The organism is Helicobacter sp. 13S00477-4 (assembly GCF_002272785.1).
GTDB lineage: Bacteria > Campylobacterota > Campylobacteria > Campylobacterales > Helicobacteraceae > Helicobacter_J.
On the sequence record NZ_MLAS01000006.1, the window covers coordinates 57,672 to 108,839 of the forward strand.

Consider the following 51,168-nt stretch of genomic DNA (forward strand, 5'->3'; position numbering starts at 1 on the left):
CATAATATGTGTTGCTAATTCTTTAATATCGCTTGTGTTGAGGTATCGTGCAGCGATAATGATATCTGTGTCAATATTTTTACCAAATTTCCAAGCCTTTCCTATTCTATTTTGCATCATCACTCCCTTTGTTTAGTGTTTGTTGATTTTAGCAAGTTTGATTTAAAAATTACTTTATTTTTGAGAAGCATTCATAAAAATTTGATTGTAAGAAATAGAAACCCCTATAAAAACATTTGTACCGACTTCTTTAAAAAATCTTCCCTTAAGCATATAAAAGGTTATGAAAGGGGCTATGGATAGATTTTTGTATAGATTTGTATCCATCCTTATATCCAATTCAAGTTCATATTGGGGATTATGAGAAGGTTTGTAATCATTGATAAGATAATCCCTAAAGCTAAAATGATAGCTTACATTGACATTATCTTGGATTTTTTGCTTCACATCAATGCCTGTTTGAATTCCTAAGCTCTCTACAGGTCTTTGATAGGTAAAATCTTCTTCTCCAAAAAGACTCAGATAAAGATTTTTGATATAGTTCCCTTCAAAAATCTTAAATCCACTGCTAAAACGTAGGATTTTTATCCTGTTGAGTCCAGGTTGAGGAGTAAACTCTGTCCGATAGCTTAGCTGGATATAAGGACCTAATTCAAAACCACCAAGCATATTTTCAAAATCCCAAATCCTTTGTGTATAATCTGTGGATAATAAAATTCTATCCAGGGTTTTATTATCTATTCTTGGTCCAGTTTCAGGACTGATAATATTCCTCCCGTATTCTGTTAGGAGGGAATTGAAAATTACAAATCTTTTGGCATAATAATTTGCATCAAATTCTCCAAAAGTTTGTCCGACAATTTGAGAATTTCCTCTAATGCGGCTATTGGAAAAATCTTTATAGATATTTTGATTTTTTAATGAGGTTGAAGAAAAGTTTAAAGATATTCTTTTGAGTTCTAAATGCCAACCTCTTTTGGTTGTATCAATATCAAGATCTGTATCTTCTCCAAAAAGATTTTTTAAAATTAAAAGCAATAAAATCCATTTAGTTTTCTTCATTCATTTTACCTTTAATCTTATCAAGCCAATTTTGAAGGGTTTTTTCAAATGCTTTTTGTGTATGTTTGACAAATATGAGTGGCTTTTGGAGATATTTTTGTTTAACCCAGCCTCCATAATCATGAGGATAAAGATACTCATTAGCTTTTGGGATAATATTTTTAGGAATAGAGAGGATTTCACCTTTATTCACACTTTTAATAGCTTCATTGATTGCATTATAGGCTGTATTTGATTTTGGTGAACAAGAGAGATAGATGACGCATTGAGAAAGAATAATTCGTGCTTCTGGATATCCTATTTTAGACACTGCAAGCATTGTTGATGTAGCTAAATTTAGGGCATTGGGATTAGCATTCCCAATATCTTCACTGGCTAAAATTACAAGTCTCCTAGCTATAAATTCAGGATTTTCGCCTCCACAAATCAATCTAGCTAAATAATAAATAGCAGCATTTTCATCACTCCCACGGATAGATTTGATGAGGGCACTGATGAGATTATAATGGGTATTGTTTTCACTACTGCCATCATTAAGGCTTATGGGACGGAGTGTCTTTAGAGTATCAATATCGATATTTTGTTTTTCCATTGCTATATCCAAAAGATTAAGCATTGCTCGTGCATCTCCTCCGCTTGAACTGATGAGGTATTTTTTTGCTTTTTCATCAATAGTGCAAGGATAAAGGGCAAGGGTTTTATTTAAAATGGATTCAAGATTAGTATCGCTTAATGGCAAAAATTCAAACAATAAAGATCGAGATCTTATAGCTGCAGTGAGTGTATAATAAGGGTTTTCTGTACTTGCTCCAAGTATAATAGCTTCTTGATTTTCCATAATTGGTAGTAAAAATTCTTGCTGGGTTCTGTTTAGGCGGTGTATTTCATCAATAAATACAATAGGTTTTGTCAATGTATTTTGATAAGTTTTTAGATTTTGACGTAGCTCTTCTAATTTAAAATTAGTTGCATTAAATTGCAGAAATGGTTTTTCTAGCTTTTGGGCAATAAGTCTTGCTAGGGTTGTTTTTCCACTGCCTGGACTGCCATAAAAAAATGAATGTGGGAATGTGCCTGATGAAAAAACTTTAAATAAAGCAGATGAGGGATTTAAAATATGTTCTTGTCCTATAAAATCTTCTAAGATTTTTGGACGCATTAAATTGGCTAAATTTTTCATCAATAATTTAATTATTTTTTGAATATTATTAATTCATAAGAACTTTGTTTTACACTGACTCCGGTATTTTGAGTTTGAGATTTTTTTTGTAGATTTGATCGAAGTTCCTCATTCAGCAAATCAAGTTCATCTAGTCTTTCTTTTAGTCGTAAGATGATGTCTACACCTGCAAGATTTACACCCATATCACGCGTAAGCCTTAGTATTGTCTTGATTTTGTCAATATCTCTTTGTGAGTACAGTCTCATCTTTCCATCTGTGCGATTGGGTTCAATTAATCCTTCTTTTTCATATTGTCTGAGGGTTTGTGGGTGGATTTCAAGTATTTTTGCAACGACGCTGATAAGATAAACAGGTTCATCATAGCTATACATAAGTTTTATCCTTTTTTATGATTTAGGGTAGTTGTTCTTCAAGCATTTTTTTGAACTCTTCTGATAATGAGTCTATGTTAGGTAGGATAATATTTGCTTTCAGATAAAGATCACCAATATGACCACTTTTTCTATTTTTTACTCCAAGTTCTTTGATGCGAAATTTTTGAGCATTTTTTGTATTGGCAGGGATTTTTAAGTTGACTTCTTTATAAAGGGTAGGGATAGAGATTTTCCCTCCAAAAAGAGCTATTTTTAAAGGTATATCAAAAGTTTTGGTTAAGTCATCGCCATTCCTCATATATTCTGGATCGGGGGCAATATTTATTTTTAGCAATAAATCCCCTTGCATACTTCGATTTTTTTTACCTTTTTCTCTTATCCTAATCGTTTCACCTTCGTTGATACCTGCTGGGATTTTTATATCAAAGCTATCATTTTGTAAGTTGATATGTTGTTTTCCTCCAAGTACGGCAATGGTAAATGGTATTGTAAGGTTTGCGTGGATATTCAAATCAGGTTCAAAACCAAAACCAGCACCAAATCCAAAACTATTCCCTCCTGATCCAAATCCTCCAGCACTACCAAATATTTGAGAAAGTATATCGTCTAAATTGATACCTGCTCCTCCCTGAGATCTTGCAAAATCACTAAAATCTTGCCCGCCAAACATATTATCACCAAATTGATCGTATTGTGTTCGTTTTTTTTCATCACTGAGGATTTCATATGCTGCATTGATTTCTTTGAATTTTTCTTCAGCTTCTTTGTCTTTATTCACATCTGGGTGATATTTTCTTGCAAGTTTTCTATAGGCTTTTTTGATTTCTTCAGGACTTGCATTTTCACTGACTTCAAGGGTTTTGTATAGACTTTTGCTCATTTAAAGCACTCCCAAAATTATTCTTTAAAATTCCAAATTCTTTAAGTTTATTATATCATAAAAGTTTAGTATGAGTCAATCAACTTTATTTATATCATCTATAAAAAATTATTAATGCAAGGTTTGGAACTTTTTTTGCTAGCAAACTAAAATTAAAATAGTTTTATAAAATTATTGTTTTATGTCAGAACAAAGGATATCAATGCTAAGGAAGCTTGTTTTGTGTTGTTTGTATGGAGGGATAGTGTTTGCTGCGAGTCCAAAAACTCCGGAAGAAGCATTTATGAAAGGTATTGTCAATGGGCATATTGGAGCTTTTTTTCAGCAATCTACAAAACAGGATCCTACTTATGGTGATTTGAATATGTCTTTAGGATACAATTCTCAGAGATTTATGGGCTATAAGGTTGGTGCAGAAGTTTGGCTTGTGCCAAAACTCTATGAGGCGAATAAAAATGATTTTGAAAGGGCACAAAATATATTTGTATTTTCTAAACTTTATGGAGATTTTTATAATGAATATGAGAAGTTTGGTATTACATTAGGTCGTTATGAAATCAACGAGGAATGGATGACTCATAATACTGAAGGTTTGAGTGTTACATATGATAAACTTGATAATATTTCTTTAGCTTTTGTATGGGCTTTTAGGAATGCTTATGTTAAAAATTATTATTTGAGTGATGGTTTTAGGAAAATGTTTGATTGGTCTGGAAGTCTTTTGCTTCGTGCTGATATTCAAATACCAAATGCCCCTTTAAAAATTGAACCTTATTTGTATATCGCACCGGGTTTTTTTATCTCTCCAGGTATTAAATTAAAATTACATTTACCATTGAAACAAGGCATTTATTTTGACAGTCATATTCATTTGCTTTCTTATGTCCCTTCTGAAAAATATTATAAAGTTTCAAGCAGTAGTGGTTTAGTCTGGATTGAGGGATTAATGGGGTGGAATGGTTTTGAAGGAGGTGTAGGACTTGTAAGTGTTGGGGGTGGAGTAGGGGTAAATCGTATTGATTCTTTTGGTCAACATACTCCATTTGAAAGAACAGTTGGTGTATTTTATGGAAATGCTGTTACGGTTTATGGATTTGCTTCTACAAAGATTATGGATTATGTTTCTTTATATGGAGCAATTAGAGGTACATTTATTGATAAAAAAAATATTTTAAATTGGGAAGCTAGAATTAATTTTGATATTTATAAAGGGGTTGAATTGGGTTTAGGTCTTTTAGGAATGTCAAATCAAACTGAAGCTATAGGTTATTTTAATGGAACAAAAAACTATATAATGGGTCGTGGTTTTATTCAGTATAGTTTTTAGTTTTATAGATTATAATATATTGTAAAAATTTTATAATATAAAATAAGGAGATTTATGAAAAAAGTTATCTTAGGTTCAATTCTTTCATTTGTTGTTTCAGGTACAAATTTTGCCAATGCTTTAGAGGTTACTGTTGATCCATTTGGCTATTTGGGTGTTTTATACAATCAAGGTATCCAGTCTTCACCTCATAGTTATATTGGTTTGAATGCACGTGCAGGTGCAAATTTTTTATTGGATAATAATTGGAGTTTAGGGCTTGGTGCTATTGGAGCTTGGAGTGTGTTCAGTAACAAACAGGCGAATGCTCCTTATAAAAGTTCTGGGGATATTTCAGATGCATATGTAAAATATAATACTGAAAATTTAAAACTAGCATTTGGTAGATATAATACTGATTTTGTTGAGTTTGATTGGTTGGCTGGGAATATTCAAGGTATTTCTGTAAAAATCAATGATAGGGGTATGAATTATTGGGGAATCTATATGGATTCTATACTATATAATGGATATCAATATAGTGGTCAACAAGGAAAAAGGATTGCTACTGATTTGAATGCTTTGGCTGCTTATAACCCTACAGCGAAAAAATCTTATGTTGGTGGAGAGGTTATTGCCGGAGGTGTTGATTATACCTATAAAGATTTTAGGATTTCTCCTTTTGTATTAATAGATACTCAATTGCCCACAATTACAAAAGGTGCTCTTGTGCAAGTTGGAGCAAAAGCTGGGTATGCAACTGATTTTAGCGGATTTCATTCTACTACACTTTTACGTGGAATGTTTCAATATGGTGATACTGATGGATTGGCTGGAGATGATCTAGCTGGACTCATTTGGATTGAAGAAGCACTCAAGCATAAAATATTTAACTTTGGTGCAGGATTTTATGCTGTGCTTGGGGCAGATGGTAAAGGATCTCTTTGGACATTCAGCGATAGGAGTAAATTTTATGGAAGAGGTATAAATTCGCCAGGTGTTCCTGCACCATATTTTGCTAATTCTACAGTAACTGGATATTTATTTGGTGGTTTAGATACAAATCGAGTACGAGTTGATGCAATGGTTGCCTTTGGAGTTTATCAAGAATATTCTTTGATGGCTGATTATAAAATATGGCAACATCGAAATATGAAATTCAATGCTGGCGGAGGTTATGTCTATTCTTATTCTTCAAAAGTTCTTAATGATATTGGCAATAGTTCTCTTGTGTTTTTTGGTAAATTTTCCTATTGATTTAAGCACGCTTTATTTTTGACGATATATAGGTTTGTTGGGTTAAATCTAACAAGCCTACATATTATAAAGGAACAATGATGAAAACTAAGATTTTTGGTTCTGTTGTATTGATGGGAGCTTTTTTAAGCAGTATGAATGCAGCTGATTTTACACCTTTTGGACATATTGGTGGATTTTATGATAAAGGTTTTGGAGATGGCAATAAAATGCTTGATGAAAAAGATGACAAAACCAAAACTTCTCAATATGGGGGTATAACTGCTCAAGTTGGACTAGATGTAGGATTTGGAAATGTTCACATTGGCGCTGCTGGTTGGGGAGCTTTTCCTGTTTATGGAATTCCTAAAAATATTGGGAATGGCGACAACTATGCTCAAAATATGTATAGTACCGACTATGCTGATCTTTCTGATTTGTATGTGAAATATGATGGTCAAATGCAATTAGCTGTTGGTCGATTTGATAATAGTTTTTTAGATTCTGATTGGATTATTGGTCATACTCAAGGGGTTGCTGCGAAATGGGATACAAAATACTTTGGAGCTTGGGCTACTTGGGTGAATGATGCTTCTACTTTTGGTTATCAGCCAAATCGTTTTGGTTCTGAACTCAGTGCTTTTAATAGGTATAGTTCAAGTTTTAATCATTTTGATATAGGCAAGCGGGATCTTTTTGCTGGAGGGATCAATATTGATTTAGGATTTTTGAAAATTGATCCATTTGTCCATTATTTTATGGGTGGTGTTGGATATGCTGATGAAAGGAATCATTCAATGATTCAAGCTGGCACAAAACTGGCTTTAGAATTTGGCAATGATAATGGAGTCAAATCAATCACTACTGGAAGATTTTTATGGCAAAATCTTTTTGATGTTGATAAGGATGATACATTTTTACTTTGGGTTGATGAAGAAGTTCGTTTTAATAATATTGTAAAAGCTGGTGCTGGCTGGTATACTGTGGGTAAAAATAATGGTATTTCCTCAATAAATGACAAGGCAAGATTCTATGGTTGGAGATATTTGACAGGAGATTATAGTAATTATTATTTTGGCAGGAATGAAAGCAGTTGGTATGTATTTGCTGGATTAGAAACAAATATTATTAATTTTGATTTGCTATATGCAAATGGAGATTATAATGAATTTTCTGCTATTGTTTCTTGGAATGTATTTGAAACAAAATATCTTGGATTGCAAATTGGTGGGGGGTATGTGAGCAATGGTTTCCAAAAGAAAGAAATATCACAAAACAATGCTGTAGCTTTTGCTAAAATAACTTTTTAAATCAATCAATAAATCCTAAAAGTTATCTCATTGAGATTGACTTAAAGGATTTATCCTTTTATTTGATAAGCACTTCTTAAAGACTTCAATAGATTGTGATATCTATATCATATATAACTTATAAATATAAAATGCCAGAATGACGAAATTTGAACCTAAAAATGTGTATCAATGTATAGTGAAATGTTGATATATATGAAAGGGAAGTTTTGGGTGGTACGCTCGACAGGATTCGAACCTGTGACCTACGGCTTAGAAGGCTGTTGCTCTATCCAACTGAGCTACGAGCGCAAGATATGGTATCTATGCGTGGTACGCTCGAAGGGAGTCGAACCCCTAACCCCCAGATCCGAAGTCTGGTGCTCTATCCAATTGAGCTACGAACGCAAAAATAATTAACCATGAAATCAAAATTAAAAAATTATGGGGTGGGTGATGGGGATCGAACCCACGACCCTCAGAGCCACAACCTGATGCTCTAACCAACTGAGCTACACCCACCATAAAGAATGTCTAAAGCAATGGTCGGGGCGAAAGGATTCGAACCTTCGACCCCTTGGTCCCAAACCAAGTGCGCTAACCAGACTGCGCTACGCCCCGATAAAATATGCTTAAGAGGGCGAATTATAGCTTAACCCTATCGTTTTTGTCAAGACTTTAGTTGATTTGATTTGGATATAATATTTTAATCATTTTTAATATCTTTTAAATCTTAATAAAATATTATTTTTTCAAATTAATAGCTTCTTTGATGAGATCATCACCAGTGCTAAAGGCTTTGGCATTCATTGAATAACCTCTTTGCATTAAAATCAGATTGGTCAAAGCATCACCTACATCAACATTGCTTGTTTCAAGGTATTTTTGCAAGACTTTTCCAAATTTTAGTTTGCCTTCTTTGTCATCCCATCCTAAAATTGGATTCCCGCTTAGTATTTTGTTGTTTCCATTGTATGTGTTTGAAGTCATTTCTAATAAATTACCCCCGACTTTCCTTAATCCTTGATCGTTTACAAAAGCAGCAATGCCTATCCTACCCATAGGCTCATAAGCCCCATTACTAAATGCTAGGTATATGATTCCATTACTATCAATACGGACTTCTTTTAGTGACCCTTCTGGCTTTCCATCTTGTATCACGCCTGAGAGTTTAGAATCTTGATAGGGCATATTGGTAGATTTATGTTCTTCATCTCCAGATAAAGAATATTGGATTTTATTACCCTTGAAATCAATCTCCATTGGTTTGGCAATGATGTTGTTGTTTTCATCAAACTCTATACTTTCTTCGGTAGGATTTTTACTGATTAGGAATTGGGCTTTATCGTCATAAATAGCACTTTTGACTTGCCATTTTTGATTGGATGGAGGGTTTGAAAATTTATCTCCTGAATTTGTCATAAAATAATCACTTTTTAAGAGGAATTTTTTACCATCCTCATCATATATTTCTATCGAAGTGCTATAAAATGGGACTTTTATAGGATTTGATTCTTCTGAAGAACCTTTTTTAAGAGGTGCATTCATCATATTGATACCTAACTTTTCGGCTAAATTCCCTTCTATTGAGAGATTCATATCTTGAGCATTGTTTATAATACTTAGAGTTAAGGGTTTTTTTGGTTTATTGTTGGCATCTCTTGTTACATCTAAATCAAGATTTGTTTTATCTTTGATGAGTTTTTGTAAATCTTTGATCGTTTTGAATTCATTTTTGTCTTCTCCTCCAGAGCCATATGTGAATTCAAAAGATTGGGGTTGTCCATCTTTGGATGTTATAGTCAATTTTAGTGTTTTGAATAAATTCGATTCTAAGGGTTCATTATCATTATTTGCTAAAGCATTGAAATCTTGTTTTGCAAATAAGTCTTCTAAAAGATTGCCTTGAGGATCTAGAAATATATCTTGAGCATTTTTAAAGTCAGTTTTTGGATTGAGGTTGATGTTTGCTTGTACTTTTGTGGTCAAGACAGGATGAAATTTTAATTCTTGAGGGATATTTATCGGTGAGAGGCTATTTTCTGCAAGTTCTTTTATGTCGTTATCAGGATCATTGCTTGATGTAAAGATTCCATTTTTAATCTTATCTAGATTGATGCCATATACATAATAACCTTGTGAATTCACCAAGTACCCATCGCTGTCTCTGCTGAAACTCCCATCCCTGGTAAAATAATTTGCTTGATCTTGCTCATAACCATCTTTTTCTATTTTGAAATGCCCTGTTTGGTTCGGTCCTACAATAAACCAACCTTTGCCTTGATAAGCCATATCAAATTCACCATTTGTTTGATGGTAGTTGCCACTTTTGGTTGAAATGGCATTGCTTGATCCTGTTGCACCAAAATTCCTATCATTGCTAATAGCAGAAGAACCATTGAGTGAATCAAGGTGTGTGGAAAAAAGACTTTTAAATTCAGGTATATTTTCTCTATAACCATTCGTATTAACGTTGGCAATATTATTTGAGATACTATCAAGACCAAATTGATGTGTTTTTATACCACTGTAAGAATTTAAAATTGTATCATTCATAAAGCTTTTTCCTTATCGTAAAATTCAATGGCACTATCTAAAGGGAGTATCATTTCTCCCAAACGCAACATTGGAGTGCCTTTATTGAATAAAATACTTTCAACTTCTCCTCTGCCTATACGTGTTTGGTGGTATTGGTTGGTTTTAGGGTCTAGGTTGTATTCTGCACGGATTTCATAAGTCCCATCAGGGACTTGAGTACCTTTTTCATCAAGTCCATTCCATGTAAAATCAATATAACCTTTTTGACCATCTTTGGCATTAATGGGTAGGGTATTGATGAGTTGTTTTTTTTCATCAAAGATTTGAATAACTGGATTTCCCTTAGCAGAATCAATAGGTAAATCAAAGTAGAGTGAAAAGGATACATCTCCTGAACCTTTTATTTTTACTCCACTCACATCAGTCTCTGCTATTTTCCCTATCATAGAAATTGTATTGAGTGCAGAGATTTGTGCCATATTAGAACTGGATTGAGTGCTTGCTTCCATTCCTTTGTTTAGATTTTCAAGGGTTTCTTTCAGAGAACTTTGGAAATCTTTCAAAGAATCATTAGTTTCCTTGGTTGACTTCATTGCTTCAGCGACTTCTTTCATCGTCTTTTTATTTTCTTCTTGCATTTCTACTTGTGTGAGTTGAGCAGTTTGTGTGATGATTTTATCTGTTTCCATAGGAGCAGTAGGATCTTGATTTTTTAATTGCTCCAAAAAGAGTTTCATAAAGGCATCTTTATCAAGTCCATTAGCTATTTTAGGTTGGTCATTTTTTTTTGCTGCGGCTGCTTTAGCACCTGTTACTTCAGCTAGGTCGATCGCCATTATTGCCTCCTATGCATATTTTGGTAAGATGATTTCCATCGTATCGTATGGGATTTGAGGGATATTTTTGATTTCTTCGTATTGTTTCAAGCTATTTTTGTTCCTTTTTTGGTTGCTTGAATCTTGATTATTTTTTTGAGGATTTTCTTGAGAAGAAGAAAAATTCAAATCCACGCCATTGAAACCTATCATTGCTAGATTTTGACGCAGTTCGGTTTGATTTTGGACAAAAAGTGCCATAGCTTGATTGTTTGAGATGACATTGACTTGGAGGTTTTTGCCTACTTGCTTGATAGTTAGTTCAAGCTTGCCAAGTTTTTCTGGATGGAGCTCCAGTGAGATTTTGGTCATAGGAGGTTTATAATTTTTTATCTCTTCTTTGAAGTTTTGGACAAAATTTTTAATTGTTTCTTTAGCACTGTTGTTCTTATAAAGAAGGTCATTTTTTACATCAATACCTAGTGTTGTAGGGGAATCTTTTTCTTTTAAAGGTGTTTCTTTGACTTTTTCTTTGGCTTTGCGTACTTCTTGATTATTATCTTTTTTTTTAGTTTTTTCAAGTAAAGAAGTTTGGGTATTATTTTTTTCAATGGTATTTTCATTTTCAAACTGTTTGTTTTGTTCTTGAAGTTTTTGGGCTAATGTTGCTACTGTAAGTGCGGTTCCAGTAGAGTTAGATTTGCCTTCGGGGGTAGATTTTTTAGTTTTTTTTTGTGTAGGATCTTTTATTTCTTTGACAAAAGATTGTGAAATTGCTTCTTGGAGTGTTTGGTTTTTTTCTTGATTAGCTTGAAGTTTTGCTTCTCTTTTTTCTTGATAGATTTTTGGAGCGACGATATTTTTGGGTAATTGAGTACCTCTTTCTATGATGGCTATTTTTTCATCTTTTCCTTCTGTTTTATATTCAATTTTATGTTCTTGATTGAATTTCTTTCTTTCTTTGAGTTCTTTTTTGTCAATTTCATCAAGGGTTTTTAGGGCAAAAGTTAGAGGCTTTTCTTCAGGTTTTTGATTTGATGTTGTTGGAGGAGTTTTGCTTTTTTGTTCAAGTATATCTTGAGTCATTTGTTGTTTTGGAGGATTTGGGATGGACTTGTTGTCTATTTTTTCTGGATGTTGTTCTATATTGATATTTTTTGCAGATAATTTTTTTTCATCAGAGAGTGTTTTGATATCGGAGATTTTTTTTTCAGTTTGAGGTTTGATTTGAGTTTGGGATAATATTTTTTCATTGGGGGATTTTATATCTTCAGTTGGTGTATTGGTATCGTCATTTTTTTGCACATCGTGTGTATTCAATGCTATGATTTTATCTGTAGTATTTGATGGAAGGTTTTTGTCTTTTGTATTGCTAATAATTTCTTTGTCTTTTTTGTCTGGTTTGGTTGAGTTTTTTGTTTGTGTATTTTTATCTTCAACACCCAATAGAGGATTTTTGTCTTTTATGCTATTAGTTATATCATTAGTAGTTTCTTTATCTGTTTTGAGATTTTTTTCAAGGATATCTTTGAAATCAATTTCTTTTTTATCAGTATCTTTAATTTTTGTATTTGAAGCTTTTTTAGAAGGAGCTTGCACCTCATTGGAAGCATTAACATTATTGAGGATATTTTCTAACATAAGGAACCACCTAGTGAAATATATACCTAACAAACAAGCAAAAATAATTCCATATATATAAATCTATGTATAAGCTATAAGACTTTATACTTCCAAAATAATTTTATATTCAAAATAAAGAGAGAACAATGCAAAATATTAGAAATATAGCAGTGATTGCCCACGTAGATCATGGTAAAACGACTTTAGTAGATGGTCTACTGACACAATCAGGGACTTTTGGAGATCGTGAGAAAATAGATGAGAGGGTAATGGATAGTAATGATTTGGAGAAAGAAAGAGGTATTACTATCCTTTCTAAAAATACTGCTATACATTATAAAGATACAAAAATAAATATTATAGACACTCCCGGACATGCTGATTTTGGTGGAGAAGTTGAACGTGTGCTTAAAATGGTTGATGGAGTGCTTTTATTGGTTGATGCACAAGAAGGTGTAATGCCTCAGACTAAATTTGTTGTGAAAAAGGCATTGAGTTTTGGGATACGACCGATTGTGGTTGTCAATAAAATTGATAAACCAGCTGCAGAGCCAGACAGAGTAGTCGATGAAGTGTTTGATTTGTTTGTCGCAATGGGGGCTAACGATAATCAGCTTGATTTTCCTGTGATTTATGCTGCTGCAAGAGATGGTTATGCGATAAAAAATCTTTCTGATGAAAAGAAAAGTTTAGAATCTCTATTTGAAGCTATATTAGAATATGTCCCACTCCCTACAGGTAGTGATGAAAGTCCTTTGCAGATGCAAATTTTTACCCTTGATTATGATAACTATGTAGGTAAAATTGGTATAGCAAGGGTTTTTAATGGTCGTGTGAAAAAGGGCGAAAATGTAATGCTTGCTAAAGGAGATGGAACTAAAGAAAGTGGCAAGATTACTAAACTTATTGGGTTTTTGGGTCTTGCTAGGACTGAGATTGATGAAGCTCAAGCCGGAGATATTATAGCTATCGCAGGGTTTAACGCTGTGGATGTCGGTGATAGTGTTGTTGATCCAAATAATCCAATGCCATTAGATCCGATGCATTTAGAAGAGCCTACAATGAGTGTATATTTTTCAGTAAATGATTCACCTTTAGCAGGACTTGAAGGTAAACATGTGACTGCTAATAAACTTAAAGATAGGTTATTGAAAGAAATGCAAACAAATATTGCGATGAAGTGTGAAGAAATGGGTGAAGGAAAATTTAGAGTATCTGGTCGAGGTGAACTGCAGATCACTATTTTAGCTGAAAATCTTAGGAGAGAGGGATTTGAATTTAGTATTTCTAGACCTGAAGTGATTATCAAAGAAGAAGAAGGAAAAAAACTTGAACCTTTTGAGCATTTAGTCATTGATACGCCTCAAGATTTTAGCGGCACTATCATTGAACGTTTAGGACGTAGGAAGGCAGAAATGAAAGCGATGAATCCTATGGGGGATGGTTATACAAGATTGGAATTTGAAATCCCTGCACGTGGTCTTATAGGCTATCGGAGTGAATTTTTGACTGATACAAAAGGGGAGGGAGTTATGAATCATTCCTTTTTGGAATTTAGACCCCATAGTGGTAGTGTTGAGTCTAGGAAAAATGGAGCACTCATCAGTATGGAAAATGGTGAAGCAACAGGTTTTTCACTTTTTAACATTCAAGAACGTGGTGTATTATTCATCAATCCACAAACAAAAGTTTATGTAGGGATGATTATTGGCGAACATAGTAGAGATAATGATTTGGATGTCAATCCCATTAAGGCTAAGCATCTGACAAATATGCGTGCTAGTGGGAGTGATGATGCCATTAAGCTTGTCCCGCCTAGGGATTTGACCCTTGAGAGAGCATTAGAATGGATAGAAGATGATGAAATTCTGGAGGTTACGCCATTGAGCATTAGAATCCGAAAAAAATATCTTGATCCAAATCAAAGAAAAAGGATGACAAAAAAATAATAAATTTTTATGAATATTAAATATAATAAATAATAGAATATTTCAAATTTTTTAAAATGAATTTTGATTCAGGAGGTTTAGAAATGAATACTTTTGTTGAAGCAATGAATTTTAGATGTGCTTGTAAAATCTTTGATAAAAACAAGAAAATTCCTATTGAAGATTTTGAGGTTATTTTAGAGGCTGGTCGGTTGACTCCAAGCTCATTTGGCTTAGAACCTACAAGATTGATGGTAATAAGAGACATTCATTTGAGAGAGGAAATGAAGCCTTTATGTTGGAATCAGGAACAAATAACAAGTGCAAGTGAATTGGTGGTGTATAAATCAAAAGTAGCTGACTTAAAAGCACCTACACATTATACAAATGTGATGGTTGGCAGAAGGATGGGGACAAAAGAGGCTTATGAAGCTTATGGAAAAAGGATCAGAGGTTTTTTGCTTGATAATGATTTGCTTGATGAACATATTATCAATTGGACTTCAAGGCAGGCTTATTTGATGGCAAGTTCAATGATGAATGCTGCAGCATTCATTGGCATTGATTCTTGTCCAATGGAAGGTTTTGAACAAGCCAAACTTGAGAAGCTTTTTGGAATTGATACTTTTAAAGAAAGGATAGTATTGATAGTAGCATTTGGTTATCGCCTTAATGAATTATCACCTAAAAAATATCGTATTCAAATGGATGAATTAATAGAATATAAATAAAATTATGAATATTTAAAGGAGTTTTTATGATAACCGTTGTAAAGCGGAATGGACGTGTAGAAGTTTTGGATATCTCAAAAATACAAAAATATACTTCAAGTGCTGTAAAAGATCTCAAAGGTGTGAGTCAAAGTGAATTAGAAGTTGATGCAAAAATCCATTTCAAAGATAAAATTACCACAGAAGAAATTCAACAAACTCTTATTAAAACAGCTGTGGATAAAATTGATGTTGACACTCCTAATTGGACTTTTGTTGCTGCTAGATTATTTTTATATGATCTTTATCATAAAGTAAGTGGTTTTACAGGTTATAAAACATTAGAAGAATATTTTCAAAGAGGTGAAGATGAGGGCAAAATTCTTAAGGGGTTGAAAGAAAGATATGATTTAAATTTTTTGAATACTCAAATCAAACAGGATAGAGATTTGCAATTCAATTATTTAGGTATTAAAACACTTTATGATCGTTATTTGATTAAAGATTCTCAAAATCGTCCTATTGAACTTCCTCAACATATGTTTATGGCAATTTCAATGTTTCTAGCCCAAAATGAAGAAAACTGTAATGAATGGGCAGTGAAGTTTTATGATATTATAAGTAAATTTGAAGTCATCGTAGCAACACCCACTTTAGCAAATGCTAGGACAACTCGCCATCAATTAAGTTCTTGTTATATAGGTAGTACGCCTGATAATATTGAAGGTATTTTTGATGCTTATAAAGAAATGGCTCTTTTGTCCAAATATGGTGGAGGTATAGGTTGGGATTTTAGCCGTGTCAGAAGTTTAGGTAGCTTTATAGATGGGCATAAGAATGCTGCTGGTGGCGTGGTACCATTTTTAAAAATAGCTAATGATATTGCTATTGCTGTTGATCAGCTTGGGACAAGAAAAGGAGCCATTGCTGCTTACCTTGAAATATGGCATGTTGATATCAATGATTTTATTGATTTGCGTAAAAATAGTGGTGAAGAAAGGAGGAGGGCACACGATCTTTTCCCTGCAATCTGGATTTGCGATCTATTCATGAAACGTGTGGAAGAAAATGGATTATGGACACTTTTTGATCCTTATGAGTGTAGTGAACTTACAGAACTTTATGGCGAAGAGTTTGAGAAAAAATATTTAGAATATGAAAATAATCCTGATATTATCAAAGAGCAACTCAATGCCAAGGATTTGTGGAAAAAGATTTTGACTAATTATTTTGAATCTGGTTTGCCTTTTTTGTGTTTTAAAGATAATTCTAATCGTGCCAATCCTAATATGCATGTAGGGATTATCAGGAGTTCAAATCTTTGTACTGAAATATTTCAAAATACCAATCCGAGTCATTATGTAGTTGAGGTTGAGTTTGTAGATGGTAGTGTGGAGATTTTAGAAGAGGAAGAAGAGATTATTACAGATGCAGGCATAAAGAAAAAGGCAAATAAATTGACTAGCATTGATAGCCTTAAGGGCAAAAAAATCTTCATTGCTACTCGTAAACAGACTGGAGGAGATACCGCTGTTTGTAACCTTGCTAGTGTAAATTTGAGTAAAATCTATACATTAGAAAATATCCAAAGGGTAATGCCAATAGCGATCCGCATGCTTGATAATGTAATTGATTTGAATTTTTATCCTAATAGAAAAGTTAAGGTTACTAATCTTCAAAATCGTGCTATTGGTTTGGGGGTGATGGGGGAAGCTGAAATGTTAGCAAACTCTAAAATACATTGGGGTTCTAAGGAGCATCTTGAGAAAATAGATGAGGTTATGGAATTCATTAGTTACAATGCTATTTTGGCTAGCTCCAATTTGGCTAAAGAAAAAGGAAAATATCCCCAATATGAAGGGTCAAATTGGAGTCATGGTATTTTCCCTATAGATAAAGCCAACAAGGAAGCATTAAAGCTTGTTGATAGGGGTGGACTCTTTGGTAGCAGTTGTGATTGGAATAAGCTCAGAGAGACTGTTAAGACTCAAGGGATTCGCAATGGTTATTTAATGGCAATAGCCCCTACTAGTTCTATTTCGATTTTGGTAGGTACAACACAGACGATTGAACCTGTATATAAGAGGAAATGGTATGAAGAAAATCTAAGTGGACTTATCCCTGTTGTTGTGCCAAATTTGAATTTGGATACTTGGAATTATTATATTTCTGCTTATGATATTGATCAATTGGATTTAATTAAAGCTGCTGCTGTGAGGCAAAAATGGATTGATCAGGGGCAAAGTACAAATATTTTTATGCGTCTTGAAAAGGCGAGTGGTAAATTGCTCAATGATATTTATATGTTAGCTTGGAAATTGGGGTTAAAATCCACTTATTATTTACGCAGCGAAAGTCCAAGTGTTGATGAAAATGTAATGGATCGATCAGTAGAGTGCTATAATTGTCAATAACAGATTGACTGAATATCAATCCAGGTGATCTATAGCTATATTTAAGGAAGAACATTGTTAAGCTATAGATTGTTATTAGTTATTTTTATTATCGCACAATTACATCCCAATGAACTTGAAGATAGTCTTAAAAATGGATATAAAGAGGAGCATTTTTTAGCTTCAAATGAGCTACCAAAAAATCATTATTATTTTGGATTGGGCGTTGGTATAGTCCATCCGCATTCAATGGGAGATAATATTAAGGATAAGAAAAAATTTGATTTTAAATCCCAATTTCAAAATATTAATATTGGTCCTTTTTTAGATGATAGTTTTTTAAAGGATCATATCCCTTATAATCATAATCATAGTATTGGTGTTAGTATTGGATTTGGGTCTAAAGAAAGTGCTAGGGGCATAGCCCTTAAAGCAAAATATAAAGAAGAAAAACAACAAAAAATCAAACAAGCTCAAAAGTATAGGGAAAGACAAAAACAACAACAAATCCAAAGTCAGATTGAAAACTTGCTTGAAGATAGAAAAATCATAATACTTACCAAAGGTGAGCAAACTAAAGCCAAAAAAGAATCTAAAGGATACATGCCAAAGAAAGGTTTGTATTTACAAATTGCAGTATTGAATCATGCAGATATGAATATCCAATCAATATTGAAAGGCTATGATTTTAAGATATATTCTAAAGGGAAGATTAATAGGTATTTACTAGGTCCTTTTGCAAATCTACTTGAAATAGTAGCTATTAAAAACACTGCAGATAGTTTTGCAAAAGAGTTTGAGCATAATGATAAAGCTCAAGCCATTTTATATGAAGTGAAGTAAAGATTTTATTTGGTTTTTTAATCTTTCGCATTTGGTGTGAAAAGTTTATAGTTATTGATTTTAAAATCTTTGATGATATTTTGTCCTTTAGTGCTAGTTATCCAATCGCTAAACAAAACAGCATCCTTATAATTGACATTTTTACATTTTTTTGGATTGATAGGGATAATAGAATAGAAATTTTTTAGAGCATCATCTCCTTCTACTAGAATCACAAGTGGTTTTTTTCCTTTCAGGGTAGAAAGGTATTTTATATAGGTTCCTCTATCGCTTAATGTGATCGCATTTTGCTCATCTGTGATATTGATAGTAGCCAACATGCCTTGTCCACTTTGTATGTACCATTTTTCTTTTTCTGGGAGATTGCCTTCAGTTTCTTTCCATAGGGCTATTTCTCTATCATTGGTGCCAGATTTATCACCTCGTGAAACAAATTTTATTTTATCTTTTTTGATAGTGTTAAAAGCTTCTTTGAGGTTTTTTCCAGAAAATAATTTGGAATATCTTCTATTTCCAATAATGACAAAGTCATTATACATCACCGGTTTTCTATCAATGCCAAACCCTTTTTGAATGTATTTTTCTTCGGCTTTGGGTGAATGCACTAAAAGGACATCAACATCGCAATTTTCTCCTAATTTTAGAGCATTCCCAGTCCCTACGCTGACCCATTTGAGTTCAATGCCAGTATCTTTTTTAAATGCAGGTGCAAGAACGTCAAGTAGTCCTGTATTGTCTGTGCTTGTGGTTGTAGCCATTTTAAGTTCTTGGGCATTTATGTTATATAGGCATAAAGCTAAAAATCCTATCATAAGCGATTTAATATTTAAGTCAAACATCGTTATAATACTCTGAAGTGTTATTGTTTTTTTCCATATCGATTAAGATTATATCAGATTTCCTATATTGAGAAGGTTTATTTTGGATTTTATTCAGGAAGGTTTTATTCAAGCCCTTAAGCTTATTGTTCATTTTGATCCACAGACTTTAAGTGCGATTCTTGTTACGATAAAGACATCTTGCATTTCAATATTGATTGCTTTAATTATCGGGTTGCCTTTGGGGTTTATTTTGGGGTATTTTGATTTTTTTATGAAGAGATTTTTGAAATTGATTGTTGATACATTTTTAGCAATGCCTACAGTTGTGATTGGATTAGTTTTGTATGCTTTGATTAGCTATAGGGGACCTTTTGGGGAATATGGACTACTTTATACGATACCTGGCATTATTATTGGTCAAAGTGTATTGGCTTTGCCTATTATCATTTCTTTGAGTAGCACGGCAGTAGAAAATATGGATAAAAAACTTTCTTTGACGCTTCAATCTTTTGGGTTGAGTAAAATGCAGATGATAAAAAGTACTTTATTTGAATTGCGTTATGCTTTGCTCGCTAGTGTAGTAGTAGCCTATAGTCGTGTGATTTCAGAGATTGGGATTGGAATGATGATAGGTGGGAATATCAAATGGCACACACGCACCATGACTACGGCTATTTCTTTAGAAACAAGCAAGGGGGAATTTGCCTTAGCAATTGCGTTAGGAATTATTTTAATAGCTATTGCTTTGTGTGTGAATGTATTTTTGCAGTTTTTGAGGAAGAAGGGATGATGCAACCTGTTTATGAAATCCATCGCCTTAAAAAAAAATATGGAGAAAAGCAAGTTTTAGATTTAGAGGATTTTGAAATTTTTCAAGGAGAAGTGTTAGGTATTGCTGGAAAAAATGGATCAGGAAAGTCAACTTTATTGCGACTATTGGCGTATTTAGAAGTGCCAAATGGTGGAGAAGTGTGTTATAGAGGTTTTTCAAATCCCAGTTTGTCGTATCGTCGTGAAATAGCAATGATGTTTTCAGAACCTTGTTTGCTTAAAAGGAGCGTGAAGGAAAATCTAATTTTTGGTTTAAAAGTCCGAGGAGAAAAATATTCTGAAAAACAAGTTTTTGAAGTGCTTGATTTGGTGGGTCTTGAACCCAAAAAATTCATTGATAGATTTTATACAGAGCTTAGCAGTGGTGAAATGCAACGTGTTGTATTTGCTTCTAGGATAATTTTTTCTCCAAAAGTTTTGCTTTTAGATGAGCCTACGAATAGTTTGGATTCTGATGGGTTGCCAAAATTTAGTAAAGCTATTGAGTATGTGTGTCAAAATTTTGATACCACTATTGTGATTGCTTCTCACGATAAAGAATGGCTAAAAGGTATTGTCTCAAGAGAAATTTTTTTATATTCAGGTCAGATTATAGACCCTAAAAATACCTTTTTCTTTGATGGGTATTGGCAGAGAGATGAAGAAGAAAATTTGTTTTATGATTTTGGAGATGGGCAAATTTTATCAGTGGATAAAACTATTTGTATTGCTAAAAATAAGCGATTAGGATTGAGTATTTCAAAGATTTTTTATGAAGAAAATAAAGATGCCCTATATGGCAAAATCATCGCTATAGAAAAGATGCAAGATCAGATAGTTCTTTCAATACAAATAGCCAATGAAAAAATAAAAACAACAATGATGCAAGAAGAATATTTTCAAGCTAAAATCACTATTGGGCAAAAAATTTGGATAATGTTTGATATTCAATACCTTCAATCTCACCCCTCCCTTCAATTAATAATCAAAGACTGATATTGAAATTTAAAATTCATTGAGTGCAAAATTGGTGAAAGTGATCGCTTTCCATTGGGTGTATGGAGTTTGACCTTCAGATTCATGGCTAATGGTGATGAAAGTAATTTTAGGGAATTTTTTTTCTATTTTAGCTATTTTTTCTTTGATCATTTTTTCGGTGGGGAAGGGAAGGGCAATGTATGCGTGGAGATTTTGAATGATAAAATCACAGCCTTCATCATAATATAGATTATTGTATTTGTAAAGGAGTTCTAAAAATAGCATATTTTCAAAAATATTTTGAAATGATTTTTCTTGAGTGAATGCGTAGGGTAATGAGAAATCATAAAAATAGAGTTTTTTTGATTTGCTTTGATTGTCAATATGAGGCAGGAAATGAATGATTTGATTTTCTTGAAAGGTTTGAAGGCACTCATAAATCTTATCTTTGGAGATTTTGATTTGCTTTTTAAGTTGGATATAGATTTGGTTTGGTGTGATTTTATGCCCTTGATAGGGGATTAAGCTTTGGAAAAATAAAGTGTTTTGTTTGAAGCTTAGTGTGATAATTTCTTGTTTTCGTAAGATTTTTTTGTATTCTGGGAGGTATTGGATTTCTGGCAGGTTGCCATCTTTGAGGAAATGATTGAATAAAGCATTGATGGAGAGGTTTTTTTTATCAAAACTGATGTATTCTTCAAAACTCAATGGAGAGATTTTTTTTGAAATGAAATTTTTTGAGATCCCTGCATTTTTGGATTGGGTAATGAGGATAATGTTTTTTAAGTTTGGCAAGGGGAGAATGTTGGAAAAATTATCAATAATAAGGATGTCTATTTTTTTTTCTAAATAAAGTTTTAGGAGTATATTTTTTGTGGTTTCTATATTCAATCTAGGGTCTTGATAATCAATATAGATAGGTTTTTTGAAATGCCCTGCAAAATCAAGGGCTAGAGATGTTTTTCCAGATTTTGGAGGACCAAAGAGGTGAATATAGTTTGATTTTATTCCAAATCGACGGGGTAGGATAGTGAAATTTTGGATTTTTTCAAGAAAATTTTGATCCATATCTTGCATAAAAAACTCTTTTTTAACTGTTATTATAACATTATTTCCTTATTAAAAGGAAATAATTTTTATTTAAATATACGAAAAATAGGATAATTCCTTGACTATAGAGATTATTTTTTTATATAATACGCATTCCAAATTTTGGTAACCACATCTTTAATGATGAGTTCTTTGCAAAGGAAATATAATTATGGAAAAAATCAGACTCAAGCTAAAGGCTTATGACCATAGGGTTTTGGATAGATCGGTTGCTTCTATTGTGGAGGCAGTAAAGAGAACTGGTTCGGATATAAAAGGTCCTATCCCACTTCCTACAAAAAACAGGCGGTATACAGTTTTGCGTTCTCCTCATATCAATAAAGATTCTAGAGAGCAGTTTGAGATTAGGGTACATAGTAGGATTATAGATATAATGTCTGCGACCCCTGAGACTGTGGATAGTCTTATGAAGCTTGATTTGGCTCCTGAAGTTGATGTAGAAGTGACTTCTATGGAAAATAAATAAGGCATAAGGATAAAGTATGGAATTTTTAGTAGAAAAAATTGGAATGAGTAGGACAGTAGGCTCATCAAGTGTTCCTGTAACTTTGTTGAAGGTCATTAATGCTAAAGTATGCCAAATATATGAAAATGGCAAAGGTTTGGTTGCATATTCTAAAGGAAAACAAACTAATAAGAGCATAGAAGGACAACAAAAAAAATATAATTTAAGTAAAGAATTCAATCAGTTTGCCACTTTAGTTGTTGCAAATAAAGAAGTTGGTGATTTAGATTTTAATGCACTCGAAAATGCAAAAAAACTCAAAATTAGTTTTTATACAAAAGGTCGAGGTTTTTCAGGTGCTATGAAACGTTGGAATTTTCAAGGTGGTCCTGCAGCACATGGGAGCAGGTTTCATAGAAGATTAGGTTCTATTGGTAATCGTGAGTGGCCAGGAAGAGTCCAGCCGGGTAAAAAAATGGCAGGTCATTATGGTAATGAAAAAATTACTGTTCAAAATGACATCGTTTCCTTTGATAAGCAAAGTAGTATTTTGGTTGTGAAAGGCTCTGTTGCTGGATTTAGCGGTGCTTATGGCAAGATATCAATCACAAAATAATAAGGGTTAAAAATGAGTAAGGCAGTAATGTTGGACAAACAATTCAAGAAAACAAGTGAGATTGAATTGCCTGAGAGATATGAACAAATCAATGAACATAATTTGTATCTTTATGTAAAATCTTATCTTGCATCTGTTCGTGCTAATAGTGCGGATGCGAAAAATCGTAGTCAAGTCAGCGGTGGGGGTAAAAAGCCTTGGCGACAAAAAGGTGGAGGAAGGGCTAGAGCTGGTAGTATAACCTCTCCAATTTTTGTAGGCGGTGGTGTTTCTCATGGTCCTTCAAACAATCGTAATTACAATCTCAAAATCAATAAAAAACAAAAAAGATTGGCTCTTGAGTATGCTTTAAAACAAAAGGCAGAAGAATCTAAACTTTATGTGATTGAATCAATTGGTATTGATAGCGGGAAGACAAAAGAAGCTTATGGGATTTTTAAATCTTTGAATGAAAGAAGTGTTTTATTTGTTTCTCAAATCAGCAATGAATCAACTTTTTTAGCTTTTAGAAATTTAAAAAACTGCTATTTAGTAGATGCAAATGAATTGAATGCTTATTTAGTTGCAGCTTTTAACTCTGTGGTTATAGAAAAAGCTGTTTTTGATGAGATCATTCAATCTAGAAAATAGGGAAGGTTAATATGGCAGATATAACTGATATTAAAACAATGCTTTATACAGAGAAATCTTTGTCTATGCAAGAAAATGGGATTATGGTCGTGCAAACTTCAAGTAGAGTGACTAAAAATCAATTGAAACAGGTTTTTAAAGAATATTTTGGTTTTACTCCATTGCGAATCAATTCATTACGACAAGAAGGCAAAATAAAACGTTTTAAGGGTAAATTAGGGCAAAGAAATTCTTTTAAAAAATTTTATGTTAAAGTTCCAGAGAATGCGAAGATACCTTCGCTCTCTGCTTGAGGAGTGAATAATGGCAATAAAAACTTATAAGCCCTATACGCCTAGCAGAAGATTTATGTCTGGTTTGAGTTCAAAGGATATAACAGCAAAGTCAAGTGTGAAAAAACTTCTCATTAAACTTCCTGTAACAGCAGGTAGAAACAATAATGGAAGAGTAACAAGTCGTCACAAAGAAGGCGGTGCTAAAAAGTTATATCGTGTGATTGACTTTAAAAGGAATAAATTCAATATTGAAGGTAAAATTCAGGCTATTGAATACGATCCTTATCGAAACTGCAGGATTGCATTAGTTGTTTATCCAGATGGGGATAAAAGATATATCCTTAGACCAAGTGGTTTGAATGTTGGTGATGTGGTCATCGCTGCTGAGGCAGGTCTTGATATTAAAGTAGGTTTTGCAATGAAGCTAAAAAGTATCCCTGTTGGGACTATTGTGCATAATATTGAGATGCATCCTGGTGCTGGAGGTCAATTAGCTAGAAGTGCTGGAGCAAGTGCTCAAATAATGGGCAGGGAAGGTAAATATACTATTATGAGGATGCCAAGTGGTGAAATGAGGTATATTCTTGAAGAATGCATGGCTACTATTGGTGTTATTGGTAATGAAGATTTTATAAATATTTCTATTGGTAAAGCAGGTAGAAATAGGCATAGAGGTATCAGACCCCAAACTAGAGGTAGTGCAATGAATCCTGTAGATCACCCACATGGTGGAGGAGAAGGAAAAACTGGCTCTAGTGGTCATCCTGTATCTCCTTGGGGAACTCCGGCTAAAGGTTATAAAACTAGACGCAAGAAAGCTAGTGATAGATTGATTATTTCTAGAAAGAAAAAATAAGGATATAAATATGGCAAGATCAATTAAAAAAGGTCCTTTTATTGATGATTTTTTGATGAAAAAAACAATCAAGGCTAAAGAGACAAAAGATAATAAACCCATTAAAACTTGGTCTAGAAGAAGCACAATTTTACCTGATATGATAGGTTTTACTTATAATGTTCATAATGGAAGGGTTTTTGTTCCTGTATATATTACTGAAAATCATGTTGGTTATAAATTGGGTGAGTTTGCTCCTACAAGAACTTTTAAAGGACATAAAGGTAGTGTCCAAAAAAAGATTGGTAAATAAAGGAGAATCAATGAGTAAGGCATTGTTAAGATACATTAGACTTTCTCCAACGAAAGCCAGATTGATAGCTAGAGAAATACAAGGAATGAATGCTGAGTTGGCTATTGCAAGTTTAGAATTCACCCCAAATAAAGCTGCCCGTATTATTTCTAAAGTAGTAGCATCTGCTATTGCTAATGGTGGGTTTGAAGCACAAAATGTTTATATTACTTCTTGCAGGATTGATGCAGGACCTGTTTTGAGAAGGTTTATGCCTAGAGCTAAAGGTAGAGCAACTCCTATTAGAAAGCCAACATCTCATATTTTAGTTGAAGTTGGCGATAAACTTGTTGAAAAAGCTACTAAAAAAGCTTCTATTCCTTTACAAGAAACTGTTAAAGAAGAGAAGACACCTAAAAAAGTTTCAAAAAAGTTAGTTCAAGGAAGTAAAAAAACAAAAGGTGAGGACAAATAATTATGGGACAAAAAGTCAATCCAATAGGTTTAAGACTGGGGATTAATAGAAATTGGACTTCAAGGTGGTTTCCAAATATTCAAAATACACCGTTAAATATTGCCGAAGATTTTAAAATCAGGAAATTTCTAAAAAAAGAACTTTATTATGCTGGAGTTAGTGAGATTATTATTGAAAGGGCTGCTAAAAAACTTCGCGTGACAGTTGTAGCTGCTCGACCTGGTTTGATAATAGGTAAAAAAGGTGCTGATATTGAAAAAGTAAAATTGTCTTTGAGGACATTAGTTCAAAAAGATATTTCTATAAATATTAAAGAAGTAAAACGACCTCAAGCAAATGCACAATTGGCAGCTGAAAATGTTGCTACACAGTTAGAAAAAAGGGTAGCCTTCAGGAGAGCTATGAAGAAAGTTATGCAGACAGCTATAAAGTCTGGTGCTAGGGGTATTAAAATAAAAGTATCTGGAAGGTTAGCAGGTGCAGAGATGGCTAGAACTGAATGGTATATGGAAGGAAGAGTTCCATTACATACACTTCGAGCAAAAATTGATTATGGTTTTGCAGAAGCGATGACTACTTATGGCATTATTGGTGTTAAAGTTTGGATTTTTAAAGGTGAAGTTTTGCAAAAAGGCATACAACCTGAAAAAAAAGAAGATGAAAGAGATAGTAGAGATACTAAAACTAAATCTAGAAGAGGGAGACAATAACAATGTTGATGCCCAAAAAAACAAAATATAGAAAACAAATGAAGGGTAGAAATAGAGGGAAATCTTTTAGAGGAGCTTCTTTGGCTTTTGGTGATATTGCTATTAAAGCATTAGAGCATGGCAGGATTGATTCCAGACAGATTGAGTCTGCAAGGATTGCAATGACTAGGCACATCAAAAGAGCTGGTAAGGTTTGGATAAGGGTTTTTCCTGATAAGCCTTTAACTGCTAAACCTCTTGAGACAAGGATGGGTAAAGGTAAAGGTTCTGTAGAAAAATGGGTAATGAATATCAAGCCTGGAAGGATCATTTATGAAATGACAGGTATTGATGAAACTACTGCTAGAGAAGCTTTGGCTTTAGCTCAGAGTAAACTGTCTTTTAAGACAAAAATCATAACTAGCGAGAGTGAAAATGAAATTTATTGAATTGAAAGATAAAGAAATCAGTGAGTTGCAAAAAATGTTAATTGAAAAAAAGTCTGAACTTTTTGAATTGAGATTGAAGCTTAAAACAATGCAATTAAATAATCCTAGTCAAATTGCAATAATCAGAAAAGATATTGCACGAATAAATACTGCAATATCTGCAAAGAAGGATTGAAAATGAATGAGAAACAATCACATAAAAGAATAATTCAAGGTAAGGTTGTCAGTAAAGCTGGTGATAAAAGTGTTGTCATTTTAGTAGAAAGAAAGGTTGTCCATCCAAAATATAGGAAGATCGTAAAGAGGTTTAAAAAATATACAATACACGATCAGGACAATGCGCTAAAAGTTGGTGATATTGTCACTGCTATTGAATGCAAACCTATTTCTAAAGCTAAAGCCTTTAATTTAAAAGAAATTATTTTAGTAGGGGTGTAATATGATACAAAGCTTTACAAGATTAGCGGTTGCTGACAATAGTGGTGCAAAAGAAATTATGTGCATTAAAGTACTTGGTGGTAGTCATAGGAGATATGCAACTGTAGGGGATGTTATAGTTGCATCTGTAAAAAAAGCTATCCCAAATGGAAAGGTAAAAAAAGGACAAGTTATAAAAGCTGTTATTGTTAGGACAAAGAAAGAAATTCAAAGAGAAAATGGTTCTCTGGTTCGTTTTGATGATAATGCAGCTGTCATTTTGGATTCCAAGAAAGAACCTATAGGGACAAGGATTTTTGGACCAGTCAGTAGAGAAGTGCGATATGCAAATTTTATGAAAATAGTATCGTTAGCTCCGGAGGTGTTATAGTGATAAAATTTAAGATAAAAAAAGATGATATGGTCAAAGTCATTGCTGGTGATGACAAAGGGAAAGTTGGTAAAGTGCTTGCAGTGTTACCAAAATCTGCCCAAGTTATAGTTGAGGGTTGTAAGTTCGCAAAGAAAAGTATTAAGCCAAAAGATAATGAAACCAAAGGTGGTTTTGTCAATAAGGAGATGCCAATGAGTATTTCTAACGTTACGAAAGCCGAGGAAAAATAATTATGTTTGGTTTGAGAAAACTTTATCAAGAGGAAATTAAAGGAAAGCTATCTTCAGAGCTTGATATCAAAAATCCAATGTTGTTACCGAAATTGGAAAAAATTATTATTAGTGTTGGTGCTGGAGATCATGCAAAAGATGCCAAGATTATGCAAAATATTGCAGATACTATTTCATTGATTGCTGGACAAAAAGCCGTTATTACATTGGCAAAAAAGTCTGTTGCTGGATTTAAAATGAGAGAGGGGATGCCAATGGGAGTAAAAGTTACTCTCAGAGGGAAACAAATGTATAATTTTTTAGAAAAACTCATCGTTATTTCTTTGCCTAGAGTAAAAGACTTTAGGGGTGTTTCAAGAAATGGTTTTGATGGCAGGGGGAACTATAGTTTTGGTTTGAATGAACAACTGATGTTCCCTGAAGTTGTTTATGATGATATTATGGTAACACATGGGATGAATATCACAATGGTTACTTCTACAGACAATGATAAAGAGGCATTCAAGTTGCTTGAATTACTTGGTATGCCATTTGCAAAAGGAAAATAAAAATGGCAAAAAAATCAATGATTGCTAAGGCAAAAAGAAAAGTAAAATTCAGTGCAAGAAAATATACTCGATGTCAGGTATGTGGAAGACCTCATTCTGTTTACAGAGATTTTGGACTTTGCAGGGTGTGCTTAAGAAAAATGGGTAATGAAGGGCTGATACCTGGATTACGAAAAGCTAGTTGGTAAGGAAGAAAAATGGTAAATGATATAATTGCAGATTCATTAACTCGATTGAGGAATGCTTCAATGAGAAGATTAGAGGTTACTAACCTTTATTATGCCAAGATTATTGTTTCTATTCTTGAGGTGTTTAAAACAAAGGGTTTTGTAAAAGATTATAATGTGAATAATAAAGATGGCAAACAATCTATTTCAGTTCAACTAGCTTATGATGAGAGGGGTTACCCTTTGATCAATGAACTTAAAAGGATTAGTAAGCCTGGCAGAAGAGTTTATAAGGGTCATAGCGAATTAAAGAGATTTAAAAATGGATATGGCACGATTGTTGTCAGCACAAGCAAAGGTGTAATTGCCAATGAAGAAGCCTATAGGCAAAATGTTGGCGGTGAAGCACTTTGTAGCATATGGTAGGAGAAAATTTATGTCAAGAGTTGGAAAAAGACCTATTAGCATTCCAAATACAGTTGAAACTGTTGTGCAAGGAAGCAAAATTGTGTTTAAAAATGGCAAAAATACTAAGGAGCTTGAGACTTATGGAAGAGTCCAAATAGATTTGAATGCTAACGAATTGAGTTTTAAATCAATAGATAATGACCCACAATCTCGAGCATATTGGGGTACTTATAGAGCCTTAGCAAATAATATAGTTATTGGAATGTCTACAGGTTTTACTAAAATATTGGAAATCAATGGCGTTGGATATAAAGCAGCTGTTGCAGGTAAGATTTTAGAATTAGCATTAGGTTTTAGCCATCCAATAAAATATCCAATACCTGAAGGTATTGAAATTAGTGTGGATAAGAATACTATTACCATTAAGGGTAGTGATAAGCAACAAATTGGTCAAATTGCTGCTGAAATCAGAGAGTTTAGACCACCGGAGCCTTATAAAGGTAAAGGCATTAAGTATAGTGATGAAATCATTATGCGTAAAGCTGGTAAAACTGCTAAGAAATAATACAAGGGTAAGAAATGACAAATAAAATATTAGAAAGAAAAAAAACGCTTAGGAATAAGAGGAAACTTAGAGTTAAGGGAAAAATATTTGGGACAGCTTTAAAACCAAGGATTAGCATTTTTAGATCTAATAAATATTTGTATGCCCAAGCAATTGATGATGTTGCTCATAAAACGCTTGTTTGTATTGATGGTAAAAAAATAAATATGGGGAATAACAAAGAAGATGCAAAGAATATTGCAAAAGTTTTTGCTCAGAATCTAAAACAAGCTGGCATTAACGAAGCTATTTATGATAGGAATGGTTATTTATATCATGGAGTGGTTGCAGCTTTTGCAGAATCTCTAAGAGAAAATGGCATAGCCCTTTAAAGGAAAAGTATGGAAATCAATAGAGAAGAATTCAGTGAAGTTGTCGTAAACATTGGTAGGGTTACAAAAGTTGTAAAAGGCGGTAGGAGATTCCGATTTAATGCCCTTGTAGTTGTTGGGAATAAAAATGGTCTTGTTGGCTTTGGATTGGGTAAGGCAAAGGAAGTGCCTGATGCTATTAAGAAGGCAGTTGATGATGCGTTTAAAAATATCATTCAAGTCAATATAAAAGGCACTACAATTCCCCATGATATTGAGCATAAATACAATGCTAGTAAGATTTTATTAAAACCTGCTAGCGAAGGAACTGGTGTTATTGCTGGTGGATCTGCTCGACCAGTAATTGAGCTTGCAGGTATCAAAGATATTTTGACAAAGTCTTTAGGTTCAAATAATCCTTATAATGTTGTGAGAGCGACTATTGACGCACTTGCTAGAATTAAGGCATAAGGAGTTTTTATGGCATTAGAAAAGTTAAAACCAGCACATGGAAGTGTTAGAGATATTAAACGAGTAGGTAGAGGTCAAGGTAGTGGTATGGGAAAAACCTCTACAAGGGGTGGTAAAGGACAGACTGCTAGGAGTGGATATAAGGCAAAAAGAGGATTTGAAGGAGGTCAACAACCTCTCCAAAGAAGGTTGCCAAAAATTGGTTTTAAGGCTAAAGTACAAAAACCTTATGTTATTAATTTGGATAAAATTAAAACTATAGCTACATTATCAGAAATTACTTTTGAAGCCATTAGGGCAGTACATAAATTTCCAAATTATATAGAAAAAATTAAAATTATAGGAAGTGATGCATATACCTTGATTTCAAAAATTAAAGATAATAGAATCAGGACTAGTAGGCAAAAATAATGAACAAAGTAATTGTTGGTAAAATTTTAATCACTCTAGCATTTTTATTTTTGTATAGAATCTTAGCGTATATTCCTATACCTGGAGTAGATCTTGCTGCTATCAAAGCGTTTTTTGATAATAATACAGGCAATGCACTTGGTTTATTTAATATGTTTAGTGGTGATGCTGTTTCTCGTTTGAGTATTATTTCTCTTGGTGTTATGCCTTATATAACTGCCTCTATTGTAATGGAACTGCTTGCAGCTACATTTCCCAATCTTGCCAAGATGAAAAAAGAACGAGATGGGATGCAAAAATATATGCAAATTGTCCGTTATGCCACAATTTTTATTACTATTATACAGGCAGTGAGTGTATCTTTTGGTCTTAGGAGTATTGGTAGTGGTTCTAATGGTGCTATTATGATTGACATGCAAACTTTTTTGATAATCGCCACTTTTTCAATGCTTACAGGAACGATGCTTTTAATGTGGATTGGAGAGCAGATTACTCAAAGAGGCGTTGGTAATGGAATTAGTTTGATTATTTTTGCGGGTATTGTATCGGGCATACCTTCTGCTATTGCTGGAACATTTAATCTTGCAAATACTGGAGTGATTAATTTTTTAGTTTTGATTGGGATATTCATCATCATTTTAGCAACTGTTTTTGTTATTATTTATGTTGAATTAGCAGAAAGAAGAGTTCCAGTTTCTTATGCAAGAAAAGTGATTATGCAAAATCAAAATAAGAGGATTATGAACTATATCCCTATAAAATTAAATTTAAGTGGTGTTATACCACCTATATTTGCTTCTGCTTTGCTTGTATTTCCATCTACCATATTGCAGGCTTCATCTAATAAAACCATTCAAGCTATAGCAGATTTTTTGAGTCCTCATGGTTATGCTTATAATGTTTTGATGTTTTTATTGGTTATATTTTTTGCTTATTTTTATTCTTCTATTGTTTTTAATTCAAAAGATATTGCTGATAATCTAAAACGTCAAGGTGGTTATATACCTGGTATGAGACCTGGTGAAGGTACTTCATCATTTTTGAATTCTGTTGCAAGTAATTTAACTTTTTGGGGTTCTTTATATTTGGCATTGATTTCAACATTACCTTGGATTTTGGTAAAAGGAATGGGGGTTCCATTTTATTTTGGTGGAACAGCTGTTTTGATTGTAGTGCAGGTTGCTATTGATACGATGAGAAAAATAGAAGCTCAGATATACATGAATAAGTATAAAACATTAAGTGCAGTAGGTTTTTAGTGGCTATTATTATCAAAAATCAAAAAGAAATTGATTCATTAAGAAAACCTAATCATATCGTTGCTCAGGCATTAGAATTATTAAAAAAAAGTGCAAAGGAAGGAATGAGTCTTTTGCAATTAGATACTATTGCAGAAAATTTTATCAGACAAAATGGTGGAAGACCCGCATTTAAAGGTTTATATGGTTTTCCAAATTCTGTTTGTATTTCTGTAAATAATGTAATCATTCATGGTATTCCTGATGGATATACATTAAAATCTGGAGATGTCGTAGGTTTTGATGTTGGTGTTGAGTTAGATGGTTGGTATGGCGATGGTGCTATTACTGTAGGTATTGGAAATATTTCTCAAAAAGACAAAGAACTAATATCTTGTGCCAAAGATACTTTGTATGAAACTATTGATTGGATTCAGGTAGGTTTTGGATTCAGAGAGTTGAGTGCATTTATTGAAAAATGTATTTTAAAGAGAGGTTTTGTCCCTTTGGTAGGTTTTTGTGGTCATGGTATTGGTAGAAAGCCACATGAAGAGCCTGAAATTCCAAATTATTCAGAAGGATTATCTATTTCTTCAGGTCCAAAAATTAAAGAAGGCATGGTTTTTTGTATTGAGCCTATGATTTGTCAACTAAATGGACAACCCAAGATACTTTCAGATAAATGGAGTGTTGCTTCTATCGATGGTCTTAATGGTAGTCATTATGAGCATACTATTGCGATAGTAAATGGAAAATCTGAGATTCTTACGGAGATATAGAAATGGCAAAAGATGATATTATAGAAGTAGATGGGAAAGTTATTGAAGCATTACCTAATGCTACTTTTAAAGTAGAGTTGGAAAATAAGCATGTTGTATTGTGCCATATAGCTGGCAAAATGCGTATGCATTATATCAAGATATTGCCAGGAGATAAAGTAAAAATTGAGCTTACTCCTTATAGTCTTGATAAGGGCAGGATTACATTTAGGTATAAATAAAAACTAAGAAGCTTTTAAACTTTATTTTATTATAATAATAGCTTTTTAGTCTTTAAAAAATAGACTTGAATTTTTTGATTATGCTTTTTATAGATTTGAAGGAGAAGAAATGAAAGTTCGACCATCGGTCAAAAAAATGTGTGATAAATGTAAAGTTATCAAAAGAAAAGGTGTTGTTCGAGTAATTTGTTCAACTCCAAAACATAAACAAAGACAAGGATAAGATATGGCTAGGATTGCTGGTGTAGATTTGCCAAAAAAGAAAAGAGTTGAATATGCTCTTACATATATTTATGGTGTTGGTTTGAAAAGCTCTAAAGAGATTTTGAATGCCGTTAATATTTCTTTTGATAAGCGAGTTAATGATCTCAGCGAAGATGAAGTCTCTGCAATTGCTAAAAAAATTCAAGAAGGCTACATAGTTGAGGGTGATTTAAGAAAAAAAATTCAAATGGATATTAAATCATTGATGGATCTAGGTAATTATCGTGGTCTTCGTCATAGAAAAGGCTTGCCAGTGCGTGGTCAAACGACTAAAAATAATGCACGTACTAGGAAGGGCAAGAAAAAAACTGTAGGTAGCAAGTAAGGAGACTCAATTATGGCTAAAAGAAATACGACAACTAAAAAAAGAATTGTTAAGAAAAACATCGCCAAAGGAGTCGTTTGTATATCTGCTTCATTTAACAATACAAATGTTACAGTTACTGATGAAATGGGGAATGTAATTTGTTGGTCTACTGCTGGAGGACTTGGTTTTAAAGGTTCTAAAAAATCAACCCCTTATGCAGCACAACAAGCAGTTGAGAATGCAATGACTAAGGCTAAAGAACATGGAATTAAAGAAGTTGGCATTAAAGTTCAAGGTCCTGGTAGTGGTAGAGAAACAGCTGTAAAAAGTGTTGGTGCTATCGAAGGAATCAAAGTTCTTTGGATAAAGGATGTTACACCGTTACCTCATAATGGTTGTAGACCTCCTAAAAGAAGAAGAGTATAAGGGAGTAGTAATGGCAAGATATAGAGGACCAGTTGAAAAATTAGAAAGACGATTTGGAGTATCGCTTGCATTAAAAGGCGAAAGAAGATTGGCAGGTAAAAGTGCTCTTGATAAAAGACCTTATGGACCGGGACAGCATGGGCAAAGAAGAGCCAAAATATCTGAATATGGTTTACAGCTTCGTGAAAAACAAAAAGCAAAAGCAATGTATGGTATTTCAGAAAAACAATTTAGAGCTATTTTTATTGAAGCTAATAGATTAGATGGTAATACAGGTGAAAATCTTATTGGTTTGATTGAGAGACGACTTGATAATGTTGTATATCGAATGGGATTTGCAACTACTAGAAGATTTGCTCGTCAGTTAGTGACGCATGGTCATATTTTAGTAGATGGCAGGAAGGTTGACATTCCATCTTATTTTATTAAATCTGGTCAAAAAATTGAAATTGCGGAAAAATCAAAAAATAATCCTCATATTATTCGAGCGATAGAACTAACATCACAAACTGGTATAGTTCCTTGGGTAGATGTTGATAAGGATAAGAAATTTGGTATTTTTACCCGTTATGCTCAAAGAGAAGAGGTTGTTATTCCGATAGAGGAAAGGCTCATTGTTGAGTTGTATTCTAAATAATTAGGTGGTAAAAGAATGAAAACTATTAAAACAACTCCCTATATTCCTACAGATATTAATATAGAAGAGATTGATAAAAACAGGATTAAGGTATCAGCATATCCTTTCGAGTCTGGATATGCGATTACTCTGGCTCATCCTATTAGAAGACTATTGCTTTCTAGCTCTGTTGGTTATGCTCCTATTGGATTAAAAATTGAAGGCGTTGCCCATGAATTTGATTCTGTTCGTGGTATATCAGAAGATGTTTCTCCTTTTATCGTCAATTTAAAAAATATTCGATTGATTAATAAAATATCACAAGATGAAGCTCAAGTTATTGTTAACTATTCTTTTAAAGGTCCTATGAATTTATCTGGATCTGATTTAGTTAATGATGTTTTGGATGTTGTCAATAAAGATGCTTATTTAGCGACAATTAATGAAGATGCTGTTTTGAATTTTTCTATTATCGTTCAAAAAGGTATCGGATATGTTCCTAGTGAGGATATAAGAGGAATGATTCCTGAGGATTATATCCCCCTTGATGCTTATTTTACTCCTGTAAAAAAAGCAGTTTACGAAATAGAGAATGTTTTGGTAGAAGATAATCCTACTTATGAAAAAATAGTTTTTGATATTGAAACAGATGGTCAGATTGATCCTTATAGTGCATTTAAAGAAGCAATTTCAATTATGCATTCTCAAATGAGTATTTTTGGTGCTGATGTTACTTCTGTAACAAGTCCTATTAAGGGTTCTTTTGATGAAGTCAGTGAATTAAAAGATTTAATGGTAAAAATTGAAACACTTAATTTAAGTGCTAGGTGTTTTAATTGTTTGGATAGGACAGGGATTAGATATATAGGTGAATTGGTCTTAATGAGTGAAAACGATATAAAAAATATTAAGAATATGGGCAAAAAGTCTTATGATGAGATTGCTGAAAAACTTGAAGAATTAGGTTATCCTATAGGTTTAGAATTACCTAATGAATTAGTATTGTCTTTGAATAAAAGAATGATAAAAATGAAGGTTTAAGGAGATAATATGAGGCATAATCATGGATATAGAAAATTAGGTAGAACTTCTTCTCATAGGAAGGCTTTATTAAAAAATCTTGCAATTGCTTTGATTGAGCATAATAAAATAGAAACAGGTATTTTTAAGGCTAAAGAATTGCAATCTTATATTGAAAAGCTTATTACTGTAGCACGAGTTGGAGATTTTAATTCTCATCGTTTTGTGTTTGCTTATTTGCAAAATAAATCAGCTACAAAAAAACTTATCACGGAAATAGCTCCTAAATATCTTGAGAGAAAAGGTGGCTATACTAGAATACAAAGAACCCGACTTAGAAAAGGTGACGCTTCTTCTATGGCTATTATTGAGTTTATTTAAGTGATTAGGCTTTTGCCTGATTATCATCTTTCTTTTACTTCTAAAAAATATTCAAATCTAAAATATATTTTTACTTTTATGGTATATTTTTCTCAAAAAATATCAAGGATTTTATATGAATTCATTAAATCAACAAGAATATGCGGTTATCGTTCAAAAAGGTACAGAAGCTCCATTCAGTGGAGAGTATAATGATTTTTATGAAGAAGGTATTTATGCTTGTAGGCATTGTGATTTCGAACTTTTTACTTCTGATGCAAAATTCAAGTCAGGATGCGGATGGCCTAGTTTTGATGATGAGATTATCGGATCTGTTAAATATCAATTGGACACAGATGGCAGAAGAACAGAAATTGTTTGTGCGAATTGTGGTGGGCATTTAGGTCATGTATTTATTGGGGAGGGGTATACAGATAAGAATAAAAGGCATTGTGTTAATTCTTTATCTATTAGGTTTATTCCTAAAAAAATATAATATTAAAATATATTGTTATTCTTTAGGGGTTTTTGATGCAAAATATTTATGAGAGTTTGGAAATTTTAGATAAACGTGCTATTGAGAAATATTCTTTAAATGAAGATTTATTGATGGAAAATGCTGCTAATGCAATGAAGCAGCTTGTGGCAAAAATAACTCATTATGGAAGTATGATTATTATAGTTTGTGGAGGAGGGGATAATGGTGGAGATGGTTATGCACTTGCTAGACAATTAGCAGGGGATTATAATGTTAAGTTATTTATTGTTAAAGAACCCAAAACTCAAATGTGTCAAGTTCAATATCATAGAGCAATGGAAATAGGAATTGAGGTTATCAAAAAAATATTACCTTGTGATGTTATTGTTGATTGTTTATTTGGGAGTGGTTTTGTTGGTGAAATTTTGCCCGATATGAAAAAAAATATTTTTGCTATGAATGAAGTTGGTAGGATAAAAATTGCCTGTGATATACCCAGTGGTATTGATAAAAATGGTAATATAAATGATATTGCATTCAAAGCAGATTGGACTGTGAGTATGGGTGCTTTGAAGATTGCTTTGTTTAGTGATATGGCTAAAGACTATATTGGTAAGATAATTGTAGGTGATTTGGGTATTGGAAGGAGATTTTATGAAATTACTTCTAATACCCAAATGTTGCAAAAAACTGATATGATTTTACCCTTAAGAAGACAAGCAAATGTACATAAAGGTACTTTTGGTCACTTGTGTGTGTATGTTGGAGAAAAAAGTGGTGCAGGGCTTTTGGCTGCAATGTCGGGAATGGCTTTTGGTGCTGGGGTTGTGAGTGTTATTGGGAATGGTTTTGATAAACCTATTGAATTGATACATGCTACTGATATTCCGGATAATGCGACTGCTTTTGTTGTTGGAATGGGCATGGGTGCTGTGCCTAAAAATTTATATTCTATGTTGGATAAGGCACCTTGCGTTATTGATGCAGATTTATTTTATTATGCAGATTTTGAATATATTTTATTGAATTACCAAAATTTAGTTTTGACTCCTCATCCAAAAGAGTTTTTATCTGTTTTGAAAATATTAGGTTTTGGTGAAATTGATTTAAGTGAATTTTTGAAAAATAAGATAAATATATTGCGTGAATTTACGATTAAATATCCTAAAATTGTTGTTTTGTTAAAAGGTGCTAATACAATGATTGCTAAGAACAATAAAATTTATATCAATATATTTGGTACTGCTAATCTGGCCAAGGGGGGAAGTGGAGATGTGCTTTCTGGAATGATTGGTGCTTTGTTGGCACAAGGATATACACCTTTAGATGCTACTATAAGTGCTTCTTTGGCACATTCTTTTGCTGCTAATTTAGAGAAAACAAACTATGGTTTGACCCCATTGAAACTTATTGAAAATATTAAAAACATAAGTTGAGTATGAAATTTAAAGGTAGTTTTTGATAAAATCTAATAAAAAAGTAGATAAAAATGCCTGAAATTCCTAATAGCCAGTCTATTGACATTGAAAGGATTGTCATCTCTGCAATCATTTTTGATTCAAGTAAATTTGAAGATTTTGCTGATTTGCTTGAACCTAAAGATTTTATACATATACCTCATCGGAGTATATTTGAAGTTTGTTTGAGTTTATTCAAGCAAGGATTACCTTTAGATGAAGGTTTTATACGAACTAAACTTCCTGAGAGTAAAATTAGCAATGAAGAATTTTTATATATTTTATCTACAAATCCTATAGCAAATATTGAAGCTTATGTCAAAGAGTTGAAAAATGCTTCCATTAAAAGAGAGTTTCATGCTTTGGCTAATTCTTTACGTGAGAAATCTTTGGATATTTCAGCAAGTAGTGAAGAGATTTTGGATGAAATTGAAAGACAGATATATATTCTTTCTGTAAAAAATATTCAAAGTGATTTTAGGGATAGTTTACAAATTATTTCAAGCACCATTGAGATCATTAAAGAGATGAAAGAAAGGGGTAATAATGTTCTTATAGGTCTCAATACTGGTTTTAAACAACTCAATGAGGTGACTACAGGGTTTAATAAAGGTGAATTGATTATTATTGGAGCAAGACCTGGAATGGGTAAAACCGCTTTGTTCCTAAGTATGGCTCAAACTATTCTAAATCACGGCAAAGGAGTTGCTGCATTCAGTCTTGAAATGCCCGCAGAACAATTAATGCTTAGAATCCTTTCTGCAATGAGTTCTATCCCGCTTCAAGATTTAAGGAGGGGTAATCTTGATGATGAGCAATGGAGAGAGCTTTCTCGTTGTTCAGATATTATGAGTTCAAAAGATTTATTTATTGATGATGGGGGTACTTTGAGTATCAACCAATTACGTTCCAAGCTCCGCAAACTTAAAAGTAAAAATCCAAATATAGAGATTGCTATTGTGGATTATTTACAATTAATGAAAAGTGGCAATAAACGTGGGGATACAATGCGACAAGAAGAGATCAGTGAAATTTCTCGGGGATTAAAGACTTTGGCAAGAGAGCTTGCTATACCTATTATAGCACTTTCACAGCTCAATCGGTCTTTGGAAAGCAGGGATGATAAACGTCCGATTTTATCAGATTTGAGAGAATCTGGTGCTATTGAACAGGATGCAGATATTATTTTATTTTTATATAGAGAAAATTATTATAAAGAACAAAGTGAAAAACAAAGAAGAGCTAAGCTTAAAAGAGATGGCGATGAAAAGGCATTGAAAGCTTTTGAAGATGAGTTGAAACGTTCTGCACAAGAAGATTTTAAAACAGGTAAGGCTGATGAAGCAGAAATCATTATAGCCAAGAATAGAAATGGTGAAACCAAAACTATAAAAGTTCGTTGGAATAGGGCTTATACTCGTTTTGAAGACAAGGCTTTGGAATCTGAAATTCCTTATATTCCTACCAAGATTGATGATAGTTTGTCTATCAATCTTGAAAATTTTTAAAATTGAAAAAAACAAAAAGTTCGCCTTATGCTGTTTTTTTATTTGATGGACTTAGGGAATGGTTTTGGATTATTAGTGTTTTATTTTTAATACTGATGGTTAATTTGACTTTAAAATATAATGAGTTTTTAGGACTTAATTTTTCAAAACCTCAAGAAATATATGCTCAAGTTTTATTCCAGTATCCAAAAGCTAAAGAAAGGATCCTTAAAAATGGTGATCATAAACAAGAAAACTATTTTGTTTTAAAGCTCATGGATAATAATGGGAATACTTTTTATGGTATTTCAAAAGAAGATATTAAATTTATTCAAAATCGTTATATTCGCATATATGGTCAATTCAGAAAATGTAGTTTTGTTGAATTCATGAGGAGTTGTTTTATTAATATTTATAGTCTTTCTTTGTTGCACAAAAGAGATTATCGTGATAAGATAAGAGATTTTATTGATTCACAACATAAAGATTCTAAAGGTTATTTACCTACAGGGAATCTCTATCGTGCTCTTTTTATTGCCGATCCGCTTGATAAGCTTTGGAGAGATATTTCAAATAAATTAGGTTTGGCTCATATTATTGCAATCAGTGGTTTTCATTTGGGGATTTTAAGTAGTTTTTTATATATTTTATTTTATCCAATTTACCATTATTTTCAAAAAAATTATTTTTCATATCGCAATGAAGCTTATGATTTAGGTGTATTGATTTTATGTTGCATGTTTGCTTATTTATTGCTTTTAGATTATCAACCTTCATTTTTTAGGTCTTTTGTGATGGCAGCAGTTGGATTTTTGGTTTATTATAGCGGTATTAGAATTTTGAGTTTTTCTTTATTGTTTATTGTTTTTTTGTTTTGTCTTGCTTTTTCACCAGGATTGATTCTTAATATTGGTTTTATCTTATCAATTAGTGGAGTGTTTTATATTTTTTTGTTTGTGAAATATTTCCCTAAAATCCATCCAATTTTTTATGGCATTTGTTTCAATTTGGCAATTTTTTTGAATATTGCTCCTATAGTTCATTATTTTTTTCCATATTTTTCTCCTTATCAACTTATTTCTATTCCAGTGGGTATTTTATTTATTATCTTCTTCCCTTTGAGCTTGTTGCTACATTTTTTTGGTTTTGGCAATATTTTTAATACATATTTGCTTTGGTCTTTGAAAGTAAATATACCATTTATTGAATACTATACTCCTATTTGGATAGTGCTTTTTTATGCAGCATTATCTTTAGGTGCAATTTTTTCTAGGTTTTTTTATCTATCAATGAATTGTTTGAGCATAGGATTTTTTATTTTTTTATTTTTGAGATATTTATAGTTTTTTATAGTTAAAAATTGTAAAATATCACCTAAAGATGAAGGAGCTAGATGAACACTATTTTTAGGTTGATTGGGAAAGGTATTTTGGTGCTTTTGCCAATCATTATTTTGCTTTGGTTATTGTCTTTTATTTTCGGTTTTATCAAGCATTTTATTGAAATTATTTTCAATACAACGGCTAATAGTGTAGGGACAACTATTGGTATTTTGATTGCAATGGTTTTTTTGCTAATCTATGCAGGTTATTTATTTGAAAAAAATAAAGAATTCTTGCTTGTCAAGGTTTCTGAATTTGTGATTGGTAAAATACCTGGAATTGCTACTATATATGCAGTTTTAAAAGATATTATCAAAATGTTTTCTGGAGGAGGAGGGGATAATTATTTAGGGGTAGCTTATGTTGATTTAGCTGGAAATAGTGTTATAGGCTTCATCACTAAAGAAGAAGAAGGATTTTATTGGGTTTTTATCCCTACTACACCAAATCCTACTTCAGGTATTCTTCTAAGAGTCAAAGATGATAAGTTGGTAAGAGCAGACATGAGTGTTTCAGAAGGCTTGAAAAAAGTTGTTTCTTTGGGTATTAAATAGCTTTAAGGGAAAATTGTGTTTAAAAAACTTATAAATTTTAGTGAATTGGTTGTCTTTCAGCACACAATATTTTCAGGTGCATTTATTTTGATATCAATGATTGTTGCTTCTGTGCAACTCAATCAAAGTGTTTGGTTTGGTTTTAAAACATTATTTTTGTGCCTTTTGGCTTTAATGAGTGCACGTAATTTTGCTATGGCTTTCAATCGTTATTGTGATAAGGATATTGATGTCAAGAATGAAAGGACAAACAAACGTCCCAGTGTAGATGGACGGATCTCTACAAAATCTATATTGGTATTTTGTATTTTTAATGCACTTATATTTATAGGTGTAAGCTATTTAATAAATCATTTGGCATTTTATCTTTCAATCCCTTTTTTAATAGTGCTTGGTGGGTATTCTTATATGAAGAGAATTAGTTATTTGGCACATTTAGTATTAGGTCTTTCTTTAGGTTTGGCTCCGATTGCTGGAGCAATTGCTATTGAGGGGCAAATACCTTTGTGGAGTTTGTTTTTATGTTTGGGTGTTATTTTTTGGGTAGCAGGTTTTGATTTACTTTATTCGCTTCAAGATATTCATTTTGATAGGAAAGAAGGTTTGTATTCTATACCTGCTGCTTTTGGTGTACCTAAAACATTAATGATTTCTCGACTTTTTCATGTTTTAGCAGTGATTTTTTGGGGTTTATTCGTTTATTTTAGTAATGGGTGGATTTTTGCATATATTGGTTTATTTGTTTCAATGTTGATGTTAATTTATGAGCAATATTTAGTAAGTTTAGATTTTAGGAATATCCCTAAAGCTTTTTTTGTTTCAAATGGATATTTAGGTTTTATTTTCTTTATTTTTATTTTATTTGACGGTATAGGTAGGACTTATGGAATCTGATTTTGGTGAGACTTGCAGGAAAAATGGATTCCCAACTCGTATAATTAACTATTATTTTGAAATTGAATATGAAAAATATTCCCAAAAATGTGAAGACGAGTATTTGAAATTATGCGATGGAGGGTATGATAGCTTTGATAATTGGTTGACAAACTTAAAGACAAAAAATAGAGGTGATAATGACGTTGTTCTTGAGGTTTTAGCTGAAATTTATAAAAAACTCCAGTCTTTAGAAAATTTAATCAAACATCAAGATCAAAAATTAATACCTTTAGAAAATAAAAATTTTGCAATGGCTTTGGGGCATGGGATAATTTGTGCAGAAAAAAGCATATTTGAACTTGAAGAAGAATATTATTTGCGGTTTAAATTGCCTATTTTTCCTGAACGTTATATTGGTGTCTTTGGAAGAGCTTTTGAAGAGCGGATCGTGAAGATTACAAAAATGCATCAAAAAGATACAAAAGATTTTGATATGTTTATTGCAAATAGAGAAATAGAAAATCTGAGAACACAGCATAGAAAGGATATATAATGGATTTGAATTCTGATAATTTAGTATTGATAGTTTCAGGTGCTGGATTATTGATATTGATAATTTTGATATTTTATATTTATCTTAAGGATAAAGAATTTTATCAAAAAACACAACGTTTGGAAAAAGCAATTGAAACAATAAGTAAAGAGATATATAAAATACGTAAATCAATTCAAGAAAATGAAATGCACAATGAATTTACAAATTCAACTTTGGGTACAAATATTAAAAATGAGGTTAAAAATAATTTAAATACAAGTTTATCTAATTTGTATTCACATATTCAAAATATAAAAGAAACATTGGATAAAGATAGGGATTATTTTGAAGAAAAAATCATTACCCTTGAAGGTAAAGTTAGAGAATTTGGACATTTTTCCAATGGAGGGAATGATATTGATGAAAAACGCATAGTGAGTATGTTCCAAGATGGTTGGAGTGTTGATTCAATCGCTAAAGAACTTAGGATTGGGCGGGGTGAAGTTGAATTTATCCTGAAGCTTGCTGATATTAAATAGAGTTTTTTGATTTATGCGGATCATAGAATTTTATTCAGAACAAAAAATATGTAGCTATATCCCTACAAAAATAAGCTATTTTTATTATTTATATATTGAGGAATGTAAAAATTCTTTTTATAGAGGACTTCTTGAGAGGGGTTGGAGACGTTTTGGGAAGTATTTTTTTGTACCGATATGTCCTGATTGTAAAGATTGTGTTTCAATGCGTCAAATCGTCCAAGATTTTTCTTTTAGCAAAAATCATAAACGTGTTTTTGCTAAAAATAAATCTGTAAAACTTATCATTTCTAGGCCAAAAGTAGATGATGAAAGGTTGTGTTTGTATGATAAATATCATAAATATATGGTAAAAAAGAAAGGTTGGGAATATAAGGGTATTGACACTTTGAGTTATCAAGATATGTTTGTAGATGGTTTTATGGATTTTGGTTATGAATTTGCATATTGTATCGATGATAAATTGATTGGACTAGGCTTAGTGGATGCTTTTTTAGACAGTATGTCTGCAATTTATTTTTTTTATGATCCTGATTATGAAGATTTGAGCTTGGGGACTTTGAATATTTTATCTCAAATCAGGACTTGTAAAGAAAAAAATTTGAAATATTTTTATCCAGGATATTGGATAAAAGATCATTATTGTATGGGCTATAAAGAACGTTTTAAACCTTTTGAGATATTGGTGAATGCCCCAGACTTATTTGATATACCTTTGTGGAAAAATTATCAAAAGGAAGAAGATGAAGTGGAGTAATAGGTTTTCAAAATATTTTGGAAATTTTGCTAATAAGGCTTTTCCAAGAGTATTTCAAAATATCATTAACATTATTTATGTGAAAATTTTTAATATTGATTTGAGTGATTTTGCCCCCATTGAATCTTATAAAAGTTTGAATGAATTGTTTACAAGATATTTGAGGGTTAAAAGAGATTTTGATAATACAAAGGATAGATTGATTTCGCCTTGTGATTCTCTTATTACACAACATGGCGAAGTTTTTTCAGGTATGGCTTTACAAATTAAAGGAATGCAATATAATGTCAAAGAGCTTTTAGGAGAAGAAATAGCACCCGGGTATTTTTATTTCAATTTTTATCTTTCTCCAAGTGATTATCATCATTATCATTCACCTTGTGATTTGGAGGTATTAAGTGTGCGTTATTTTGCTGGCGAATTATTGCCTGTAAATAAACCTTCATTAAAGAAAAATATTGATTTATTTATCAAAAATGAACGAGTAGTCGTGATTGCTAAAGATTTCAGGGGAGAACTATTTTATTTTGTAGCTATAGGTGCTTTAAATGTAGGGCAAATGGTATTGAATTTTGAACCTGCCATCCAGACCAATACCACTGCGGGGCTGAATGCTTTTTATAAATATGAAAATCCAATTATTATTCATAAAGGTCAAGAAATAGGGATGTTTAAAATGGGTTCTACCGTTGTTATTTTTGCTAAAGGATTAAAAAATCTTCCTGCAAGAGAAATAAAGGTAAAATTTGGCGATACAATCGCTACATTGATTTAAAACTAAAAAGGTAAGGTTATGCAAGGGATTCAAAAACAAATCAGGCAACTACTAGATGATTTGAATGGATTACTCGTAGCTCATTTTTATCAAAAAGATGAGATTGTTGAGATTGCTGATTTTAGTGGTGATAGTTTGGAGCTTGCTAAAAAAGCTAGCTTTAGCGAAAAGAATTTGATTGTCTTTTGTGGTGTTGGTTTTATGGGACAGAGTGTAAAGATTTTAGCCCCACAAAAAAATGTGATTATGCCAAAGATAGCTTGTTGTTCAATGGCAAGAATGGTGAGTAGTGATTATTATGATAATAGCATAGCACTTTTGGAAAAATATGGGATTTCAAAAGAAGAGATTTTACCTATTACTTATATCAACTCTAATGCAGATGTTAAGGCAAAAGTTGGACAAATGAATGGTTTGGTATGCACTAGCAGTAATGCGAAAAAAATTTTTGATTTTGCTAGAAAACAGGGTAAAAAAATATTCTTTTTACCTGATAAATGTTTGGGTGAGAATCTTGCTAAAACAGATGCATTAAAATCAGCAATTTTAGGCATTGATGGCAAAGAAAAAATCTTAGAGGCTGATGTGATTTGTTATAATGGATTTTGCTCTGTACATCAGCTTTTTACTCCTTTTGATGTAGAGTTTTTTAGAGAAAAATATCCAGATATTTTGATAGTTGTTCATCCAGAATGTCGTCCTGAAGTCGTACAGATGGCAGATTTTATAGGCTCTACAAGCCAGATCATTCAATATGTTGCTTCGCTCCCTCCTTCCCAAAAAGTAGCTGTAGGTACAGAATCCAATCTTGTTAATCGCCTCCGACCATTACATAATGGCACTAAAAATACTTTTGTCCTTTCTGCAACAATACCTGAATGTCCTACTATGAATGAAACAAATTTAAATGATGTTTTTGAAGTCATTAAGGCTTATAAAAATCATCGTCCTTATAACCAAATCAGTATTGATCCACAAACTGCAGATTTTGCCAAAAAGGCTTTGGATAGAATGTTGGAGCTTTCATAATGAGTGAGAATATTGGACATTTCATCCATGAAGTTTTAAAAGAAGATCTAGGTCGAGGGGATTTATTTGAACGTTTGGTTAAAAAGGATTTTTCTGTCAAGGCAGTTATTGTTGCGAAGGATAAAGGTGTTTTTTCAGGTGAAATTTATGCTAAAGAAATTTGCAGGATTTTTGATATAAAATATAAAATTTTAATTAAAGATGCTCAAATTTTTAAAGAGGGTGAAGTTTTATTTGAACTAGAAGGAGATTATACAAAGTTATTAAAGATTGAACGAACACTTTTGAATATATTACAACATTCTTGTGGTATTGCTACTAATACTGCTACGTATGTAAAAGAGCTTGAAAACATTGATATTGCGATTTTAGATACACGTAAGACACGTCCACTTTTGAGGAATTTTGAAAAATATTCTGTTCGTAATGGTGGGGCAAAAAATCATCGTATGGGTTTAGATGATACATTAATGCTCAAAGACACTCATTTGAAATATATCCAAGAATCTGATTTGAAATCTTTTATCAAATTGGCAAGGAAAAATATTCCTTGGACGGCAAAAATTGAGATTGAATGCGAAGATGTTTTATTTGCAAAAACTGCAATGTGCTCAGGGGCTGATATTATAATGTGTGATAATATGGAGGTTAGAGATATTAAAGAAGTAGTTGCATTTAGGGATGAATATTATCCTAATGTTTTGCTTGAGGGAAGTGGAAGGATCACAAAAGAAAAAGCACTTATTTATGCTCAAAGTGGTGTAGATGCTATTAGCATTGGTTCTTTGATACATCAAGCAGTTTGGCTTGATTTGAGTATGAAAATGTTGTGATGGATAAAGAATCTTATTTTATTCAAAAATTGATTCAAAGTGGTATCACTCAAGGTATTGGTGATGATGGAGTAGTATTTAGTAAGAACACTACTTTATTATTTAAAAACAAATTATGTATTTTTGATGATATTCAAACCCCTATTTATGCAATGGATATGTTTTGGGAAGGGGTACATTTTAAAAAAAATTGGCTAAGGGCTAAGGAGATTGCTTATAAGGCTTTTTTAATCAATATTTCAGATATTTTAGCAATGAATGCTGTTCCTAAATATGCTATTTTAGGAATATCTTTACCACAAGATGTTTCAAAACAATTTATCAATGAACTCATTTCTGGTATGGTGCAAGCTTGTAAAGAATATGGAATAAAAATCATTGGTGGAGATACCATTGGAGGAGCGGATATAGGTCTTGCTATTAGCATGATTGGAGATGGAAAAAATAAAGTGCTTTTTAGGAAAGGTGCTAAGATAGGGGATTTGATTTTACATACTGGTAGGCTTGGAGGAAGTTATCGTGAACTTTTGAGATTGCAAAGAGGGATGAAGGGAAATAGGAAAAATAGATTTTATAATCCTCTTTTAAGAGGTAGTTTTATAAGGAGAATTTTTAATTTTGTGCATTTGGGGATAGATATTTCTGATGGAGTTTATACAGAACTCAATCGATTATGCAAATTAAATAAGCTTTGCTTCAAATTAGATACTTTAAGTAGAGATTATAGAAGCGGGGAAGAATATGAAATGCTTTTTTGTATTTCAAAAAAAGATTATCTTAAAATATTGCGACTAGGTAGAGTATATAGAATCCCTATTAAGGTTATTGGAAAAGTAGTGAGAGGAAAAAATCTTTATAAAACGAATTCTTGGCATTGAATTTATCTATCTATGATAATACTAAAAATCAAAATAACAAAAAATAAAAGCTTAGATTATTCTATATTTCCCATTTCTTGACTCTGTGTATTAGCAATAAGAGGGTCAATAATATTATCTAAATTTCCTGCAAGCATTGTTTCTTCAAGATTATAGAGAGTGATCCCGATCCTGTGATCAGTGATTCTATTTTGAGGGTAATTGTATGTCCTAATACGTTCACTCCTATCCCCGGTTCCTACTTGTGATTTTCGTGCTTGTGAATTTTGATCTTTTTGTTCTTGGATTTGAGTTTCATAAATCCTAGCTTTTAAAATTTTCATTGCTTTATCTTTATTTTTGTGTTGGGATTTTTCATCTTGCATTGAGACACTTATACCTGTAGGGATATGTGTGATTCGCACAGCAGAATCTGTTGTATTTACACATTGACCACCATTTCCTCCTGCACGAAATACCTCTATTTTTAAATCATTGGGATTGATAGTTATTTCAACATCATCTACTTCAGGCATTATAGCAACAGTAATGGCTGAAGTATGTATTCTACCTTGAGATTCTGTTTCTGGGACTCGTTGGACCCTATGGGTTCCTCCTTCATATTTTAGTCTTGAATATGCTCCATTGCCTTTAATAAGTGCGATGATTTCTTTATACCCACCAAAATTATTTTCGCTAGAGCTAATGATTTCTACTTTCCAGTTTTTTGCTTCAGCGTAGCGACAATAAGCACGGAATAAGTCGTTTACAAAAATTCCTGCTTCATCGCCTCCAGTGCCAGCACGTAGCTCAAGATATATATTTTTGTTATCATTTGGATCTTTTGGGATGAGCAGATTTTTGATTATGGATTCTAAAGAATTTTTTTGAATTTCAAGGATTTTGAGTTCCTCTTTGGCAAGTTCGCCTAATTCCTTATCTTCTAAAAGCAATTTGTTATCTTGGATATCTTGGAGTGCTTTTGCATAAAGCTTTGCATTTTGGACTATTTCTTCAATATCACTTTGCTCTTTGCTTAATGAGGTAAGTTTTTTGATATCATTGATGATATTGGGATTAATGAGTGAAATAGAAATTTCATCATAACGACGGATAATAGGTGCAAGCTTTTCAAGGAGCATAAAAAGCCTTTTTAACTAAAGATTCTGATTCTAAATATATTGCTATAGATTTTGTATAAGAGAACTTAATTTTCTCTAAGCTGCTTTTGTAGCAATCTTTTTTACAGAAGCATTCAAACGAGAAACCCTTCTTGAGGCTGTATTTTTTTTAATAATGCCTTTAGAGACAAATTTGTGTAATTCTTGATTGGCAACTTTTAGGCTTTCTTGAGCTTTTGTTATATCATTAGCACTCACAGCTTCTCTGACATTTTTAATGATATTTTTAATACGAGTTCTATAGTATCTATTTCTTTCGGTTCTTTTTTCAGTTTGCCTTATTCTTTTCTCTGCAGATTTATGATTCGCCATTGTTTTGGTTAATCCTTTTATAATTTAATTTAAGGCACAATTATGACTAGTTTTTGATTAAATATAGTTTAAAACTTTGGAGCTAGGATGATGAAAATTTTTGGGACTGATGGAGTGAGGGGGAGAGCAGGTGTTGATATTACTCCTATGCTTGTAATGAAGCTGGGTGCAGCAGCTGGATTATATTTCCGTAAACATTCTATTACTAATAAAATTTTAGTAGGCAAAGATACAAGAAAAAGTGGCTATATGATAGAAAATGCTTTGGTAAGTGCTTTCACTTCTGTTGGTTATGATGTGATACAAGTAGGACCTATGCCAACTCCTGCCATAGCATTTTTGACTGAAGATATGCGATGTGATGCTGGGATAATGATTAGTGCAAGCCATAATCCCTATGAAGATAACGGTATAAAGTTTTTTGATAGATTTGGATATAAGCTAGATGAGAAAGCAGAGGGTGAAATAGAAAAATTATTTTATGATGAAGCATTAATGATGCGTAGTTATAAGACAGGAGTAGAGATTGGTAGTTCTAAGAGGATTGATGATGTGGTGGGACGTTATATTGTCCATTTGAAGAATTCTTTTCCAAAAGATTTGAATCTGCAGGGTATTAGAGTAGTCATTGATACGGCTAATGGAGCAGGGTATAAAGTTGCTCCAACTGTATTCAGTGAGTTAGGAGCAGATGTAGTGGTTATCAATAATGAGCCAAATGGTTTTAATATCAATGAACAATGTGGAGCCATGCATCCTTTTGCATTGAGTACTGAAGTAAAACGTTATCGTGCAGATGTTGGTTTTGCTTTGGATGGAGATGCTGATAGATTGATAGTTGTAGATAATAGAGGGAATGTAGTTGATGGTGATAAATTAATAGGGGCTTTAGGGGTTTATCAAAAGTCTTTGCATAAACTTAAAAATAACAAAATTGTAGCTACTGTGATGAGTAACTTTGCATTAGAGGATTATTATAAAAAATATAAGATTGACTTGATACGTTGTAATGTTGGTGACAAATATGTATGTGATGAAATGCAAAAAAATGATGCTAATTTTGGAGGGGAGCAAAGTGGGCATATTATTTTTGGGGATTATGCCAAAACTGGTGATGGGCTTGTGAGTGCTCTTCAAGTGATGGCATTGATGATAGCATCTAAAAAAAAGAGTTCAGAGGTTTTGAATCCTTTTGAGCTTTATCCACAAAAATTGATAAATATTCCTATTGAATGCAAAAAACCTTTAGATGATATCAAAGGATATAAAGAGCGATTGGAAGAAATAGATAAGTTAGGTATGAGGCATTTGATACGTTACTCAGGCACTGAAAATAAACTTAGGATATTACTTGAGGGGAAAGATAGATCATTATTAGAATCTAGTCTTAAAGAACTTAGTTCTTTCTTGAAGGAAAAACTTTGCTAAAAAACATAGATTTTGGAATGAAAAAATCTTTTTTATTTTTTTTAATAGTATTTATTTTGATTTTTAGTATTGATCAATACATAAAACATTTGATATTAGAAGGATTGCGTTGGGAGGGTAATTTTTTTTCAATTATTTTAGTATTCAATAAGGGCGTTGCTTTTTCAATGTTGAGTTTTTTAGGGGATGGGCTTAAATATTTGCAACTCATATTGGTTATTTTGGTGTGGTTTTTGTTGATGAGACAGAGAGATTTTTGGCTTCGAAATTATTATATTCTTGGGATGATCTTTTCTGCAGGCTGTTCAAATATTTTTGATAGATTTGTTTATGGTGGGGTAGTTGATTATATTTATTGGCATTATGGTTTTGATTTTGCCGTGTTTAATTTCGCAGATATGATGATTGATATTGGGGTAGGAGCATTGATTTTAAAAACCTTTTTAAGTAAAACTAAATAATCTTTAATATAGAATTTGCCTCTTGATTTTTGATCGCGTAGCTCAGTGGTAGAGCACTACCTTGACATGGTAGGGGTCGTTGGTTCAATCCCAATCGTGATCACCACAAAAACTTTCTTTTCATATACATATCATAACATATCACTACATATTGATACACATTTTTATCTTCAAATTTCATCATTCGGGCATTTTATTCTTAAATATTGCTTAATCATATTACATATGATTACATATGATATACCTATCACAACCTATTGCAGTCTTTAAAAAGTGGTTACAAAAAGGTCAGGAAATCTCTGTAAGCTCAAATGGAAATATATAGATTGGGAGAATAAGACACTCAGTATTCCAAGAGCTGAAATGAAAGATAACAATAAGAATATCCCTGATTTTAAAATCCCTTTATCCAATCAAGCTATTAATATCT

Annotated in this window: 65 protein-coding genes and 5 tRNA genes (1 of these 70 cut by a window edge); 54 read left to right on the top strand and 16 right to left on the bottom strand. The window is 32.5% G+C overall.

What is annotated here, in order from left to right:
- The 5 genes in view from BKH44_RS04145 to BKH44_RS04165 are tightly spaced (at most 57 nt apart) and all read right to left on the bottom strand, a layout consistent with a single transcriptional unit that may run on beyond the window.
- On the bottom strand, nucleotides 1–117 hold the beginning of the coding sequence (locus BKH44_RS04145) for a 3-isopropylmalate dehydratase small subunit (protein ID WP_095270340.1). 387 nt of this gene lie to the left of the window's left edge; only the first 117 of its 504 coding nucleotides appear in the window; it begins with the start codon at nucleotides 115–117; its stop codon lies beyond the left edge, outside the window.
- Nucleotides 118–174: 57 nt separating this feature from the next.
- The gene (locus tag BKH44_RS04150; RefSeq protein WP_095270341.1) at nucleotides 175–1,062 is read right to left on the bottom strand and encodes a hypothetical protein; all 888 of its coding nucleotides are present in this window, start codon (nucleotides 1,060–1,062) and stop codon (nucleotides 175–177) included.
- A complete protein-coding gene (locus tag BKH44_RS04155; protein WP_095270343.1) occupies nucleotides 1,049–2,242 on the bottom strand; it encodes a replication-associated recombination protein A in 1,194 nt (397 codons plus the stop codon). The genes BKH44_RS04150 and BKH44_RS04155 overlap by 14 nt, the downstream gene beginning before the upstream one ends.
- Nucleotides 2,243–2,253: 11 nt before the next feature.
- On the bottom strand, nucleotides 2,254–2,616 hold the full coding sequence (locus tag BKH44_RS04160) for a helix-turn-helix transcriptional regulator (protein WP_095270344.1): 363 nt from the start codon (nucleotides 2,614–2,616) through the stop codon (nucleotides 2,254–2,256).
- 22 nt (nucleotides 2,617–2,638) lie between these two features.
- Nucleotides 2,639–3,499: a DnaJ C-terminal domain-containing protein gene (locus BKH44_RS04165; protein ID WP_095270346.1), complete on the bottom strand. Its 861-nt coding sequence runs from the start codon at nucleotides 3,497–3,499 to the stop codon at nucleotides 2,639–2,641.
- A gap of 202 nt (nucleotides 3,500–3,701) precedes the next feature.
- Here BKH44_RS04165 and BKH44_RS04170 point away from each other — a divergent pair, with 202 nt between their 5' ends.
- The 3 genes from BKH44_RS04170 (at nucleotide 3,702) to BKH44_RS04180 (ending at nucleotide 7,351) form a co-directional block, all read left to right on the top strand.
- Nucleotides 3,702–4,826 (top strand): Opr family porin, encoded by a 1,125-nt coding sequence (locus BKH44_RS04170; RefSeq protein ID WP_180674108.1) that lies wholly within the window; start codon nucleotides 3,702–3,704, stop codon nucleotides 4,824–4,826.
- A 54-nt stretch (nucleotides 4,827–4,880) separates the two neighbouring features.
- The gene (locus BKH44_RS04175; protein WP_095270349.1) at nucleotides 4,881–6,062 is read left to right on the top strand and encodes a hypothetical protein; all 1,182 of its coding nucleotides are present in this window, start codon (nucleotides 4,881–4,883) and stop codon (nucleotides 6,060–6,062) included.
- 80 nt (nucleotides 6,063–6,142) lie between these two features.
- Nucleotides 6,143–7,351 carry a hypothetical protein gene (locus tag BKH44_RS04180; RefSeq protein ID WP_095270350.1) on the top strand — a complete coding sequence of 403 codons (1,209 nt, stop codon included), beginning with the start codon at nucleotides 6,143–6,145 and terminating at the stop codon, nucleotides 7,349–7,351.
- Between the two features lie 214 nt (nucleotides 7,352–7,565).
- On the opposite strand, the gene BKH44_RS04185 is transcribed toward BKH44_RS04180, so the two are convergent.
- The 7 genes from BKH44_RS04185 to BKH44_RS04215 form a co-directional block, all read right to left on the bottom strand.
- Nucleotides 7,566–7,642 (bottom strand) — tRNA-Arg (locus BKH44_RS04185).
- A gap of 19 nt (nucleotides 7,643–7,661) precedes the next feature.
- Nucleotides 7,662–7,738: transfer RNA gene (locus BKH44_RS04190), tRNA-Arg, on the bottom strand.
- Between the two features lie 37 nt (nucleotides 7,739–7,775).
- Nucleotides 7,776–7,852 (bottom strand) — tRNA-His (locus BKH44_RS04195).
- A 21-nt stretch (nucleotides 7,853–7,873) separates the two neighbouring features.
- Nucleotides 7,874–7,951 (bottom strand) — tRNA-Pro (locus tag BKH44_RS04200).
- 123 nt (nucleotides 7,952–8,074) lie between these two features.
- Complete coding sequence (locus BKH44_RS04205; protein WP_095270352.1) at nucleotides 8,075–9,886, bottom strand: flagellar hook-basal body complex protein; 1,812 nt, start codon at nucleotides 9,884–9,886, stop codon at nucleotides 8,075–8,077.
- On the bottom strand, nucleotides 9,883–10,704 hold the full coding sequence (gene flgD / locus BKH44_RS04210) for a flagellar hook assembly protein FlgD (protein WP_095270353.1): 822 nt from the start codon (nucleotides 10,702–10,704) through the stop codon (nucleotides 9,883–9,885). Before flgD ends, BKH44_RS04205 begins: the two co-directional genes overlap by 4 nt.
- A gap of 9 nt (nucleotides 10,705–10,713) precedes the next feature.
- Nucleotides 10,714–12,324, bottom strand: coding sequence for a flagellar hook-length control protein FliK (locus tag BKH44_RS04215; RefSeq protein ID WP_095270355.1), 1,611 nt, complete (start codon nucleotides 12,322–12,324; stop codon nucleotides 10,714–10,716).
- A 128-nt stretch (nucleotides 12,325–12,452) separates the two neighbouring features.
- Here BKH44_RS04215 and typA point away from each other — a divergent pair, with 128 nt between their 5' ends.
- The 4 genes from typA to BKH44_RS04235 all read left to right on the top strand — a co-directional run bounded on the left by typA (nucleotide 12,453) and on the right by BKH44_RS04235 (nucleotide 18,180).
- Nucleotides 12,453–14,255 carry a translational GTPase TypA gene (gene typA / locus BKH44_RS04220; RefSeq protein WP_095270356.1) on the top strand — a complete coding sequence of 601 codons (1,803 nt, stop codon included), beginning with the start codon at nucleotides 12,453–12,455 and terminating at the stop codon, nucleotides 14,253–14,255.
- Nucleotides 14,256–14,338: 83 nt separating this feature from the next.
- Complete coding sequence (locus BKH44_RS04225; RefSeq protein ID WP_095270358.1) at nucleotides 14,339–14,965, top strand: NAD(P)H-dependent oxidoreductase; 627 nt, start codon at nucleotides 14,339–14,341, stop codon at nucleotides 14,963–14,965.
- 26 nt (nucleotides 14,966–14,991) lie between these two features.
- Nucleotides 14,992–17,358, top strand: a complete 2,367-nt coding sequence (locus BKH44_RS04230; RefSeq protein ID WP_095270360.1) for a ribonucleoside-diphosphate reductase subunit alpha — start codon at nucleotides 14,992–14,994, stop codon at nucleotides 17,356–17,358.
- Nucleotides 17,359–17,412: 54 nt separating this feature from the next.
- The gene (locus tag BKH44_RS04235; protein WP_095270361.1) at nucleotides 17,413–18,180 is read left to right on the top strand and encodes a hypothetical protein; all 768 of its coding nucleotides are present in this window, start codon (nucleotides 17,413–17,415) and stop codon (nucleotides 18,178–18,180) included.
- A gap of 17 nt (nucleotides 18,181–18,197) precedes the next feature.
- On the opposite strand, the gene tupA is transcribed toward BKH44_RS04235, so the two are convergent.
- Nucleotides 18,198–19,004: a tungstate ABC transporter substrate-binding protein TupA gene (gene tupA, locus BKH44_RS04240; RefSeq protein WP_257842590.1), complete on the bottom strand. Its 807-nt coding sequence runs from the start codon at nucleotides 19,002–19,004 to the stop codon at nucleotides 18,198–18,200.
- 97 nt (nucleotides 19,005–19,101) lie between these two features.
- Between tupA and BKH44_RS04245 the strand changes: the two genes are divergently transcribed.
- A complete protein-coding gene (locus BKH44_RS04245) occupies nucleotides 19,102–19,791 on the top strand; it encodes an ABC transporter permease (protein WP_095270363.1) in 690 nt (229 codons plus the stop codon).
- Entirely contained in the window at nucleotides 19,788–20,807 is a 1,020-nt protein-coding gene (locus BKH44_RS04250) for an ATP-binding cassette domain-containing protein (protein WP_095270365.1), read from the top strand. The genes BKH44_RS04245 and BKH44_RS04250 overlap by 4 nt, the downstream gene beginning before the upstream one ends.
- A gap of 9 nt (nucleotides 20,808–20,816) precedes the next feature.
- On the opposite strand, the gene BKH44_RS04255 is transcribed toward BKH44_RS04250, so the two are convergent.
- Complete coding sequence (locus BKH44_RS04255; protein ID WP_095270366.1) at nucleotides 20,817–21,866, bottom strand: ATP-binding protein; 1,050 nt, start codon at nucleotides 21,864–21,866, stop codon at nucleotides 20,817–20,819.
- Nucleotides 21,867–22,050: 184 nt separating this feature from the next.
- Here BKH44_RS04255 and rpsJ point away from each other — a divergent pair, with 184 nt between their 5' ends.
- The 42 genes from rpsJ (at nucleotide 22,051) to BKH44_RS04465 (ending at nucleotide 47,377) form a co-directional block, all read left to right on the top strand.
- Nucleotides 22,051–22,365, top strand: a complete 315-nt coding sequence (gene rpsJ, locus BKH44_RS04260) for a 30S ribosomal protein S10 (protein ID WP_095270368.1) — start codon at nucleotides 22,051–22,053, stop codon at nucleotides 22,363–22,365.
- 16 nt (nucleotides 22,366–22,381) lie between these two features.
- Nucleotides 22,382–22,960, top strand: a complete 579-nt coding sequence (gene rplC, locus BKH44_RS04265) for a 50S ribosomal protein L3 (RefSeq protein WP_095270370.1) — start codon at nucleotides 22,382–22,384, stop codon at nucleotides 22,958–22,960.
- Between the two features lie 12 nt (nucleotides 22,961–22,972).
- On the top strand, nucleotides 22,973–23,590 hold the full coding sequence (rplD, locus tag BKH44_RS04270; protein WP_095270371.1) for a 50S ribosomal protein L4: 618 nt from the start codon (nucleotides 22,973–22,975) through the stop codon (nucleotides 23,588–23,590).
- Between the two features lie 11 nt (nucleotides 23,591–23,601).
- Nucleotides 23,602–23,883 carry a 50S ribosomal protein L23 gene (locus BKH44_RS04275; RefSeq protein ID WP_095270372.1) on the top strand — a complete coding sequence of 94 codons (282 nt, stop codon included), beginning with the start codon at nucleotides 23,602–23,604 and terminating at the stop codon, nucleotides 23,881–23,883.
- A gap of 10 nt (nucleotides 23,884–23,893) precedes the next feature.
- Nucleotides 23,894–24,721 (top strand): 50S ribosomal protein L2, encoded by an 828-nt coding sequence (rplB, locus tag BKH44_RS04280; protein WP_095270373.1) that lies wholly within the window; start codon nucleotides 23,894–23,896, stop codon nucleotides 24,719–24,721.
- A gap of 10 nt (nucleotides 24,722–24,731) precedes the next feature.
- Nucleotides 24,732–25,013, top strand: a complete 282-nt coding sequence (rpsS, locus tag BKH44_RS04285) for a 30S ribosomal protein S19 (RefSeq protein ID WP_095270375.1) — start codon at nucleotides 24,732–24,734, stop codon at nucleotides 25,011–25,013.
- 10 nt (nucleotides 25,014–25,023) lie between these two features.
- Nucleotides 25,024–25,467 (top strand): 50S ribosomal protein L22, encoded by a 444-nt coding sequence (gene rplV, locus BKH44_RS04290; protein ID WP_095270377.1) that lies wholly within the window; start codon nucleotides 25,024–25,026, stop codon nucleotides 25,465–25,467.
- 2 nt (nucleotides 25,468–25,469) lie between these two features.
- Nucleotides 25,470–26,177, top strand: a complete 708-nt coding sequence (gene rpsC, locus BKH44_RS04295; RefSeq protein WP_095270379.1) for a 30S ribosomal protein S3 — start codon at nucleotides 25,470–25,472, stop codon at nucleotides 26,175–26,177.
- Nucleotides 26,178–26,179: 2 nt separating this feature from the next.
- Nucleotides 26,180–26,605, top strand: coding sequence for a 50S ribosomal protein L16 (gene rplP, locus BKH44_RS04300; protein WP_095270381.1), 426 nt, complete (start codon nucleotides 26,180–26,182; stop codon nucleotides 26,603–26,605).
- Nucleotides 26,592–26,780 (top strand): 50S ribosomal protein L29, encoded by a 189-nt coding sequence (gene rpmC / locus BKH44_RS04305; RefSeq protein ID WP_095270383.1) that lies wholly within the window; start codon nucleotides 26,592–26,594, stop codon nucleotides 26,778–26,780. The genes rplP and rpmC overlap by 14 nt, the downstream gene beginning before the upstream one ends.
- A 2-nt stretch (nucleotides 26,781–26,782) precedes the next feature.
- Entirely contained in the window at nucleotides 26,783–27,043 is a 261-nt protein-coding gene (rpsQ, locus tag BKH44_RS04310; RefSeq protein ID WP_095270385.1) for a 30S ribosomal protein S17, read from the top strand.
- A gap of 1 nt (nucleotide 27,044) precedes the next feature.
- A complete protein-coding gene (gene rplN, locus BKH44_RS04315; protein ID WP_095270387.1) occupies nucleotides 27,045–27,413 on the top strand; it encodes a 50S ribosomal protein L14 in 369 nt (122 codons plus the stop codon).
- Nucleotides 27,413–27,646: a 50S ribosomal protein L24 gene (gene rplX / locus BKH44_RS04320; RefSeq protein WP_095270389.1), complete on the top strand. Its 234-nt coding sequence runs from the start codon at nucleotides 27,413–27,415 to the stop codon at nucleotides 27,644–27,646. Before rplN ends, rplX begins: the two co-directional genes overlap by 1 nt.
- 2 nt (nucleotides 27,647–27,648) lie before the next feature.
- Nucleotides 27,649–28,194, top strand: a complete 546-nt coding sequence (gene rplE, locus BKH44_RS04325; protein WP_095270391.1) for a 50S ribosomal protein L5 — start codon at nucleotides 27,649–27,651, stop codon at nucleotides 28,192–28,194.
- Nucleotides 28,195–28,196: 2 nt separating this feature from the next.
- The gene (locus BKH44_RS04330) at nucleotides 28,197–28,382 is read left to right on the top strand and encodes a type Z 30S ribosomal protein S14 (RefSeq protein ID WP_095270393.1); all 186 of its coding nucleotides are present in this window, start codon (nucleotides 28,197–28,199) and stop codon (nucleotides 28,380–28,382) included.
- 9 nt (nucleotides 28,383–28,391) lie between these two features.
- Nucleotides 28,392–28,787 (top strand): 30S ribosomal protein S8, encoded by a 396-nt coding sequence (gene rpsH / locus BKH44_RS04335; protein WP_095270395.1) that lies wholly within the window; start codon nucleotides 28,392–28,394, stop codon nucleotides 28,785–28,787.
- Nucleotides 28,788–28,797: 10 nt separating this feature from the next.
- Nucleotides 28,798–29,334, top strand: coding sequence for a 50S ribosomal protein L6 (gene rplF / locus BKH44_RS04340; RefSeq protein ID WP_095270397.1), 537 nt, complete (start codon nucleotides 28,798–28,800; stop codon nucleotides 29,332–29,334).
- A gap of 14 nt (nucleotides 29,335–29,348) precedes the next feature.
- Nucleotides 29,349–29,705, top strand: coding sequence for a 50S ribosomal protein L18 (rplR, locus tag BKH44_RS04345; protein WP_095270399.1), 357 nt, complete (start codon nucleotides 29,349–29,351; stop codon nucleotides 29,703–29,705).
- Between the two features lie 9 nt (nucleotides 29,706–29,714).
- Complete coding sequence (gene rpsE / locus BKH44_RS04350; protein WP_095270401.1) at nucleotides 29,715–30,155, top strand: 30S ribosomal protein S5; 441 nt, start codon at nucleotides 29,715–29,717, stop codon at nucleotides 30,153–30,155.
- A 9-nt stretch (nucleotides 30,156–30,164) separates the two neighbouring features.
- The gene (gene rplO / locus BKH44_RS04355) at nucleotides 30,165–30,566 is read left to right on the top strand and encodes a 50S ribosomal protein L15 (RefSeq protein ID WP_095270402.1); all 402 of its coding nucleotides are present in this window, start codon (nucleotides 30,165–30,167) and stop codon (nucleotides 30,564–30,566) included.
- Entirely contained in the window at nucleotides 30,566–31,825 is a 1,260-nt protein-coding gene (gene secY / locus BKH44_RS04360; protein ID WP_095270404.1) for a preprotein translocase subunit SecY, read from the top strand. The genes rplO and secY overlap by 1 nt, the downstream gene beginning before the upstream one ends.
- Nucleotides 31,825–32,583 (top strand): type I methionyl aminopeptidase, encoded by a 759-nt coding sequence (gene map / locus BKH44_RS04365; RefSeq protein WP_095270405.1) that lies wholly within the window; start codon nucleotides 31,825–31,827, stop codon nucleotides 32,581–32,583. Before secY ends, map begins: the two co-directional genes overlap by 1 nt.
- A 2-nt stretch (nucleotides 32,584–32,585) precedes the next feature.
- Nucleotides 32,586–32,804, top strand: a complete 219-nt coding sequence (infA, locus tag BKH44_RS04370; RefSeq protein WP_095270407.1) for a translation initiation factor IF-1 — start codon at nucleotides 32,586–32,588, stop codon at nucleotides 32,802–32,804.
- A gap of 109 nt (nucleotides 32,805–32,913) precedes the next feature.
- A complete protein-coding gene (rpmJ, locus tag BKH44_RS04375; protein WP_002956266.1) occupies nucleotides 32,914–33,027 on the top strand; it encodes a 50S ribosomal protein L36 in 114 nt (37 codons plus the stop codon).
- A gap of 3 nt (nucleotides 33,028–33,030) precedes the next feature.
- Nucleotides 33,031–33,393: a 30S ribosomal protein S13 gene (gene rpsM / locus BKH44_RS04380; protein ID WP_095270408.1), complete on the top strand. Its 363-nt coding sequence runs from the start codon at nucleotides 33,031–33,033 to the stop codon at nucleotides 33,391–33,393.
- Nucleotides 33,394–33,405: 12 nt separating this feature from the next.
- On the top strand, nucleotides 33,406–33,801 hold the full coding sequence (gene rpsK, locus BKH44_RS04385) for a 30S ribosomal protein S11 (RefSeq protein WP_095270410.1): 396 nt from the start codon (nucleotides 33,406–33,408) through the stop codon (nucleotides 33,799–33,801).
- 10 nt (nucleotides 33,802–33,811) lie between these two features.
- Nucleotides 33,812–34,438 (top strand): 30S ribosomal protein S4, encoded by a 627-nt coding sequence (gene rpsD / locus BKH44_RS04390; protein ID WP_095270449.1) that lies wholly within the window; start codon nucleotides 33,812–33,814, stop codon nucleotides 34,436–34,438.
- Nucleotides 34,439–34,453: 15 nt separating this feature from the next.
- Complete coding sequence (locus BKH44_RS04395) at nucleotides 34,454–35,458, top strand: DNA-directed RNA polymerase subunit alpha (RefSeq protein ID WP_095270411.1); 1,005 nt, start codon at nucleotides 34,454–34,456, stop codon at nucleotides 35,456–35,458.
- A gap of 9 nt (nucleotides 35,459–35,467) precedes the next feature.
- A complete protein-coding gene (gene rplQ, locus BKH44_RS04400) occupies nucleotides 35,468–35,818 on the top strand; it encodes a 50S ribosomal protein L17 (RefSeq protein WP_095270413.1) in 351 nt (116 codons plus the stop codon).
- A gap of 115 nt (nucleotides 35,819–35,933) precedes the next feature.
- Nucleotides 35,934–36,293, top strand: a complete 360-nt coding sequence (locus BKH44_RS04405) for a methionine-R-sulfoxide reductase (protein ID WP_095270414.1) — start codon at nucleotides 35,934–35,936, stop codon at nucleotides 36,291–36,293.
- 35 nt (nucleotides 36,294–36,328) lie between these two features.
- A complete protein-coding gene (locus tag BKH44_RS04410) occupies nucleotides 36,329–37,711 on the top strand; it encodes an NAD(P)H-hydrate dehydratase (protein ID WP_095270416.1) in 1,383 nt (460 codons plus the stop codon).
- Nucleotides 37,712–37,764: 53 nt separating this feature from the next.
- Complete coding sequence (locus BKH44_RS04415) at nucleotides 37,765–39,240, top strand: replicative DNA helicase (RefSeq protein ID WP_095270418.1); 1,476 nt, start codon at nucleotides 37,765–37,767, stop codon at nucleotides 39,238–39,240.
- 2 nt (nucleotides 39,241–39,242) lie between these two features.
- Complete coding sequence (locus BKH44_RS04420; RefSeq protein ID WP_095270420.1) at nucleotides 39,243–40,562, top strand: ComEC/Rec2 family competence protein; 1,320 nt, start codon at nucleotides 39,243–39,245, stop codon at nucleotides 40,560–40,562.
- A 50-nt stretch (nucleotides 40,563–40,612) separates the two neighbouring features.
- The gene (locus BKH44_RS04425) at nucleotides 40,613–41,155 is read left to right on the top strand and encodes a DUF502 domain-containing protein (RefSeq protein WP_095270421.1); all 543 of its coding nucleotides are present in this window, start codon (nucleotides 40,613–40,615) and stop codon (nucleotides 41,153–41,155) included.
- A 15-nt stretch (nucleotides 41,156–41,170) separates the two neighbouring features.
- Nucleotides 41,171–42,049, top strand: coding sequence for a menaquinone biosynthesis prenyltransferase MqnP (mqnP, locus tag BKH44_RS04430; RefSeq protein ID WP_095270423.1), 879 nt, complete (start codon nucleotides 41,171–41,173; stop codon nucleotides 42,047–42,049).
- Nucleotides 42,039–42,584: a hypothetical protein gene (locus BKH44_RS04435; RefSeq protein WP_095270424.1), complete on the top strand. Its 546-nt coding sequence runs from the start codon at nucleotides 42,039–42,041 to the stop codon at nucleotides 42,582–42,584. The genes mqnP and BKH44_RS04435 overlap by 11 nt, the downstream gene beginning before the upstream one ends.
- Nucleotides 42,584–43,105, top strand: a complete 522-nt coding sequence (locus tag BKH44_RS04440) for a helix-turn-helix domain-containing protein (protein ID WP_095270426.1) — start codon at nucleotides 42,584–42,586, stop codon at nucleotides 43,103–43,105. The genes BKH44_RS04435 and BKH44_RS04440 overlap by 1 nt, the downstream gene beginning before the upstream one ends.
- A 13-nt stretch (nucleotides 43,106–43,118) precedes the next feature.
- Entirely contained in the window at nucleotides 43,119–43,862 is a 744-nt protein-coding gene (locus BKH44_RS04445; RefSeq protein ID WP_095270427.1) for an arginyltransferase, read from the top strand.
- A complete protein-coding gene (locus tag BKH44_RS04450) occupies nucleotides 43,849–44,637 on the top strand; it encodes a phosphatidylserine decarboxylase (RefSeq protein ID WP_095270429.1) in 789 nt (262 codons plus the stop codon). Before BKH44_RS04445 ends, BKH44_RS04450 begins: the two co-directional genes overlap by 14 nt.
- Nucleotides 44,638–44,655: 18 nt before the next feature.
- On the top strand, nucleotides 44,656–45,666 hold the full coding sequence (nadA, locus tag BKH44_RS04455) for a quinolinate synthase NadA (RefSeq protein WP_095270431.1): 1,011 nt from the start codon (nucleotides 44,656–44,658) through the stop codon (nucleotides 45,664–45,666).
- The gene (gene nadC, locus BKH44_RS04460) at nucleotides 45,666–46,499 is read left to right on the top strand and encodes a carboxylating nicotinate-nucleotide diphosphorylase (protein WP_095270433.1); all 834 of its coding nucleotides are present in this window, start codon (nucleotides 45,666–45,668) and stop codon (nucleotides 46,497–46,499) included. Before nadA ends, nadC begins: the two co-directional genes overlap by 1 nt.
- On the top strand, nucleotides 46,499–47,377 hold the full coding sequence (locus BKH44_RS04465) for a thiamine-phosphate kinase (protein ID WP_095270435.1): 879 nt from the start codon (nucleotides 46,499–46,501) through the stop codon (nucleotides 47,375–47,377). Before nadC ends, BKH44_RS04465 begins: the two co-directional genes overlap by 1 nt.
- A gap of 56 nt (nucleotides 47,378–47,433) precedes the next feature.
- On the opposite strand, the gene prfA is transcribed toward BKH44_RS04465, so the two are convergent.
- Nucleotides 47,434–48,498 (bottom strand): peptide chain release factor 1, encoded by a 1,065-nt coding sequence (gene prfA / locus BKH44_RS04470; protein WP_095270437.1) that lies wholly within the window; start codon nucleotides 48,496–48,498, stop codon nucleotides 47,434–47,436.
- Between the two features lie 75 nt (nucleotides 48,499–48,573).
- On the bottom strand, nucleotides 48,574–48,849 hold the full coding sequence (rpsT, locus tag BKH44_RS04475; protein ID WP_095270439.1) for a 30S ribosomal protein S20: 276 nt from the start codon (nucleotides 48,847–48,849) through the stop codon (nucleotides 48,574–48,576).
- 90 nt (nucleotides 48,850–48,939) lie between these two features.
- On the opposite strand from rpsT, the gene glmM reads away from it, so the two are divergent.
- The 3 genes from glmM to BKH44_RS04490 all read left to right on the top strand — a co-directional run bounded on the left by glmM (nucleotide 48,940) and on the right by BKH44_RS04490 (nucleotide 50,844).
- A complete protein-coding gene (gene glmM, locus BKH44_RS04480; protein WP_095270451.1) occupies nucleotides 48,940–50,277 on the top strand; it encodes a phosphoglucosamine mutase in 1,338 nt (445 codons plus the stop codon).
- A gap of 17 nt (nucleotides 50,278–50,294) precedes the next feature.
- Nucleotides 50,295–50,738, top strand: a complete 444-nt coding sequence (lspA, locus tag BKH44_RS04485) for a signal peptidase II (protein WP_095270453.1) — start codon at nucleotides 50,295–50,297, stop codon at nucleotides 50,736–50,738.
- A 31-nt stretch (nucleotides 50,739–50,769) separates the two neighbouring features.
- Nucleotides 50,770–50,844, top strand: a tRNA-Val gene (locus BKH44_RS04490).
- Nucleotides 50,845–51,168: the final 324 nt, after the last annotated feature.

Excerpts from the sequence above, each read along its gene's own strand:
- BKH44_RS04150 (WP_095270341.1), bottom strand. The coding sequence starts at position 1,062 with ATGAAGAAAACTAAATGGATTTTATTGCTTTTAATTTTAAAAAATCTT.
- BKH44_RS04155 (WP_095270343.1), bottom strand. The coding sequence starts at position 2,242 with ATGAAAAATTTAGCCAATTTAATGCGTCCAAAAATCTTAGAAGATTTT.
- BKH44_RS04160 (WP_095270344.1), bottom strand. The coding sequence starts at position 2,616 with ATGTATAGCTATGATGAACCTGTTTATCTTATCAGCGTCGTTGCAAAA.
- BKH44_RS04165 (WP_095270346.1), bottom strand. The coding sequence starts at position 3,499 with ATGAGCAAAAGTCTATACAAAACCCTTGAAGTCAGTGAAAATGCAAGT.
- BKH44_RS04170 (WP_180674108.1), top strand. The coding sequence starts at position 3,702 with ATGCTAAGGAAGCTTGTTTTGTGTTGTTTGTATGGAGGGATAGTGTTT.
- BKH44_RS04175 (WP_095270349.1), top strand. The coding sequence starts at position 4,881 with ATGAAAAAAGTTATCTTAGGTTCAATTCTTTCATTTGTTGTTTCAGGT.
- BKH44_RS04180 (WP_095270350.1), top strand. The coding sequence starts at position 6,143 with ATGAAAACTAAGATTTTTGGTTCTGTTGTATTGATGGGAGCTTTTTTA.
- BKH44_RS04205 (WP_095270352.1), bottom strand. The coding sequence starts at position 9,886 with ATGAATGATACAATTTTAAATTCTTACAGTGGTATAAAAACACATCAA.
- flgD (WP_095270353.1), bottom strand. The coding sequence starts at position 10,704 with ATGGCGATCGACCTAGCTGAAGTAACAGGTGCTAAAGCAGCCGCAGCA.
- BKH44_RS04215 (WP_095270355.1), bottom strand. The coding sequence starts at position 12,324 with ATGTTAGAAAATATCCTCAATAATGTTAATGCTTCCAATGAGGTGCAA.
- typA (WP_095270356.1), top strand. The coding sequence starts at position 12,453 with ATGCAAAATATTAGAAATATAGCAGTGATTGCCCACGTAGATCATGGT.
- BKH44_RS04225 (WP_095270358.1), top strand. The coding sequence starts at position 14,339 with ATGAATACTTTTGTTGAAGCAATGAATTTTAGATGTGCTTGTAAAATC.
- BKH44_RS04230 (WP_095270360.1), top strand. The coding sequence starts at position 14,992 with ATGATAACCGTTGTAAAGCGGAATGGACGTGTAGAAGTTTTGGATATC.
- BKH44_RS04250 (WP_095270365.1), top strand. The coding sequence starts at position 19,788 with ATGATGCAACCTGTTTATGAAATCCATCGCCTTAAAAAAAAATATGGA.
- BKH44_RS04255 (WP_095270366.1), bottom strand. The coding sequence starts at position 21,866 with ATGCAAGATATGGATCAAAATTTTCTTGAAAAAATCCAAAATTTCACT.
- rpsJ (WP_095270368.1), top strand. The coding sequence starts at position 22,051 with ATGGAAAAAATCAGACTCAAGCTAAAGGCTTATGACCATAGGGTTTTG.
- rplC (WP_095270370.1), top strand. The coding sequence starts at position 22,382 with ATGGAATTTTTAGTAGAAAAAATTGGAATGAGTAGGACAGTAGGCTCA.
- rplD (WP_095270371.1), top strand. The coding sequence starts at position 22,973 with ATGAGTAAGGCAGTAATGTTGGACAAACAATTCAAGAAAACAAGTGAG.
- BKH44_RS04275 (WP_095270372.1), top strand. The coding sequence starts at position 23,602 with ATGGCAGATATAACTGATATTAAAACAATGCTTTATACAGAGAAATCT.
- rplB (WP_095270373.1), top strand. The coding sequence starts at position 23,894 with ATGGCAATAAAAACTTATAAGCCCTATACGCCTAGCAGAAGATTTATG.
- rpsS (WP_095270375.1), top strand. The coding sequence starts at position 24,732 with ATGGCAAGATCAATTAAAAAAGGTCCTTTTATTGATGATTTTTTGATG.
- rplV (WP_095270377.1), top strand. The coding sequence starts at position 25,024 with ATGAGTAAGGCATTGTTAAGATACATTAGACTTTCTCCAACGAAAGCC.
- rpsC (WP_095270379.1), top strand. The coding sequence starts at position 25,470 with ATGGGACAAAAAGTCAATCCAATAGGTTTAAGACTGGGGATTAATAGA.
- rplP (WP_095270381.1), top strand. The coding sequence starts at position 26,180 with ATGTTGATGCCCAAAAAAACAAAATATAGAAAACAAATGAAGGGTAGA.
- rpmC (WP_095270383.1), top strand. The coding sequence starts at position 26,592 with ATGAAATTTATTGAATTGAAAGATAAAGAAATCAGTGAGTTGCAAAAA.
- rpsQ (WP_095270385.1), top strand. The coding sequence starts at position 26,783 with ATGAATGAGAAACAATCACATAAAAGAATAATTCAAGGTAAGGTTGTC.
- rplN (WP_095270387.1), top strand. The coding sequence starts at position 27,045 with ATGATACAAAGCTTTACAAGATTAGCGGTTGCTGACAATAGTGGTGCA.
- rplE (WP_095270391.1), top strand. The coding sequence starts at position 27,649 with ATGTTTGGTTTGAGAAAACTTTATCAAGAGGAAATTAAAGGAAAGCTA.
- BKH44_RS04330 (WP_095270393.1), top strand. The coding sequence starts at position 28,197 with ATGGCAAAAAAATCAATGATTGCTAAGGCAAAAAGAAAAGTAAAATTC.
- rpsH (WP_095270395.1), top strand. The coding sequence starts at position 28,392 with ATGGTAAATGATATAATTGCAGATTCATTAACTCGATTGAGGAATGCT.
- rplF (WP_095270397.1), top strand. The coding sequence starts at position 28,798 with ATGTCAAGAGTTGGAAAAAGACCTATTAGCATTCCAAATACAGTTGAA.
- rplR (WP_095270399.1), top strand. The coding sequence starts at position 29,349 with ATGACAAATAAAATATTAGAAAGAAAAAAAACGCTTAGGAATAAGAGG.
- rpsE (WP_095270401.1), top strand. The coding sequence starts at position 29,715 with ATGGAAATCAATAGAGAAGAATTCAGTGAAGTTGTCGTAAACATTGGT.
- rplO (WP_095270402.1), top strand. The coding sequence starts at position 30,165 with ATGGCATTAGAAAAGTTAAAACCAGCACATGGAAGTGTTAGAGATATT.
- secY (WP_095270404.1), top strand. The coding sequence starts at position 30,566 with ATGAACAAAGTAATTGTTGGTAAAATTTTAATCACTCTAGCATTTTTA.
- infA (WP_095270407.1), top strand. The coding sequence starts at position 32,586 with ATGGCAAAAGATGATATTATAGAAGTAGATGGGAAAGTTATTGAAGCA.
- rpmJ (WP_002956266.1), top strand. The coding sequence starts at position 32,914 with ATGAAAGTTCGACCATCGGTCAAAAAAATGTGTGATAAATGTAAAGTT.
- rpsM (WP_095270408.1), top strand. The coding sequence starts at position 33,031 with ATGGCTAGGATTGCTGGTGTAGATTTGCCAAAAAAGAAAAGAGTTGAA.
- rpsK (WP_095270410.1), top strand. The coding sequence starts at position 33,406 with ATGGCTAAAAGAAATACGACAACTAAAAAAAGAATTGTTAAGAAAAAC.
- rpsD (WP_095270449.1), top strand. The coding sequence starts at position 33,812 with ATGGCAAGATATAGAGGACCAGTTGAAAAATTAGAAAGACGATTTGGA.
- BKH44_RS04395 (WP_095270411.1), top strand. The coding sequence starts at position 34,454 with ATGAAAACTATTAAAACAACTCCCTATATTCCTACAGATATTAATATA.
- rplQ (WP_095270413.1), top strand. The coding sequence starts at position 35,468 with ATGAGGCATAATCATGGATATAGAAAATTAGGTAGAACTTCTTCTCAT.
- BKH44_RS04405 (WP_095270414.1), top strand. The coding sequence starts at position 35,934 with ATGAATTCATTAAATCAACAAGAATATGCGGTTATCGTTCAAAAAGGT.
- BKH44_RS04410 (WP_095270416.1), top strand. The coding sequence starts at position 36,329 with ATGCAAAATATTTATGAGAGTTTGGAAATTTTAGATAAACGTGCTATT.
- BKH44_RS04415 (WP_095270418.1), top strand. The coding sequence starts at position 37,765 with ATGCCTGAAATTCCTAATAGCCAGTCTATTGACATTGAAAGGATTGTC.
- BKH44_RS04425 (WP_095270421.1), top strand. The coding sequence starts at position 40,613 with ATGAACACTATTTTTAGGTTGATTGGGAAAGGTATTTTGGTGCTTTTG.
- BKH44_RS04435 (WP_095270424.1), top strand. The coding sequence starts at position 42,039 with ATGGAATCTGATTTTGGTGAGACTTGCAGGAAAAATGGATTCCCAACT.
- BKH44_RS04440 (WP_095270426.1), top strand. The coding sequence starts at position 42,584 with ATGGATTTGAATTCTGATAATTTAGTATTGATAGTTTCAGGTGCTGGA.
- BKH44_RS04445 (WP_095270427.1), top strand. The coding sequence starts at position 43,119 with ATGCGGATCATAGAATTTTATTCAGAACAAAAAATATGTAGCTATATC.
- BKH44_RS04450 (WP_095270429.1), top strand. The coding sequence starts at position 43,849 with ATGAAGTGGAGTAATAGGTTTTCAAAATATTTTGGAAATTTTGCTAAT.
- nadA (WP_095270431.1), top strand. The coding sequence starts at position 44,656 with ATGCAAGGGATTCAAAAACAAATCAGGCAACTACTAGATGATTTGAAT.
- nadC (WP_095270433.1), top strand. The coding sequence starts at position 45,666 with ATGAGTGAGAATATTGGACATTTCATCCATGAAGTTTTAAAAGAAGAT.
- BKH44_RS04465 (WP_095270435.1), top strand. The coding sequence starts at position 46,499 with ATGGATAAAGAATCTTATTTTATTCAAAAATTGATTCAAAGTGGTATC.
- prfA (WP_095270437.1), bottom strand. The coding sequence starts at position 48,498 with ATGCTCCTTGAAAAGCTTGCACCTATTATCCGTCGTTATGATGAAATT.
- rpsT (WP_095270439.1), bottom strand. The coding sequence starts at position 48,849 with ATGGCGAATCATAAATCTGCAGAGAAAAGAATAAGGCAAACTGAAAAA.
- glmM (WP_095270451.1), top strand. The coding sequence starts at position 48,940 with ATGAAAATTTTTGGGACTGATGGAGTGAGGGGGAGAGCAGGTGTTGAT.
- lspA (WP_095270453.1), top strand. The coding sequence starts at position 50,295 with ATGAAAAAATCTTTTTTATTTTTTTTAATAGTATTTATTTTGATTTTT.